Annotated in this window: 40 protein-coding genes and 2 pseudogenes; 16 read left to right on the forward strand and 26 right to left on the reverse strand. The window is 69.6% G+C overall.

The features are described from left to right. Nucleotides 1-508 (reverse strand): DDE-type integrase/transposase/recombinase (locus tag PV396_RS42395; protein WP_319213748.1); only part of this gene is annotated, 508 nt, incomplete at its 3' end. A gap of 543 nt (nt 509-1,051) precedes the next feature. After that, a complete protein-coding gene (locus PV396_RS42400) occupies nt 1,052-1,786 on the reverse strand; it encodes an ASCH domain-containing protein (protein ID WP_319213711.1) in 735 nt (244 codons plus the stop codon). A gap of 102 nt (nt 1,787-1,888) precedes the next feature. Here PV396_RS42400 and PV396_RS42405 point away from each other — a divergent pair. Continuing rightward, nucleotides 1,889-2,886 (forward strand): annotated as a pseudogene (locus PV396_RS42405) (Mu transposase domain-containing protein); the annotation flags it as partial. Further along, entirely contained in the window at nt 2,883-3,641 is a 759-nt protein-coding gene (gene istB, locus PV396_RS42410; RefSeq protein WP_319213712.1) for an IS21-like element helper ATPase IstB, read from the forward strand. The pseudogene PV396_RS42405 and the gene istB, both read left to right, overlap by 4 nt. 261 nt (nt 3,642-3,902) lie before the next feature. Here istB and PV396_RS42415 read toward each other — a convergent pair whose 3' ends face one another. Genes PV396_RS42415 through PV396_RS42450 form a run of 8 tightly spaced genes read right to left on the reverse strand, consistent with a single transcriptional unit; the run spans nt 3,903 to nt 11,299 of the window. After that, nucleotides 3,903-4,367 (reverse strand): hypothetical protein, encoded by a 465-nt coding sequence (locus PV396_RS42415; RefSeq protein WP_319213713.1) that lies wholly within the window; start codon nt 4,365-4,367, stop codon nt 3,903-3,905. Nucleotide 4,368: 1 nt separating this feature from the next. Then, nucleotides 4,369-5,973 (reverse strand): AMP-binding protein, encoded by a 1,605-nt coding sequence (locus PV396_RS42420; RefSeq protein WP_319213749.1) that lies wholly within the window; start codon nt 5,971-5,973, stop codon nt 4,369-4,371. A gap of 26 nt (nt 5,974-5,999) precedes the next feature. Then, a complete protein-coding gene (gene hcaB, locus PV396_RS42425) occupies nt 6,000-6,830 on the reverse strand; it encodes a 3-(cis-5,6-dihydroxycyclohexa-1,3-dien-1-yl)propanoate dehydrogenase (RefSeq protein ID WP_319213714.1) in 831 nt (276 codons plus the stop codon). Continuing rightward, nucleotides 6,827-7,690 carry an alpha/beta fold hydrolase gene (locus PV396_RS42430; protein ID WP_319213715.1) on the reverse strand — a complete coding sequence of 288 codons (864 nt, stop codon included), beginning with the start codon at nt 7,688-7,690 and terminating at the stop codon, nt 6,827-6,829. The genes hcaB and PV396_RS42430 overlap by 4 nt, the downstream gene beginning before the upstream one ends. A gap of 32 nt (nt 7,691-7,722) precedes the next feature. Further along, the gene (locus tag PV396_RS42435; RefSeq protein ID WP_319213716.1) at nt 7,723-8,313 is read right to left on the reverse strand and encodes a 3-phenylpropionate/cinnamic acid dioxygenase subunit beta; all 591 of its coding nucleotides are present in this window, start codon (nt 8,311-8,313) and stop codon (nt 7,723-7,725) included. 60 nt (nt 8,314-8,373) lie between these two features. Beyond that, nucleotides 8,374-9,600 (reverse strand): NAD(P)/FAD-dependent oxidoreductase, encoded by a 1,227-nt coding sequence (locus PV396_RS42440; RefSeq protein WP_319213717.1) that lies wholly within the window; start codon nt 9,598-9,600, stop codon nt 8,374-8,376. Then, the gene (locus PV396_RS42445) at nt 9,597-9,950 is read right to left on the reverse strand and encodes a non-heme iron oxygenase ferredoxin subunit (RefSeq protein WP_319213718.1); all 354 of its coding nucleotides are present in this window, start codon (nt 9,948-9,950) and stop codon (nt 9,597-9,599) included. The genes PV396_RS42440 and PV396_RS42445 overlap by 4 nt, the downstream gene beginning before the upstream one ends. Then, a complete protein-coding gene (locus PV396_RS42450) occupies nt 9,947-11,299 on the reverse strand; it encodes an SRPBCC family protein (RefSeq protein ID WP_319213719.1) in 1,353 nt (450 codons plus the stop codon). Before PV396_RS42450 ends, PV396_RS42445 begins: the two co-directional genes overlap by 4 nt. Before the next feature lie 101 nt (nt 11,300-11,400). Here PV396_RS42450 and PV396_RS42455 point away from each other — a divergent pair, with 101 nt between their 5' ends. From PV396_RS42455 to dmpG, 5 genes are read left to right on the forward strand one after another with little or no spacing between them, the layout of a single operon-like run. Beyond that, nucleotides 11,401-12,396 carry a zinc-binding dehydrogenase gene (locus PV396_RS42455; protein WP_319213720.1) on the forward strand — a complete coding sequence of 332 codons (996 nt, stop codon included), beginning with the start codon at nt 11,401-11,403 and terminating at the stop codon, nt 12,394-12,396. Beyond that, on the forward strand, nt 12,393-13,340 hold the full coding sequence (locus tag PV396_RS42460) for a 3-carboxyethylcatechol 2,3-dioxygenase (protein WP_319213721.1): 948 nt from the start codon (nt 12,393-12,395) through the stop codon (nt 13,338-13,340). Before PV396_RS42455 ends, PV396_RS42460 begins: the two co-directional genes overlap by 4 nt. Continuing rightward, nucleotides 13,337-14,140 (forward strand): 2-keto-4-pentenoate hydratase, encoded by an 804-nt coding sequence (locus PV396_RS42465; protein ID WP_319213722.1) that lies wholly within the window; start codon nt 13,337-13,339, stop codon nt 14,138-14,140. Before PV396_RS42460 ends, PV396_RS42465 begins: the two co-directional genes overlap by 4 nt. Then, the gene (locus tag PV396_RS42470; RefSeq protein WP_319213723.1) at nt 14,137-15,081 is read left to right on the forward strand and encodes an acetaldehyde dehydrogenase (acetylating); all 945 of its coding nucleotides are present in this window, start codon (nt 14,137-14,139) and stop codon (nt 15,079-15,081) included. The genes PV396_RS42465 and PV396_RS42470 overlap by 4 nt, the downstream gene beginning before the upstream one ends. Then, entirely contained in the window at nt 15,078-16,109 is a 1,032-nt protein-coding gene (gene dmpG / locus PV396_RS42475) for a 4-hydroxy-2-oxovalerate aldolase (RefSeq protein WP_319213724.1), read from the forward strand. The genes PV396_RS42470 and dmpG overlap by 4 nt, the downstream gene beginning before the upstream one ends. A gap of 190 nt (nt 16,110-16,299) precedes the next feature. On the opposite strand, the gene PV396_RS42480 is transcribed toward dmpG, so the two are convergent. After that, entirely contained in the window at nt 16,300-17,076 is a 777-nt protein-coding gene (locus tag PV396_RS42480) for an IclR family transcriptional regulator (RefSeq protein WP_319213725.1), read from the reverse strand. 107 nt (nt 17,077-17,183) lie between these two features. On the opposite strand from PV396_RS42480, the gene PV396_RS42485 reads away from it, so the two are divergent. Next, the gene (locus PV396_RS42485; RefSeq protein ID WP_319213726.1) at nt 17,184-17,819 is read left to right on the forward strand and encodes an XRE family transcriptional regulator; all 636 of its coding nucleotides are present in this window, start codon (nt 17,184-17,186) and stop codon (nt 17,817-17,819) included. A 182-nt stretch (nt 17,820-18,001) separates the two neighbouring features. Here the strand turns inward: PV396_RS42485 and PV396_RS42490 are convergent, their stop codons facing one another. Then, nucleotides 18,002-18,997, reverse strand: a complete 996-nt coding sequence (locus tag PV396_RS42490) for a LacI family DNA-binding transcriptional regulator (protein ID WP_319213727.1) — start codon at nt 18,995-18,997, stop codon at nt 18,002-18,004. A 522-nt stretch (nt 18,998-19,519) separates the two neighbouring features. On the opposite strand from PV396_RS42490, the gene PV396_RS42495 reads away from it, so the two are divergent. The 7 genes from PV396_RS42495 to PV396_RS42525 are packed head-to-tail and all read left to right on the forward strand — an operon-like array spanning nt 19,520 to nt 28,859. Then, nucleotides 19,520-21,055: an ABC transporter substrate-binding protein gene (locus PV396_RS42495; protein WP_319213728.1), complete on the forward strand. Its 1,536-nt coding sequence runs from the start codon at nt 19,520-19,522 to the stop codon at nt 21,053-21,055. Between the two features lie 2 nt (nt 21,056-21,057). Further along, a complete protein-coding gene (locus PV396_RS42500; protein WP_319213729.1) occupies nt 21,058-22,092 on the forward strand; it encodes an ABC transporter permease in 1,035 nt (344 codons plus the stop codon). Continuing rightward, the gene (locus tag PV396_RS42505) at nt 22,089-24,053 is read left to right on the forward strand and encodes a dipeptide/oligopeptide/nickel ABC transporter permease/ATP-binding protein (protein ID WP_319213730.1); all 1,965 of its coding nucleotides are present in this window, start codon (nt 22,089-22,091) and stop codon (nt 24,051-24,053) included. Before PV396_RS42500 ends, PV396_RS42505 begins: the two co-directional genes overlap by 4 nt. 4 nt (nt 24,054-24,057) lie before the next feature. Further along, nucleotides 24,058-25,083, forward strand: a complete 1,026-nt coding sequence (locus PV396_RS42510; RefSeq protein WP_319213731.1) for an oligopeptide/dipeptide ABC transporter ATP-binding protein — start codon at nt 24,058-24,060, stop codon at nt 25,081-25,083. A 51-nt stretch (nt 25,084-25,134) separates the two neighbouring features. Continuing rightward, complete coding sequence (locus PV396_RS42515) at nt 25,135-25,962, forward strand: alpha/beta hydrolase (RefSeq protein ID WP_319213732.1); 828 nt, start codon at nt 25,135-25,137, stop codon at nt 25,960-25,962. A gap of 1 nt (nt 25,963) precedes the next feature. Further along, entirely contained in the window at nt 25,964-27,112 is a 1,149-nt protein-coding gene (locus PV396_RS42520; RefSeq protein WP_319213733.1) for a serine hydrolase domain-containing protein, read from the forward strand. Between the two features lie 58 nt (nt 27,113-27,170). Further along, complete coding sequence (locus PV396_RS42525) at nt 27,171-28,859, forward strand: CocE/NonD family hydrolase (RefSeq protein WP_319213734.1); 1,689 nt, start codon at nt 27,171-27,173, stop codon at nt 28,857-28,859. 172 nt (nt 28,860-29,031) lie between these two features. Here the strand turns inward: PV396_RS42525 and PV396_RS42530 are convergent, their stop codons facing one another. The 14 genes and pseudogenes from PV396_RS42530 to PV396_RS42595 form a co-directional block, all read right to left on the reverse strand. Next, nucleotides 29,032-29,211 (reverse strand): hypothetical protein, encoded by a 180-nt coding sequence (locus PV396_RS42530; protein WP_319213735.1) that lies wholly within the window; start codon nt 29,209-29,211, stop codon nt 29,032-29,034. A gap of 593 nt (nt 29,212-29,804) precedes the next feature. Then, nucleotides 29,805-31,058, reverse strand: a complete 1,254-nt coding sequence (locus PV396_RS42535; RefSeq protein ID WP_319213736.1) for an XdhC/CoxI family protein — start codon at nt 31,056-31,058, stop codon at nt 29,805-29,807. Nucleotides 31,059-31,106: 48 nt separating this feature from the next. Further along, nucleotides 31,107-33,290: a xanthine dehydrogenase family protein molybdopterin-binding subunit gene (locus tag PV396_RS42540; RefSeq protein WP_319213737.1), complete on the reverse strand. Its 2,184-nt coding sequence runs from the start codon at nt 33,288-33,290 to the stop codon at nt 31,107-31,109. 100 nt (nt 33,291-33,390) lie between these two features. Beyond that, the gene (locus PV396_RS42545) at nt 33,391-34,386 is read right to left on the reverse strand and encodes a xanthine dehydrogenase family protein subunit M (protein ID WP_319213738.1); all 996 of its coding nucleotides are present in this window, start codon (nt 34,384-34,386) and stop codon (nt 33,391-33,393) included. Further along, nucleotides 34,383-34,919: a (2Fe-2S)-binding protein gene (locus tag PV396_RS42550; RefSeq protein ID WP_416071579.1), complete on the reverse strand. Its 537-nt coding sequence runs from the start codon at nt 34,917-34,919 to the stop codon at nt 34,383-34,385. The genes PV396_RS42545 and PV396_RS42550 overlap by 4 nt, the downstream gene beginning before the upstream one ends. 201 nt (nt 34,920-35,120) lie before the next feature. Then, a complete protein-coding gene (locus PV396_RS42555) occupies nt 35,121-35,813 on the reverse strand; it encodes an aldo/keto reductase (RefSeq protein WP_319213750.1) in 693 nt (230 codons plus the stop codon). Continuing rightward, nucleotides 35,746-36,774 carry an aldo/keto reductase gene (locus PV396_RS42560; protein ID WP_319213740.1) on the reverse strand — a complete coding sequence of 343 codons (1,029 nt, stop codon included), beginning with the start codon at nt 36,772-36,774 and terminating at the stop codon, nt 35,746-35,748. Before PV396_RS42560 ends, PV396_RS42555 begins: the two co-directional genes overlap by 68 nt. Nucleotides 36,775-36,934: 160 nt before the next feature. Next, complete coding sequence (locus PV396_RS42565; protein WP_319213741.1) at nt 36,935-37,645, reverse strand: TetR/AcrR family transcriptional regulator; 711 nt, start codon at nt 37,643-37,645, stop codon at nt 36,935-36,937. 40 nt (nt 37,646-37,685) lie between these two features. Further along, complete coding sequence (locus PV396_RS42570; protein WP_319213742.1) at nt 37,686-38,447, reverse strand: SDR family oxidoreductase; 762 nt, start codon at nt 38,445-38,447, stop codon at nt 37,686-37,688. A 256-nt stretch (nt 38,448-38,703) separates the two neighbouring features. Continuing rightward, nucleotides 38,704-39,003 (reverse strand): MmcQ/YjbR family DNA-binding protein, encoded by a 300-nt coding sequence (locus PV396_RS42575; protein WP_319213743.1) that lies wholly within the window; start codon nt 39,001-39,003, stop codon nt 38,704-38,706. After that, nucleotides 39,000-39,382 (reverse strand): annotated as a pseudogene (locus tag PV396_RS42580) (MmcQ/YjbR family DNA-binding protein). The gene PV396_RS42575 and the pseudogene PV396_RS42580 overlap by 4 nt, the downstream one beginning before the upstream one ends. A 403-nt stretch (nt 39,383-39,785) precedes the next feature. Continuing rightward, entirely contained in the window at nt 39,786-40,625 is an 840-nt protein-coding gene (locus tag PV396_RS42585; RefSeq protein ID WP_319213744.1) for an alpha/beta hydrolase, read from the reverse strand. Nucleotides 40,626-41,251: 626 nt separating this feature from the next. Next, nucleotides 41,252-42,082: an enoyl-CoA hydratase/isomerase family protein gene (locus PV396_RS42590; RefSeq protein WP_319213745.1), complete on the reverse strand. Its 831-nt coding sequence runs from the start codon at nt 42,080-42,082 to the stop codon at nt 41,252-41,254. Nucleotides 42,083-42,477: 395 nt separating this feature from the next. After that, entirely contained in the window at nt 42,478-43,176 is a 699-nt protein-coding gene (locus PV396_RS42595) for an SDR family oxidoreductase (protein ID WP_319213746.1), read from the reverse strand. 27 nt (nt 43,177-43,203) lie between these two features. On the opposite strand from PV396_RS42595, the gene PV396_RS42600 reads away from it, so the two are divergent. Next, complete coding sequence (locus PV396_RS42600) at nt 43,204-43,374, forward strand: hypothetical protein (RefSeq protein ID WP_319213747.1); 171 nt, start codon at nt 43,204-43,206, stop codon at nt 43,372-43,374. The last annotated feature ends 84 nt before the right edge of the window (nt 43,375-43,458 follow it).

A 43,458-nucleotide genomic window follows, 5' to 3' on the forward strand; every position in this document is an offset into this window, starting at 1 on the left:
CATCGGCGAACGCCCCGTCAACGCCGCCATCCACCCTGCTGGCCTGCCCATCAACACCTCCGAGGACGAGGTGTTGCAACGACCAGTTGAATCCGCCCTGCGAGCCGGCATCTGAGTGATGCATCAACTCGCCCTTCCTGTAAGGGTGTTGGTCTCGGTCGCGCTGCCACAAGGCCATCTCGAGGGCGTCCAGGACGAGCCGTGTCTCCTTCGATGTGGCCGCTGACCAGCCGACGATGCGGCGGGAGAAGGCGTCCACGACGAAGGCGACGTAGACGACGCCGACGAACGAGGTGACGTGGGTGAAGTCGGCGCCCCAGCAGCGGTTCGGGGCGGGAGCGACGAAGTCGCGGTCCACGAGGTCCGGGGCCCGTTCCGCGCTCGCGTCGGGGATGGTGGTGATCACCTTTCTGCCGCGGACCGCTCCGCTGATGCCGAGTTCACGCATGAGGCGCTCGACGGTGCAGCGGGCCACCGCGACATCCTGGCGGTTCAGGTGCCGACAGATCTTCCGGGCACCGTAGACACGGTAGTTGGCCTGCCTCTGTGATCAGGGTCTTCAGTTCGGCGTCGCGGACGGTGCGGGCCGCGGGTGCGGCCTGACGTTTGTGGTGGGCGTAATAGGTGGAAGGGGCGATCTTGCAGTCGTGGTCGGTGAGGACCCGGCAGATCGGCTCGACGCCGCCGAAGCGGTCCTTGTGCTCGTCGATAAACGCTACGAGCGTGTGTGTGGCCGGTCGAGCTCGGCGATGCTCCTATATCAAGCAGCCACGTTCATGGGCGTTGAGGGCAGGGGGCTGAGGGGTTGGCCCAGGTCGGCTTGGTCGGCGAGCAATGCTCCGTAGACGCGGTCGGAGATGCGACGCCGCAGCAACCGCAGGGCCTCCGTCTTGGTCTTGCCGACGGTGAGCTGCTTTGCGAAGTAGGCGGAGCCTCCCCCTCTTTCGACGGGACCGATTCAGCCGCGCTGTGATGTGACGCCGATGTCACCAGGAAGCCTGCTGGGATCGCGGGACGTCTGCACTGCGATCCCTGCACGCGTGGTGCTGCTTCACGGCATGACATCGGGCGCTTCGACGGTAAACGTCACGACTTCGACTTCAGCCTCGGAGGGCAGGCCGGGATAGTGGCCCTGGAGCCCTTTCCTGAGCTGGTCGATGCTCGTGCCGTCATCGAGTCGAGCCTGTGCGGCGGTGAGGCGATCGAGGCGGTGGCGTTCGACGCCGGTGACGGTGCCGCTCAACGTGCGGTGGGCGTCGTCGTCCTCGAAGAGGAAGATTGCGGGACCCGGCGCGATCGGATCGTCATAGCGGACGGTGGACGTCTTCCGCCCCGTGGCGATGGCCTCGTAGTAGCGCTTGTTGAACCGGACCATCCGACGCGCATCCGCATCAGGGAAGAAGTAGGTGTCCGGCAGAAGCTTGCGAATGGGGCGCAGTTGCGGCCCATCGTCGGTTGGTACGGCGACGAAGACGTCAGGATGGAGATCGAGAAGCGCTTGGCGGCAGCGGCCGCACGGCGGGATGAGGCCGCGACCCTGATCTCCTGCGGCGGCGATCGTGGCGAGCGGGCCGGCTCCCGCTGCAGCGACGACACCGATTACGACGAGCTCGGCACACGGTCCGCCGGTGAAGTGGTAGACGTTGACCGCCTCATGGATTCTGCCGGCCGTGTCCATCGCCGCAGCAGCTACGGTGTGGTTCGGGTCACTTCCGAGGGCAGCGGCGAGCCGTTCCGCAGCCTCGATAACACGGCGCTCAGAGTCGAAGAGCTTCATGGAGACCATGGCGCCGACCCTAGGGCCCAGCCGCACTCCTCGACCCCAATTATTTTCGCGGGCCTCACTCGCACGCGGTCATTGGCTTGACATCGAGACCCGCATATTAAAGGCGTCCCACTCCGGCTCGTCCCGGACAACCTCAAGACCGGCGTCGACAAGCCCGACCTGTACGACCCGAAGATCAACAAGGCGTATGCCGAACTCGCAACGCACTACGGAGCGTTGGTCGATCCGGCCCGGGCGGCGAAGCCGAAGGACAAGCCGCGGGTCGAGCGGCCGATGCCCTATGTCCGCGACTCGTTCTGGCGAGGCCGGGAGTTCACCTCGATCGAGCACATGCAGGCCGAGGCCGTGACCTGGAGCCAGCAGGTCGCCGGGCGTCGGAAGTGCCGGCCGCTGGGCGGGGCCGCCCCGATGACCGTGTTCGACGCGTTGGAGGCGACCGAACTGCTGCCTCTGCCGCCGACTCCGTTCGTGCTGGCCCGCTGGTCGACGGCCACGGTCGGCCGGACATCCACATCAAGGTCGGCCGCACCCTCTACTCGGTTCCGTGGAAGCTGATCGGCCGCCGCGTCGACGTCCGCTCGACCGCCACGATGGTCCAGGTCTTCCACGACGGCCAGCTCGTTAAGACCCACGCAGCCCTTGACCAGGGAAAACGCACCGACAAGAGCGACTATCCGCCAGAGAAGATCACCTTTCAGATGCGGACGCCGGTCTGGTGCCGCAGCCAGGCGTCCGAGGTCGGCGACGCCTGCCGCGAAGTCGTCGACCAACTGCTGGAGGTCAATGTCCTCTATAGGCTCCGCGCTGCCCAGGGGGTCCTCGGGCTGCGGAAGAAGTACGGCGATACACGTCTGGAGGCCGCCTGCGCGAGGGCCATCGCGGTTGGCGACCCGTCCTACCGCACCATCAAGGGCATCCTCATCGCCGGCACCGAAACCGACCCCGAGCCCGAGCCCGAGCCCGAGACCAGCGGTGATGCTGGGGCTGCGGCCTTCCTGCACGGCCCCGCTCGGCTCTTCGCCACCGTCGCGACCCCCGACGCGACGGATGACGACCACGACGACCAGGTGCGCGACGAAGCCGAGGTGGAAGCCCGATGACCGTGATGGACGCCGCCCTGCGGGAGTCGCTCAAGGCCCTGCGACTGTCAGGCATGCTGGAGACCCTCGACGCTCGCCTCGCCCAGGCCCACGGAGGCGAGCTCGGCCACCTCGACGTCCTCCAGGTCCTCTGTCAGGACGAGATCACCCGCCGGGAGACAGTAGCGTTCCAACGGCGCTTGCAGCGGGCTAAGTTCGAGCAGCAGGTCACCCTTGAGGAGTTCGACTTCACCGCCTCCTCGAAACTGCCCGCCGCCCAGATCCGCGACCTGGGAGCCCTGCGCTGGCTCCACGCCGGTGAATCGGTCATTCTCTTCGGTCCCGTCGGCGTCGGCAAGACCCACATCGCCCAGGCCCTCGGCCACCTCGCCGTCCGCCAGGGCGGCCACGTCCGCTTCGCCAAGACCAGCCGCATCCTCGCCGACCTCGCCGGCGGCCACGCGGGCCGCACATGGGAGAAACGCGTCCGCGAACTCGTGCGCCCCGACGTCCTCATCCTCGACGACTTCGCCATGCGCCAGCTGTCCGTAGCACAGGCCGACGACCTCTACGAACTCGTCTCCGAGCGGCAGGGACGGTCTCTGATCACCACCAGCAACAGGGCGCCCAGCGACTGGCATCCCCTCTTCCCCAACCCCGTCGTCGCCGAGTCCCTCCTGGACCGGCTCATCAACACCAGCCATCAGGTGATCATGAACGGGCCTAGCTGCCGCCCGAACAAGCGGCCCAGGAAACCCACCGACAAGACCAAATAGGAAAAACCGGTGGACGTCGTCGGGATACCTGGCAGTAGAGGCGGTCGCTGGCGGTCCTTCACCCGGACGCGGCGTTTCGGCAATCAGTTTGGATGGCTGTGCCTCAAGCGCTCCGCAGTGGACGCGCGCTTGCCGGCCGCGGTCCCCATCGTGGCCGATGGGGCGCCGGTGGAGTGGGGAACTGCGTTGGTGCGGCGCGTCGCGGTTTCCCACGAAATCGGCCGCCTGTGCGTGGTGGGGTGCGCAGGTCTCTGTGTGCGTTCAGGTCTGGGGTACGCGGTCCAGCCGCCGGTCTCCTCCGGTGACCCACTCCGGCTCGGCCACCAGCAGACGGAGTTGCTCGTCCGCGAGGTCCACGTCGAGGACGTGGCGGAAGCCGGCGGCCTCGGCCTCCGCGAGGGAGTTCGGGCCGCAGTCCGAAACCGCGTGGACGACGCGCCGGCAGCGTGGATCCGCTGTCCACACGGCCTCCACCAGCATGCGGAGCGCGGCGGACGGAAGCCGACCCAACGCGCCCGAGGCGCCACGCACCTCCACGTCGTGGGCGCTGACCGGGTAGGTGTCCCGGAGACGTCCGGCCGCGCACCGTTCCACCTCCACCTCGACGTCGGTGTCCGTGCCCGGTCCGTGCAGGTGGAACCGGCCGGTGAAGCGAGTCCCCGCTGCCAGGACCACCCGCCAGCCGTACGGGGGGTCGAGTGGGGGCAGGGGCGGCACCGTGAGCACGTCAGTCCGCCTCCTTGGCGAGCCGCCGGATGACGCCCTTGTCCAGCTTGCCGGAGGCGTTCCTCGGGACGGCGCCGATGATCTTCAGGTGGCGCGGAAGCTTGTACTTGGCCAGGTGATCGGCCGCGTACGCGCGTACGTCGGCCAGGGTGATCGCCGACGGGTCCTCCGCGCTGATCACCGCCGCCACGGTCTCGCCCCACTCCGCGTCGGGAACACCGACGACGGCGACGTCCACCACTCCCGGCATCGAGGCGAGGACGCGTTCGACCTCGGCCGGGTAGACGTTCTCGCCGCCGCTGATGATCATGTCTTTGAGTCGGTCGACGATGTAGAGATAGCCGTCTTCGTCGAGGGTGCCGATGTCGCCGGAGTGGAACCATCCCTCCTCGTCGAAGGCCGCCCGGTCGGCAGCCGGGTTGTTCCAGTAGCCGGCCGTGACGTTCGGGCCGCGGACGACGATCTCCCCGGCCTCACCGGACTTCACCGGTTCGTTTGTCACCGCGTCGACCACACGGACGTCGGTGAAGGGCATGGGGATTCCGGCGGAGCCGAGCTTCTCCAGGGTGCGCTCCGCCGGCAGGTGGGTGGCGAAGGGGGCGGTCTCGGTCAGGCCCCAGGCCTGCTGGAGCAACACGCCGTGCTCGGCGTAGCGCTGGATGAGCGAGGGCGGCACCGGAGCGCCCGCCACCACCACCGCACGCAGCCGGCTCAGGTCCTGGTCGAAGAGTCCGGGTACGCGCTCCAGGGCGGCGAACATCTGGGCGACGCCGAACACCGAGTTGACGCGATGGGTGACCAGGTCGTCGGCGCACTGCTGCGGGTCGAATCCGCGGCGCACGACCACGGTGCCGCCGCGCACCAGTGTGCGCAGTACGAAGCTGTTGAGGGCACCCACGTGGAAGAGCGGAGCGGCAGCGTAGGTGACGTCGCCTCTGCGCGTGTCGAGGCGCAGTTCGACGTTGACGGCGTTCCACCAGATGTTGCCGTGGGTCAGGACGACACCCTTGGGCGTGCCGGTGGTGCCGGAGGTGAACATGAGCACCGCGGGGTCGTCGGCGTGCTTGACCACCACGGACGACGCGGGAAGGGCGGCCGCGATCAGCGACGACCACGGCTCCCAGCCGTCCGCACCCTCTGTCGGTACCTCCGTCGGTACCTCCGGGTCGTCGTCCACGAGCAGGAAGCGCCGCAGGCCGGTCTCGCCCCGCACGGTGTCGGCGATGTCCCGGTGTCCCTCCTCGCAGACGAGGGTCACCGCGGCGCTGCCGTTCAGGACGGCCCGCAGTTCCGGCTCCGCCAGCCGGAAGTTGACCGGGACGAACACGGCGCCCAGCCGGAACGCGGCCAGCATCGTCACCAGGAAGGCACTGCTGTTGAGGCCGAGATAGGCGACCCGGTCGCCGTCCCCCACCCCGCCGTCCGCCAGCACCGTGGTCAACCGGGCCGACTTCTCGTCGAGTTGGGCGTACGTCAGGTCGCCGCCCGCGTAACGGACGACGACGGCATCCCCGTCGTACCGCGCGTTGCGCGCGACGGCGGCCGCCGGATTGAGGCTGACGCGCAGTCCCGAGTTGGACGGGTGCGGTCTGGTCGCTTCAGGCATGCTCACGTACGGCTCCTCGTTGAGCGTCAGAGGTGGTCGCCGCCGGCGGCGTGCGCGAACCCGCGTACGCCGATGCCGCCGTCGGCAGAGATCGCGTGTCCGGTGATGGGGCCGCTCTGCGCGCGGGAGGCGAGCAGGACGTACGGCCCGGTGAAGTCGCGCGGATCGGTGCTGGAGTCGTGCAACGGGATCGGCATCGGCGGCGTGGCCGGGCCCTTCTTCGCGAAGGAGGCCCCGATCGAGCGGTCCGCGAGGGACAGGGACTCCGGGCCGCGCAGGTCGGTGTTCATGCCGCCGCACGCGACCCCGTTGACCCGGACCTTGGGGGCGAGTTCGTAGGCGAGTTCGCGCATCAGGCCGAGGCAGGCGTGCTTGCTCGCGGTGTAGAGGGGGCCGCCGCCGTTGACGTGGAAGGAGGCGTTGGACAGCGTCATCACGATGCTTCCGCGTGTCTTCACCAGCTCCCGCCAGGCCGCCTCCGCGGCGAGCAGATATCCCTTGACGTTGATGGAGAAGATCTCGTCGAAGGCCGTGTCGATTTCCTGGGCGCCGAGCCGGGTGAGCTGCCGCTGGTAGTCCCATACGCCCGCGTTGGTGACGAGCGTGTCGAGCTTGCCGAAGCGGTCGACCGTCTCGGCGACGGCTCGGTGCAGGGCGTCGGAGTCCCGCACGTCGCCGACAACCGCGTGCACGCGCGACGGTTCGGCGGCCGCGCGCACGACATCGTCCAGTTGGTCCGTGTCCCGGCCGAGGACGGTCACGGAGGCGCCCTCCGCGAGGAAGCGCTCGGCGACGGCACGGCCGATGCCCGAGCCGCCACCGGTGATCAGGGCGCTGTACCCATCGAGCCAGCTCACGGCCCCTCCCCCAGGAACCCGGCGACCAGCGTCTCGAACTCGTGCTGCCGCTCCAGCTGCACCCAGTGGCCACAGCGGCCGAACACGTGCAGCTGCACATCCCGGATCTGCTTGAGCATCAGCTGGGCTCCGTCGAGGGTGATCGTACGGTCGTCGCGGCCCCACAGCAGCAGGGTGGGAGCCTTGATCCTGTGCAGGTCCCGCCACAGCGGGTCCATGCCGCCGCGCTTGCCGAAAGCGGCGTTGTAGTGGTGGTAGAAGGCGATGTGGCTGTCGTCGAGGGAGGCCTCGTAGCGGGCGCGGACGACGTCCTCGCCGAACTGCTTGTGGTCGAAGACCATGGTGCGGATGAACGCGGCCATCTTCTTCTCGCTGGGCCCGCCGCCGTTGTAGTAGCGGAACATCTCCTTCTGGCCCTCGGTGGGCGTGGGGCCGAAGGGCAGCCAGCCGCCGCCGGGTGCCATCAGCACCAGGCGCGTGACACGCTCCGGGTACTGCTGGGCCATCGCGATGGCGGCGGCTCCGCCGAGGCTGTTGCCCAGCAGGTGGAAGGTGTCGATGCCGAGGGTGTCGAGGGCCTGGTGGAGGGCGTCCACGGTGATCTCGGTGATCGACCGCTCCTCCAGGTCCTCGGCCGTAGGGCGGTAACTGCTGCCGAAGCCGGGCTGGTCGGGGAGGACGACACGGAAGTGCCGGGCCAGGGCGGGGAGGTTCTGGTGGTAGTTGCTGACGCCGGAGGCGCCGGGCCCGCCGCCGTGCAGCATCACCAGCACGGGCCCTTCACCGGTCTCCGCCACAGCGATCTCACCCAGCGAGGTGGAGACGCGGTGCTGCTTGACGTCGAGGTTGAGGTCGGTCACGGGTGTCCCCATCAGATGAAGAGCCGGCGGGCTCAGAAGAAGGTCGAGATGTTCTTGGCCAGTAGGATGTTCTGGTCGAGCAGGATCGTGCGGCGGGCGACCAGAAGACGGCCTTCGCCGGTACGGCTCTCGCCCGTTCGGCGCAGGAGGTCGGTGCGGGAGCCGGCGAAGACGTTCTCCTCGCGCTCCAGCCGGTTGCGGTAGACCAGGAACGCCGAGCGGACCCACAGGTCGTCCTCGGTGAACCCGTCGTGCTCGCCGGGGTCGGCGTGGCGCACCATCACGTTGGTCACCAGGTGCCGCGTCCTCGACGGCGGGTCCTCGGCCCAGGCCATGCCGGAGTCGAAACGGCGGATGCGCCAGGCGAGGCTCTCCTTGGTCTCGTCGTAGAAGGCTGCCTCGCCCCGCGCGGCCACGGACAGTGCCTGCTGGCGGCGCAGCCGATTGGTGCGGGTGGGCATCCAGTAGTCGAGGTCGTCGGCGAGGAGGTCGAGCCAGTCGGCGTAGCGGCCGTCGTCGAGGAGGGCGGCCTCCTCGTAGTAGAACTGCTCGACCTCGAAGTGCGTGTCCCGGTCCGCGCGTGTCCCGGCGCGTGCGTGGGTCTGCTCGGTGCTCGTGCTCACGGTGTCATTCGATCCCTTCTCCGAGACGAAGCGGTACGGGCTGTTCCGCTGGGCGGCACGTCAGCCGCGCAGGAGGGCGCGGAGATTCACGCCGGGGTCGGCCAGCCGGGCGGGGTCGGCCGGGACGCGGCGGTCGATCATGCGGCGCGCGGCGCGTACGGCGGACGGGTCGTCGACCGCGGCCGCCGCGACGAGGAAGCCGTCGCGCAGGCCGAATACCGAGAAGGCGGGGTCGTCGAGGGAGCCGCGGAGGACGGTTTCGGTGGCGTCGTGCAGGTGGCCGACGGACTCGACGTGGTGTCCGTGGCGGTCGGTCCAGAACCACGGTGCGGTGGGCTCGGGGGGCGGAGCGCCGAGGAGGGTGGCCGCCGCCCGGGCGCCGTCGTGCTGGGCGGCCTCCCAGTGCTCCGTGCGCGGCAGCAGGACACCGTCCTGGCGGGTGCGTGCCGGGTCACCGACCGCGAGCACCGCCGGGTTGGAGGTGACCTGGGACGGGTCGACCACGATGCCGCGGTCCACCTCAAGCCCCGCGTCCTGGGCGAGTGCCGTGTTCGGCACCATACCGACGCCCAGCACGACCGCGTCGTAGAGCCGCGGTGCGGGTACGCCCTTGAACCTGGCCTCGATACCGCCGTGGCGGTCCGTGAAGGACTCCACGGCCGCCTGGGCGGTCGTGACGCGGTTGCGGGCGTGCAACTCGTGGAGCCAGACGGCCAGTTCGGGGCCGAGTACGGCGGTCAGGGGCGCGGCGACCGGGTCGACGAGGGTGACCTCGCAGCCGAGGCGTACGGCGGTGGAGGCGACCTCCGCGCCGATCAGTCCGGCGCCCACGACGAGCAGCCGGGCGCCGGTCGCGAGGGACAGACGCAGCCGGTCGGCGTCCTCGGCTGTGCGCAGTACGTGGACCCGGGAGCTGTCGATGCCCGGGATCGGTGGGCGGGCGGCGGCGCCGCCGGTGGCGAGGACGACGCGGTCGGCGGGAAGTCGCCGCCCGCCGACGAGTTCGACGGTGCCTTCGGCGGGCCGCAGTGCGACCACCGAGGTCCCGTTGACCAGCCGGACGCGCTGGTCGTCGTACCAGTGCGCGGGCTGGAGGGCGATCTGCTTGATGTCCTTGGCGCCGGACAGGAAGTCCTTGGACAGCGGCGGGCGGTCGTAGGGGAACTCGCCGGCGTCGACGAGGGTGATGTCGCCGTCGAAGCCGCCCTTGCGCAGGGCGGCGGCCGTGCTGACTCCGGCGATGCCGCCGCCGACGATCACGACAGGGCCGGTCATACGGCCGGTCACGGCGTCTGCCCCGGGAAGAGGTAGACCTCGCCGTCGCGGACCTCGACGCGGTGCGGGCAGGTGTCGCGGGTCGCGGGCAGGCCCTGGACCTCGCCGTTCTTCAGGCAGAACTTGCTGGAGTGCAGGGGGCACTCGACGTGTCCGTCCTCCACCCAGCCGTCGGCGAGGGAGGCGGTCTCGTGGGTGCAGGTGTCGTCGAGCGCCCACACGCTGCCGTCGGTGTCCCGCAGCAGGGCGATGTTGTCGGCCGTACCGGTGACCGCCCTGTCGACGGCGATGCCCTCGCCCTCGGGGATGTCGGCGAGGGCGGCCACCCGGATGCCGATGCCGTTGCCGATGCCGTCGCTCATGCCGTGTGCTCCTCGTGCCAGGCGGGGGTGTTCATCAGTTCGCGCCAGCGCCCGTAGAAGGCCCGGCCGGCGGCGTCGCTGTACAACTCGCTGGTCATGCCGGGGTGACGACCATCCTCACGTTCGGAGCCCATGCCCATCTGGTAGTTGAGGGCCACGCCGTTGGTGATGAACCCGTGCGAGACGGCCTGCACCTCGCTCCAGTTCTCGCCGTCGTCCTGCTCGAAGATGCCGCTGGGCCCGAAGGTCCGCAGGTTGTACAGGCGCTGGGCCTCCCGTACCTCCTCGGGCATGGACTTGTCGACGATCGTCCAGGCCCACACCTCCATGCGGTCCGGGCCCTTGGGGTGCCAGATCCGGATGGAGCCGTTGACCGGCAGATAGGAGAAGTTCGGGAAGACGGTCGCGTGGCCGTTCGTGAGCGGGCCCTCGACCCGGGCGTCGCCCAGGCGGGCGCGCAGGGCGTCGTAGTCCGTCCACTTGTGCACGGTCTGGGCGTCGAACCGGTTCTTGGGGTGCACGGGGAAGCCTGCCCCGTGGCCGCCTGCGTCGGAGTACTGGCGGCCGGTGCGGTGCACGACCTCTTCCTTGGGCTTCCTGCCCGGGGGCGAGAGCAGCATGAGCGCCGAGGCGTGGCTCATGTTGACGTGGTACCAGTCGGTGGCGAACTGCTCGGCCGCCAGCTTCCAGTTGCCCTCCAGCACCCACTTGTGGACCCCGCCCACCACGACGGTGCCCTCGTCGTCGTGGTCCAGCATCGCGTCCATGTACCAGGCCATGTCACCCAGCGACTCGCGCAGCGGCAGCGGATCGGGGTTCCAGGTGCCGAAGACCAGCCCGTGGTAGCTCTCCACGTGCGGGACCTCGACCAGGCTCCACTGCTCCTCGTCGAAGGAGTCCGGGTAGCCGACCTTGTTGGGCACGCTGACCAGCGAGCCGTCCAGGTTGTACGACCAGCCGTGGTACGTACAGGTGAAGTTACGGGTGGTGCCGAAGTCGGCGCGGCAGACGCGGGCGCCACGGTGTCGGCAGGAGTTGAGGTAGGCACGGATCCGGCGGTCCCGGTCGAGGGTGACGATGACCGGGTCCTCGCCCATGTACGTGGTGAAGAAGTCACCCGGCTTGTGGAACTGGTCGGTGTGCGCGAGGAACAGCCAGCTCGGCGCGAACACACGGCGCAGCTCCTGCCGGTACAGCTGTTCGTCCGTGAAGATCACCCGGTCCAGCAGCCCGCCCTCATTGTCGACGAGCCCGGAGACGTCGGTGGTGCGCGCCAGGTCTGCCGGGCGCCGCAGGTTTCCGCGCGGCGTCGCCGTCGCCGCGCCCTGGGGGTCGGTCGTGGAGGTCATGCCGTGTAGGCAACCGCAGTGCGGCGGGTGTTTCCACGCGTCGTTCCGCACGGCGGAACGCTCGCTGTCGGCAGACCGTGGCGGCGGGAGAGCGTGGCCGCATGCTTGCTGCAACCGCTGTCTCCCAGAGCGCGGCCGACCCGCTGTCCGGGCTGGTCGTAGGGGATGTCCCCAGGCCCGAACCCCGGCCCGGCTGGTCGCTCGTCCGCGTGGTCGCGTCGTCGCTCAACATGCACGACCTGTGGACGCTGCGCGGCGTCGGCCACCCGTCCGAGCGGCTGCCCATCATCCTGGGCTGCGACGCGGCCGGCTACGACGAGCAGGGCAACGAGGTCCTCGTCCACCCCGTCATCGCCGACACGGACGCCGGCCTGGGCGACGAGACACTCGACCCCGGCCGTGCCCTGCTGTCGGAGCAGCACGACGGCGCCTTCGCCGAGTACCTGACCGTCCCCACCCGCAATCTGATCCCCAAGCCGTCCTGGCTCTCCTTCGACGAGGCCGCCTGTCTGCCCGTCGCCTGGGGCACCGCCTACCGCATGCTGTTCACCCAGGCACGGATCACCGCGGGAGACCGGGTGCTCGTCCAGGGCGCGGGCGGTGGCGTCGCCTCCGCCGCGATCAAACTGGCCGTCGCCGCGGGTGCCGTCGTGTACGCCACCAGCCGCAGCGCGGAGAAGCGGGCGGAGGCCGAGGGCTGGGGGGCGCGGCTGGCCGTTCCGACCGGCGAACGGCTGCCCGAGCGGGTGGACGTGGTCGTCGAGACGGTCGGTGAGGCCACCTGGTCGCACTCGATGAAGGCCCTGCGGCCCGGCGGCACGATCGTGATCGCCGGAGCGACCAGCGGCACCAACCCGCCCGCCGACCTCGCCCGAATCTTCTACCTGCAACAGCGCATCGTCGGCTCGACCGGCTGCACCCGCAGCGAGCTGGTGTCGCTCCTGAAGCTGATGGACGCCACCGGCCTGCGTCCGGTGATCGACCGAACCCTCCCGCTGGAGGAGATCCACAAGGGCTTCCAGCTCATGATCGACGGGCGGCTCACCGGAAAGCTCGTCATCCACCCGCCCGCCCCGGAAGAAGGAGGACGGCGATGACCGCCGCCGCAGTGGGCCTGTCCCACTCTCCCCTCATCGGCAAGAACGACCCGGCGCCCGAGATCCTCGCCGCCGTGGACGAGGCCGTCGAGAGCGCACGAGCCTTCGTCCGCGCCTTCGACCCGGACCTGGTCGTGCTGTACGCCCCCGACCACTACAACGGCTTCTTCTACAAGGAGATGCCCCCCTTCTGCCTGGCCACCGACGCGCACGCGGTCGGCGACTTCGGCTCCACCGCCGGACCCCTCTCGGTCGACACCGACGCCGCCCGCGCACTCGCCCGCGGGGTCCTCGACCGCGGCATCGACCTGACCGTCTCGGCCCGCATGACCGTCGACCACGGCTTCGTCCAGCCGCTGGAGATCCTCTTCGGCGGCATCGACAAGATCCCCGTCGTACCGGTCTTCGTCAACGGCGTCGCCACCCCGCTCGGCCCGGTCAGCCGTATCCGGGCCCTGGGCAGCGCCCTCGGCGAGGCCGCCGCCGGACTCGACCGGCGCGTGCTCTTCCTCGGCTCCGGTGGCCTCTCGCACGACCCGCCCGTACCGGTCCTCGACGGCGCACCACCCCGCGTGGCCGACGCGCTCATCGAAGGACACCCGCCGACGCCGGAGCAGCGGGCCAGGGGCGAGCAGCGGGTCGTCCAGGCGGGCCGCGACTACGCGGCCGGATCGACGGCGATGATCCCGATCAACCCGGCCTGGGACAACCTCGTCCTCGACACCCTGGCCGACGGCCGCCTCGCCGACGTGGACGCCTGGAGCGTCGAGTGGATGGGAGCGGAGGGCGGCGGCTCCGCGCACGAGGTGCGCACCTGGATCGCGGCCTTCGCCTCGCTGGCCGCCACCGGCTCGTACCGCATGACCTCCCGTTTCTACACGCCGATCCCCGAGTGGATCGCCGGATTCGCCGTCGCCACCGCAGAGCAGGAGCCAAACCGATGACCGACCACGAGCAAGCCGTCACCCAGGCGGCGGACCGCCTCCTGGCCGCCGCCGACAAGAGGCAGCCGTGCGGACCGGTCCGTGACCTGCTGGGCAGCACGGACGTCGCCGGCGCCTATGCGGTCCAGCGCCGGCTCACCGAACACCGGCTCGCCGCCGGAGCCGTCGTCACCGGCCGCAAGATCGGCCTCACCTCACCCGCCGTACAGAAGCAACTCGGCGTCGACCAGCCGGACTTCGGCGTCCTCTTCGCCGACATGGACGTCTCCGCCCTCACCGGGGTACCGGCGACGCGGCTGTTGCAGCCGAAGGCCGAGGCGGAGATCGCCTTCGTCCTCGCCACCGACCTCGACGGCGACGACCTCGACCTGGCAGCCGTCCGCGCGGCCGTCGCGTACGCCTCTCCCGCCCTGGAGATCGTCGACAGCCGCATCGCCGACTGGGACATCACCCTCACCGACACCGTGGCGGACAACGCCTCCAGCGGCCTGTACGTGCTTGGTGATTCCCGCGTTCCGCTCAAGGAGTTCGAGCCGCGCGAGGCGACCATGCGGATGTACGCCGACGACGTCCTCGTCTCCGAGGGCGACGGCACCGCCTGCCTCGGCGACCCCCTCAACGCCCTGCTGTGGCTGGCCCGCACAGCTCGCGCGTACGGCGACCCCCTGCGCGCCGGCCAGGTCGTCCTCTCCGGGGCGCTGGGCCCCATGGTCGGCGTCGCCGCGGGCGTCACCGTCCGCGCGGAGATCTCCGGCCTCGGCACGGTCAGCGCCTCCTTCACCGACAAGGAGCCGTCGTGACAAGGACGAAGGTGGCCGTCATCGGCTCCGGCAACATCGGAACCGACCTCATGATCAAGGTCCTGCGGCTCTCCGAGACGCTGGAGATGGCGGCGCTGGTCGGTATCGACCCGGACTCCGACGGCCTCGCCCGCGCCCGGCGCCTCAAGGTGCCCACCACCCACGAGGGCGTCGACGGCCTCATCGCCATGGAGGGCTTCGAGGACATCGACATCGTCTTCGACGCCACCTCGGCAAAAGCCCATCTGGCCAACGCCGATCGTCTGAGGCCGTACGGCAAGCGCCTCATCGACCTCACCCCGGCCGCGATCGGACCGTTCGTCGTCCCCCCGGTCAACCTCGACGCCCACCTGGGCGCCGACAACATCAACATGGTCACCTGCGGCGGACAGGCCACCATCCCGATCGTCCACGCCGTCGCCCGGGTCACCCCCGTCCCCTACGCGGAGATCGTCGCCTCCATCGCCTCGAAGTCCGCGGGTCCCGGCACCCGTGCCAACATCGACGAGTTCACCGAGACCACCTCGGCCGCCATCGAGGCCGTCGGCGGGGCCGCACGCGGCAAGGCGATCATCGTCCTCAATCCCGCCGAGCCGCCGCTCATCATGCGCGACACCGTCTTCTGCCTGATCGGCGACGCCGACAACGACGCGATCCGCGCCTCGGTCACGGACATGGCGGCCGAGGTCGCCAAGTACGTCCCGGGCTACCGGCTCAAGCAGGACGTCCAGTTCACGCCCGTACCGGCGGACGAACCGGTGCACACCCTGCTGCCGCCCGACACGCCGAGGCCGACCACCAAGGTCTCGGTCTTCCTGGAAGTGGAGGGCGCCGCCCACTACCTGCCCCCCTACGCCGGGAACCTCGACATCATGACCTCGGCCGCCCTGCGCACCGCCGAGCGCATCGCCCGGCACGCACGACAGGGGGCCACGGCATGACCACCAGCACGACCAGCCTGTACGTCCAGGACGTCACCCTGCGGGACGGCATGCACGCCGTACGCCACCGCATCGCGCCCACCGACGTGGCCAGGATCGTCACCGCGCTGGACGCGGCCGGCGTCGACGCCATCGAGGTGGCCCACGGCGACGGCCTGGCGGGCGGCTCGGTGAACTACGGGCCCGGCAGCCACACCGACTGGGAGTGGATCGAGGCCGCCGCCTCCGTCCTCCAACGGGCCACCCTCACCACCCTGTTGCTGCCCGGCATCGGCACCATCGCCGAACTGAAGCACGCGCACTCCCTCGGCGTCCGGTCCATCCGCATCGCCACCCACTGCACCGAGGCCGACGTCTCCGCCCAGCACATCTCCACGGCCCGCGAACTCGGCATGGACGTCTCCGGGTTCCTCATGCTCAGCCACATGGCCCCGGCAGCCCAACTGGCCGAACAGGCAAAGCTGATGGAGTCGTACGGCGCCCACTGCGTGTACGTCACCGACTCCGGCGGCCGGCTCACCATGAACGACGTCCGCGAACGCGTCCGCGCCTATCGTGACGTGCTGGACCCGGAGACCCAGATCGGCATCCACGCCCACCAGAACCTCTCCCTGGCGGTGGCCAACTCGGTCGTCGCCGTCGAGGAGGGGGTCACCAGAGTGGACGCCTCCCTCGCCGGGCACGGAGCGGGCGCGGGCAACTGCCCGATCGAGCCGTTCGTCGCAGTCGCCAACCTCCAGGGGTGGAAGCACGGCTGCGACCTGTTCGCCCTCCAGGACGCGGCCGACGATCTCGTACGACCGCTGCAGGACCGCCCGGTCCAGGTCGACCGCGAGACCCTCACCCTCGGCTACGCCGGCGTCTACTCCAGCTTCCTGCGCCACGCCGAGGCGGCCTCCCGGCAGTACGGCGTCGACGTCCGCGGCATTCTCCTGGAGGTGGGTCGACGACGGCTGGTCGGCGGGCAGGAGGACATGATCACCGACATCGCGCTGGACCTGCTGGAGCAGGCGCCCACCGCATCCTGAGCCGAACGGGTCGCGGGTGCCGCGGGTGCGGATCGGCGGCGCGTCAGCGCCCCGAAAGGGGCGCGGGGAACTGCGCGACCAGCCCCCACCGACCTTCACCTGCGACCCGCGGCACCCTGCGGTGACCGTCGGCGGGAGCACGCATTCCCCGGCGCCCGCGCCGACTGACTCACCGGGTCACCGGCGTGCGTCAGCAGGCGTGACGCGCCCAGCCCTGCGACGCGGCGGCGGCGACCTGACGGACCTGGGCGCTCAGCCGCCGCATGTCGATCCGGCCATTCCGGCCGGCGACCGACAGGGCGGCCACCGCCCGCCCGCCGCGGCTGAGCACGGGAGCGGCGACACAGGCCAGGCCCGGCTGGTATTCCTCGTCGTCGAACGCCACCCCTGTACGGCGAATGCCGTCCAGCTCCGCGGACAGCTCATCGGGGTCGGTGATCGTGCGGTCGGTGAACCGCCGCAGCGGCTTGCTCATCGCCTGTTCGGCCGCGTGGAAGTCGTAGGCGAGCAGTACCTTGCCGACGGCCGTCGCATGGGCCGGGAGCTGCCCGCCGATCCGGGACGGAACAGACACGGACCGATGGCCGTAGAGCTTGGCGAGATAGACCACATGGGTGTCGTGGAGCACCGCAAGGTGAACCGTCTCCCGGGTCAGCTCGTACAGGTCGGTCAGAAAGGGCAGCAACGCGTCACGGACGCGCTCGGCCTCCGGCCCGTGCACGGCCTGTCCCAGGCGGTGCAGACGTTCACCGAGCCGGTATCCCGTGCCGTGGCGCTCCACGACGCCGTTGCGCTCCAGCATCCCCAGCACCCGGTACGCCGTCGTCTTGCTCATCTCCGCCCGCCGGGCGAGCTCGCTGACGCCGGCCCCGGCTGCGGACCGGTCACCGAGAGCAAGGAGAAGGCTGACGGCCTTGTCGATGGCGGCCCGATCGTCGCGGGCCGGTCCGGCAAGCGTCGTCGACACAGTGATTCACCTCGTCCCTAGAGACCGGCGTCACTTCTAGTGAACCGTCCGGCAACCTTTACGTGACAATGATGCGAACCGGCAAGGCGTTCGTCAATAATGACGAGATGCACATTAAAAGTGACACCTCGCTGCTCCGGGAGAACGAACTCGTCGCCCGCAACGTGCGGCGCTACCGGCTGGAGAGGGCCATGTCCCTCGGTGAGCTCGCCCGCCGGTCCGGACTGTCGAAGCAGACGCTGTCCAAGATCGAACAGAGCTCGGGAAACCCGACGGTGGAGACCCTGGCCCTCCTTGGGGCGGCACTGGACGTGCCCGCGCGCCGTCTGCTGACCGAGTGGGGAACACCGGTCTACGTGCAGCGTCACGACGAGGGCGAGTGGTCGACCGAGGCGGGCTGGAGCGAGCGTCTGCTGGACGAGACCTACGGCTCGGGTTACGTCCGGGCCCTCGTCCTACGCCTGGAGCGCGGTGGCACGACTCCCGAGACCGTGGCGCCGCACGCCGCCGGCACCCTGCACCACGTCTACGTGATCACCGGGAAGCTGCGCACCGGCCCCCTCAGTGAACCGGTGGACCTGGCGGCCGGGGACTTCGTCCGCTTCCCCGGAGACGTCCCGCACCGCCATGTCTGCCTCAGTGAGCGGGTCGTCGTCCACATGGTGACCACCGTCCCCCAGATCCGCCAGTTCGGCCCCACCGTCACCAAGGGCGTCACGACAGCGCCCCGCGACAACGGGTGACACCGCGACGAAGAGGCGGTCACGCGACCGCCAACGCCGCTCCAGCTCCCTCGATGGAGCGGGCGGGGGACTGTGAGGCAGGAACCCGCGGTGGCACCGGGACGGGGCCCCCCGGCTCGGGCGAAGCCGAGAGTCGGGGGAGGTGCGGACCGGAATCGTCCGCGTTCACGCAGGCAAGGGCGTCAAGTGGTCTCGCGCTGAATGAGGGCCAGGATGTCACCCGCGTCAGGCCCACTCGGCGCCGCCGGAGCCGGAGCCCCGACCGCCTCGAGGATGCCGGCGGTGAGGTTGCCGGCCGCGGTGGTGAGGTCCATCCCGATGGTGGTGAGGGCCGGTACGGCGAGTGAGCTGACGGGGAGGTCGTCGACGCCGATGAGTGCCAGGTCGTCCGGGATGCCGATGTGCTGGGTGCGGCAGCTCGCGAGGACGGCGAGGGCGATCAGGTCGTTGAAGGCGGCGACCGCCGTGACCGGGGTGGCGCCCTGCGTCCACTCAAGGACGGCAGCTCGGGCGCTGTCCCGCGAGTAGCGCATGGTGACCACCTGCGGTGCGGGCAGGCCCAGTTCGGCGCAGGCCAGGGTGGCACCCTGCAGGCGGGGGAGGCAGAAGGGGCGTTCCCTGGGGTCGTCCAGCCCGGCGTAGCCGATGTGCGTGTGCCCGAGTGCCGCGAGGTGCTCGATCTGCAGCCGTCCGATGTTCTCCTGGTTCAGCCCGGTCAGTCCGCTGCCGTCCGGGGTGAACACGCCGTCGAGCAGGGGGATTTCCGCCCGCTGCAGCGACTGCGCGTCAGCGGCCGACAGGCTGCCGAACGCGACCACCACCGCTGGCTGGACGTGCTGCCACAGCTCGGACAGCGGCGTGGCCGTCCCGTCGTGGTGCAGGAACACGCAGGTGTACCCGGCCTCGCCCAGCGACCGGCCGAGGGCCAGCTTGAACTGCTCCATGGCCTCCGCGACGGGGAAGTCCGGAACCACGCAGAGCACGACGTTGCTCCGCCCCTTGCGCAACGCACGGCCCGCCCCCGACGGTACGTAGCCGAGCCGGTTCGCCGTCTCCAGCACACGACGGCGGGTCTCGGCGGAGAGGCCGTGCTCGTCCCTGCCGTTGAGTACGAAGCTCACGGTGGTCTGGGAGACCCCGGCCTCTCGCGCCACGTCCTTGCTGGTGACTCTCGGCAATGTCCCTCCCCGAACCTCTTGCCTCACTTTCGGACACAGGCTACGGTACGGCCATTCGCGAATCTAATACGTATTAGATCGCAGCATCGGTCGCCGCAATGGCCTGTAGGGGATGGACGCCCCCGCACCTGATCTGCCCGAGCCGCCACCCCAACCGATCACCGTCTTCGTACGCGCCGACGGGGTGGGTCCACACGAGAGAGATCTGTCATGGACGACACGATCCCCGTCAGCAACGCCACGACTTCCGGCCGTGTTCCACCCGCCGCCGCTGATCCGGGCCGGTGACCACGGCGCTGCCGCGTCGCATCGCTTCGACCCACCCGAGCCCTGCTGCTCACGCAACGGACAGGGCCCTCACGCGCCCGACGCGGTTACCCCCGCCCGCGCCCTGACCGCCAGGTCCGGCCGACACCAGGTCCAGCGGACCGGCCGGCGACCACCAGCAGCCCTCGTGCAAGGGGCGACGGGTGCCCACACGCGACTCGCGGCCCAGCCAAGACTTTCCTCAGGAGAACACGCATGAACCGCACATCATTGATCGCGCTGGCCGCCGTGTCGGCGCTGGCGCTCGGCACGACAGCGTGCGGCGCCGGCAGCGGCGGGGGCGGAGGCGCTCGCACCACCCCGAGTGAGCTGCGCATCGGCCTCTCGTTCGGGCCGTTCACGCTCGACCCGGCCAAGGACGGCGGCGGACTGCCCAACGTGATGCGTTCGCTGACGAACCAGTCCCTGTTCCACATGAACGCCGACTACACCGCCAGCCCCGCCCTGGTGAGCGACTACAAGTACGTCGGAGACGGGAACAAGGTCTTCGAGTTCACCCTCAAGAAGGGGATCCGCTTCACCGACGGAAGCCCGCTGAACGCGGCGGCGGTCAAGACCTGGCTGGAGTACTTCGCCAAGCAGCCCGGCCCGTACGTCTCCTCACTCGCGATCGGCTCCGTCGAGACCGAAGGCGAGTACAAGGTCCGGCTCAATCTCGCCTCGCCGTCCCCGATCGTGCCCCTGCTCCTGTCGCAGTACGGAAACCGGGGCGCCCTCTCCAGCCCCAAGTCCGTCGCCGATCCCGCGAGCCTGGCGAAGGGCACCTACGGCGTCGGTCCCTACGTCCTGGATGCCGCCCAGTCGGTGACCGGCGACCACTACACCCTGGTGCCCAGCAAGTACTACTACGATCCGTCGGCCGTCCGCTTCAAGAAGGTGACCGTCCGGATCATCTCCAACCCGTCCGCGATGCTGCGCGCGTTCCAGGCCAAGCAGATCGACTTCGGCAACCTGGACGCGTCCACCGCGCCCGCGGCGGAGAAGGCCGGCGTCAAGGTCATGCACTGGCGCAGCGGCACCGTCGCGGTGACGCTCGCCGACCGCAACGGCACCGCCACCAAGCCGCTCGGCGACGTCCGGGTCCGACAGGCGCTGAACTACGCCGTCGACCGCGATTCGATCACCAAGGCGCTGGTCGGCAAGTACGGTCGGCCCACCTCGCAGTACCAGACCGAGTACACCGACCCGGCCCTGGAGAACCGTTACCCCTACGACCCGGCTAAGGCGAAGGCGCTGCTCACGCAGGCCGGTTACCCGAACGGGTTCGACATGACCGTCGTCGACCCGGGAACCGTCATCGGCAACTGGGGCGACCCGACGATGCAGACGGTCGCGAAGGACTGGGAGAAGATCGGCGTCCACGTCAAGATCACCCCGGCGACCACCGACTTCGTCCAGCAGGCCCTCTCGAAGAAGTTCGCCGCGTTCGAGTGGACACCGGACACCTCCCCGACGTCGATCGCGTACTCGACCCTGTACTCCCCGAAGGCCTCGCTGAACCCCTTCGGCGCTTCGAACCCCGAGATCGACGCGCTCTACCGCCAGGGTCAGACCGAGCAGGACGACCAGGCGGCGAAGACGTTCACCAAGCTCAACAGCATGGTCACCGAGCAGGCCCTCAACGTGCCGATCTACGAGTACCACATCCCGTGGGGCATGAACGAGCACATCACCGGAGCCAAGAAGGGCTCCTGGGTGATCTTCGGTGCCGACCTGGGCTGGAAGGGCTGACGATGACCGACACCTCGGTCGACGCGTTGGGAGCGCCGCTCACGCGCTCCCCTCGCGGGCGAACCACACGCAGACGCGGCATCGGAGGCGGCAGGCTGACCCCGCTGCTGGCCCGCCGCGTGTTGACGGCGATCCCCCTGCTGCTGGTCGTGTCGAGCTTCAACTTCCTGTTGCTGTCACTGACCCCGGGAGACGCCGCCCGCCAGATCCTCGGAACCAACGGCACACCGGAACAGTACGAAGCGCTGCGCAGGCAACTCGGGCTCGACCTCCCGGTCTACGAGCAGTACTGGAACTGGCTGACCCGTGCGCTCTCGGGTGACTTCGGCAGCTCGATCACCAACGGCTCTCCGGTCGTGGAATCGATCACCAGCCGAGTACCCGTCACCATGTCGCTCATCGGCGGCTCTCTGCTGGTGAGCGTCGTGGTCGGCGTCAGCCTCGGCGTGTTCAGTGCCGTGCGTGGTGGGGTGCTCGGCAGGGCGGTCGACGCGCTCGCCCTCCTCGGCTGGGCACTGCCCGTCTTCTGGGTCGGCTCGGTGCTGGTCGTCGTGTTCGCGATCAAGCTCGAGTGGTTCCCCGCTCTCGGGTACGTGCCGTTCACCGAATCGACCGAGGAGTGGGCCCGGTCACTGGTGCTGCCGGTGACCGCGCTGTCCCTCGGCTCCGTGGCCGCCGTACTGAAGCAGACCCGGGAATCCATGCTCGACGTGCTCGGCAGCGAGTACATCAGGATGGCCGCCGCCAACGGGGTCTCCCGGACCTCGCTGATCTACCGGCACGCTCTCAAGAACGCCGCGATCCCGGTCGTCACCGTCCTCGGCATCCAGACCGTCGGCCTGCTGGGCGGAGCCGTTCTCATCGAGAACCTCTTCTCCGTGCCGGGACTTGGTTCGCTTGTGGTCGGTTCGGCCCTGGCCCACGACATTCCGACGGTCCAGGCGGTCGCGGTGGTCTTCACCGTGGTGGTCATCGTCGTCAACCTGTCGGTCGATGTCGCCTATGGGCTGCTCAACCCGAGAGTGAGCGCAGCATGACTGTGACCAAGACCGTCCCTGAGACGGTGGCCGATGCCGAACCGACGGCATCACCCTCGGCGAACCCCGGCTTCGTGCGCCGTCTGCTGCGACGGCCGTTGGCCGTCGTGTGCCTGGCGTACCTGGCGGTCCTCGTCGTCATCGCCGTCGGCGCTCCGATGCTGCTGCCGCACGTCGGCACAGAACGGGCCGGCGATCTCGGAACCGTCCTGCACGGCCCGAGCGGCGCACACCCCCTGGGCGTCGACAGCCTCGGGCGTGACGTTCTCGAACGTCTGCTGGTGGGCACCCGGGTCACGTTGGTCGGCATCGTCGAGGCGATGGCGGTCGTCCTGGCGCTGGGCATCCCCATCGGGCTGGTGGCCGGATACGTCGGCGGCAAGGTCGACCGGGCGATCATCTGGGTGGCGGATCTCGTGCTGTCGCTGCCGTCGATCATCCTGGTCATCGTCGTGCTGTCGGTCTTCCCGCAGAGCGTGGCCGCCGCGATGGTGACACTCGGTGTCCTGGCGGCACCGGGTCTCGTGCGTGTCGTACGGGCCGCGACACTGCCGGTGCGTGAACAGCTCTACGTCGCCGCCGCCCGGGTGTCCGGCATGTCGCGGACCTACATCGTCACCCGGCACGTGCTGCCGCGGGTCATGGGACCCATCATCGTGCAGGCGTCCCTGCTGGCGGCGACCGCCTTGCTGGTGCAGACCGGGCTGGCCTTCCTCGGCCTGATCGCCGCGCCTCCGGAGCCCAGTTGGGGAGGCATGGTCGCGGACGGGGTCTCCGCCCTCTTCCAGCAGCCCTGGCTGATCTGGCCGCCCGGCCTGGCGATCGCGCTGACCGTGCTGGCGTTCGGACTGCTGGGCGACGCGGTCAGGGACGCGAGCACCGAGGGCTGGTCCCCGAAGTCCGCCCTGCCGCTGGGCGACAAGCGCCGAGACGCGCCCAGACGAGCTGCGGCTGCCGCAGCGGCTGTCGTGCCCGCGGGCACGAACGACAGCCTGCTCTCAGTCCGCGACCTCACGGTGTCCTACGCCTCGCCGACCGGCCCCATCCGCGCGGTCGACGGGGTGACCTTCGACATCGCCCGTGGCGAGACGGTCGGAGTCGTCGGGGAGTCGGGTTGCGGGAAGACCACGACGGCCCTCGCCGTCATCGCGCTGCTCGGTGGCGGCGGACGGATCGAATCCGGACATGTCTTCTTCGACGGCAGGGACCTCGCGGCCCTGTCGGAGTCCGAACTCCAGGCTGTCCGGGGTGCCGAGATCGGTTACGTGTCCCAGGAACCGATGGTCGCGCTCGATCCCGCGTTCCGGATCGGCTGGCAACTCGCCGAGGCGGTCCGGGCCAACACCGGGATGAGCCGCGCGAAGGCCCAGAAGCGTGCCGTCGAATTGTTGGAGCAGGTGCAGCTCCCCGAGCCGCATCTCGTGGCCCGCCGCTACCCGCACGAGCTGTCGGGCGGCATGGCCCAGCGCGTCGTCGTCGCGCGTGCCCTCGCCGGCGAACCGAAACTCCTGATCGCCGACGAGCCGACCACGGCCCTCGACGTCACCATCCAGGTGGAGATCCTCGATCTGCTGCGCACGCTTCAGCGCGACCGGGGCATGGCCATCATGCTCGTCACCCATGACCTGGGTGTGGTCGCCGACATGTGCGACCGGGTCGTGGTGATGTACGCCGGCCAGATCGCCGAACGCGCCGGTGTGGAAGACCTGTTCGGTAACCCGCACCACCCGTACACCCGGGCACTGCTCGCCTCGAACCCGCACAGCCGGCACGGCTCGGCGGTGCTGCCCACCATCCCGGGCGCGGTCCCGATGCCGGGCTCGTGGCCGCAGGGCTGCCACTTCCGGCCCAGATGCGCGCACGCCACCGAGCGGTGCGGCAACGGCGAGATCCCCCTCCTCGACATCGGCACCTCCCACGAGGCCCGCTGCCTCTACGCCCACCAGACCGAAGGTGTGTGACGTCGTGAACGACGAGACGAATCTCCTCGAAGTCCGCGATCTGTCGGTGCACTTCCGCCGCGGCCACGGCTCGCCCCCCATGCGAGCCGTCGACCGGGTGAGCTTCTCCGTGGCCGAACGGGAGACATTGGGCGTCGTGGGCGAATCGGGCTCCGGCAAGACCACCATCGGCCGGGCCGTCCTCGGCCTGGCATCGCCGACCGACGGACGGATCGGGTTCGCGGGCGAGGACATCACCCGAGCCGACCACAAACGACGCCGCGCCCTCAGCCGCGACCTGCAGGTGATCTTCCAGGACCCGTACAGCTCCCTGAACCCGACCCGGACCATCGCCCAGACGCTGGGCGAGTCGCTCCGGGCGGAGAAACTGGCGCCGGACGAGGTCCGTCACCGGGTCGTCGCCATGCTGGAGCGCGTCGGACTCCCCGCGTCCGCCGCGGACCGTCACCCGTCGAACTTCTCCGGCGGCCAGCGGCAACGCATCGCCATCGCCCGTGCCCTCGTCGCCCGACCACGCCTGGTGATCTGCGACGAACCGGTCAGCGCGCTGGACCTCTCCGTCCAGGCCCAGGTGCTCAACCTGCTGCGGGAGTTGCAGGACGAGTTCGCCCTCGGCTACCTGTTCGTGGCCCATGACCTCGACGTCGTACGACACCTCTCGCACCGCATCATGGTCCTTTACCGCGGCCAGATCATGGAGCAGGGCCCCGCCGAGGCGGTCTACGCGACCCCGGCGCACCCCTACACCAGGACCCTGCTCGAAGCGGCGCCAGTACCGGACCCGGTGCGCCAGGCGGAACGCCGCCTGCGCCGCGTGCGCACGGGCGACAACACCGGCCCCGTCTCCACCTCCGGATGCCCCTTCGCCAACCGCTGCCCACACGCCGTCCCACTGTGCCGCGCCGAACGGCCACCGCTCGAACAGACCCCGGCGGGTACGACCGTCGCCTGCCACCGCTGGCAGGAACTCGGCACCGCCCCGACGGCCGAACCCGATCGCAGGCTCGACGTCGCCACTGGCCGGAACTAGCTCACGGCATCCACCGTCGCCCGCCCGATCCGACAACCGAAACGAGACTTGATGACCATCGTCACCACGCCCGATGGGGTGTCGCTCAACTACGACACCTTCGGCGATCCCGACCGCCCTCCGCTGCTGCTGATCCAGGGTCTCGGGGCCCATATGCTCGGCTGGCGCGCCGACTTCTGCGGGCAACTGGCCGACGCGGGCTTCCACGTCCTGCGCTTTGACAACCGGGACGTGGGCCTGTCGCAGAAGTTCCCGCAGGGCGGCTACACCCTGGCCGACATGGCGAACGACACCGCGGGCCTGCTCACCGCGCTCGACATTCCCACGGCGCACATCGTCGGACAGTCGATGGGCGGCATGGTCGCCCAGCAACTCGCCCTCGACCACCCCACCCGCGTCCTCACCCTCGCCCTTGTCTACACGGCGCCCAGCACGGACTTCATAGGCGGACGCGACCTGGTCGACGAGCGGACCCACCGGCCGTGGGCCCGCAACCGCGACGAGGCGATCGCGCTGTACCTGGAGAACGAAGCGGTGTGCGCCTCACCCGGATACGTCCAGGACACCGCCTGGCTGCGCGAGCTCGGCGGCCAGATGTACGACCGGGACTACGACCCCGACGGCATCCTGCGCCAGATGGAGTCGCTCGACAACTCTCCCGACCGCGCGCCTCGCCTGCACCGCGTCACGGTGCCCACCACGATCCTGCACGGCGACGGCGACCGTCTGATCGGCACCGAGGGATCCAAGGTCATGCACGGACTGATCGCGGACTCGGAGCTGGCCATCTACCCCGGCATGGGCCATGAGCTGCCCCGTCCGCTCTGGCCGCAGATCATCACCCAGATCCGGGACAACGCGGCACGAGGGAGTGCGTGACATGACAACAGCAGTACAGGTGGAAGGCCACGTGGCCGACGGTTTCGAGCCCGTCGCGGACGCCTTCGCCGACAACTTCCGCCACCGCGGCGACACAGCCGCCTCCTGTGTGGTGTACGCCCAGGGCGTGCCGGTGGTGGACATCTGGGCGGGGCAGACCGCCCGGGGCGCCTGGACGCCCGAGGCCCGCACGGTCCTGTTCTCGGTCAGCAAGGGCGTGACCACGGTCTGTCTGCTGATGGCCGCCGAGCGCGGACTGATCGACCTCGACGCCCCGGTGGCGAAGTACTGGCCGGAGTTCGCCGAGAACGGCAAGGAGGCGACAACGGTACGGCATCTCCTCGCGCACCAGGCCGGCCTGGTGGCACCCGAGACGGATCTGACGTGGGAAGACCTGCGCGCCTGGACGCCGGTCGCGGACACGCTGGCCCGGCAGGCGCCGGCCTGGACGCCCGGGACGGCGTACGCCTACCACGCGCTCACCTTCGGCTGGCTGGCCGGCGAGGTGCTGCGCCGGGCGACAGGACTGCGCCCGGGTCAGTGGCTGAGCCAGCACGTGGCTGATCCCCTGAGCCTGACGATGACGTACCGCGCCGATCCCGCGGCCGCCGACTTCCATCCCCTGGCGGACGCGCTGCCCAGCACCGACCCCGAGGCCGCCGCGATGATGGCCGCGGCTTTCGCCGAACCGATGATCGAACGCTCCATCAGCCTGGGCGGGGTCATCGACGCCGCCCGGATCATCCAGTCCGCCAACGAAGAACCGTGGCTGTCGGTGGAGATACCGGCGGGCAATCTCGTGACCAACGCCCGCAGCCTGGCACGGCTCTACGCAGCCACGGTCGGCGAGGTCGACGGGGTCAGGCTGCTGGGCCCGGACATCATCCGCGACGCCCGCATCGCGCGCTCCGAAGGCCGCCCGTTCGTGGGCCCCGACATGAACAGCGGCTGGGGCACCGGCTTCATGACCAGCTCCGGGCACCGGCCGATGATCGGCCCCGGCAGCTTCGGCCACGACGGTCTGGGCGGCTGCCTCGGCTTCGCACACCTGGAGTCCGAGGTCGCCTTCGCCTACCAGACCGCACAGCCCGGCAGCCTGCCCGACGACCGGGCCAACGCGCTCAGCCACGCACTGCGTGCTTGCCTGTGAAGACCGCCTCCGCCGCCGCACGCCCGAACCAGTCCACCGAAGAACCGGAAACCAGGCCATGACGACGACACCGCCACGTCCCACCGCTCCGGCACCCCCGAGCCTGGCCGCCCGCGCGGCGAACCGGCTCCTGACCCGCCTGATGCGGCTGCCGGCCACCCGGTACGGCTACCGGGTCGAGCGGAACATTCCGACCCCCGCGCGCGACGGCGCCGTCCTCATGACGGACCACTACGCCCCCGTCACCGACCGGCCCAAGGGCACCGTCCTCGTGCGCACACCCTACGGGCGCGGGTTTCCCGGCGATCTGGAGGCGAGGGTCTACGCGGACCGCGGGTATCACGTCGTGCTGCAGAGCTGCCGCGGCACGTTCGGCTCCACGGGAGACTTCTACCCGATGGCGAACGAGGCCGACGACGCCCAGGACGCGGTGGCCTGGCTGCGCACCCAGCCGTGGTTCGACGGCCGGCTCGCGACCGCCGGGGCGTCCTATGTGGGCTGGACCCAGTGGGCGCTGCTGATGGACCCGCCTCCCGAGCTGCGCGCCTGCCTGATCGCCGTGGCCCCGCACGACATGCACGACGCGGCCCACGGCAGCGGAGCGTTCCGGCTGGGGGACTTCCTGTCCTTCGCGGAGATGGTGGTCAACCAGGAGCGATTCACCGGGCTGCGGGCCATGCCCCGAATGCTCACCCTGAACCGGCGGCTGGCCCCGGCCTTCGGCGCCCTCCCGCTGGCCGACGCGGCCGACGCGGCGACCGGCCACCGTGCGGCGTGGTTCCGGGAATGGCTGACCACTCCGGAGCGCGACGATGCCGTGTGGGACCGGCTCACACTCGGCGACGCCCTTGAACGGGTGAACGTCCCAATGCGGCTCACCGCGGGCTGGCAGGACCTCTTCCTCGACCAGACCCTGCACCAGTACGAGACGCTGCGTGCCCGCGGGGTCGACGTCTCCCTCACCGTCGGCCCCTGGCCCCATAACGAAGGGGGCCAGAAGGGCATGGGACGCCTACTCCGCGGCAGTCTCGCATGGCTGGAGATTCACCTCGCCGACGAAGCGCCGACTCTCGCGCGGCCCGCATCCCCCGTCGAGGTGTACATCACCGGGCAGGGCGCCTGGCGGCACCTGGACCAGTGGCCACCGTTGACGAGCGAGACCGTGCGCTACCTGCAGCCGGGCGGCCAGCTCCTGGCCGACAAGCCGGGCCAGGGCACGCCATCCACCTACCTCTACGACCCGGCGAACCCCACACCCACCCTCGGCGGCCCACTCCTCACCCTCGACGCCGGAAGCAAGGACAACGCCAGACTGGAGAGCCGCCCCGACGTGCTCACCTTCACCACCGACCCGCTGACCGCCCCGCTGGAGATCATGGGCACGCCCGTCGTCGAACTGGCGCACACCAGGAACAACCCGCACGCCGACGTCTTCGTACGACTCTGCGACGTCGACCCCAAAGGCGTCTCCCGCAACTTCGCCGAAGGACTCCTCCGACTGGATCCCGCCTCGCCCCTCGACCAGGTCCAGACCGTGCGCGTACGACTGGACGCCTGCGCACACCAGGTCAAGGCCGGACACCGCATCCGCCTGCTGATCGCCGGCGGCTCCCACCCCCGGTACGCACGCAACGAGGGCACCAGTGCCACGCCCGGCACCGGAACCGAGCTGCGGCCGTGCACCCACACCATCCACCACGACACCGGCGCGGTGTCCCGCGTGATCCTGCCAACGCCCAACGAGTGAGAACCGGACGCCCGGTCGGAGACGATCCGGGAGGCGCACCCCTTTCCCATCCGGGGTGCGCCCCGCCCCGAACTGAGCCCGTCCAACAGGAGGTCACCGAACTCGGAGAAAGCATCGCCGGCCGTCAGGCCGGTGCTCTCCAGGAGGACCCCCGACTGAACCGCGTCGATGGTCACCGCCACCACCTGGGCGACGAATGGCTGTTGAGCACGCGGAAGACCTCTGCCTGCACACCCTCCTCGATCAGTCCGTGGACGCGGTGCGCGGCGGCGGCGGAGTTCTTGCGGTAGATCTGCGCGGTCGGTTCGTAACCGACCACGTCGTCGTAGAAGGCGTTGGACTGGCGGCGCATCGCCGTGCCGACGCCGGTGAGACAGACCCGGATACGCTGCCTGGGGTCGGGCTCGTCAGATCAAGCCGGAGTGGGCCAGCGGTATGGACGCCGGGCTGAGATTGGCAAGCTGCCGGACGTGAAGGCGGCCATGACCGCCCAGGCCGAGGAGTTCGGCCAAGACGGCCAGAAGATCCTCCCCGCAGCCTGGGCCGCCGGCGCCTCACGCCACCTGCGGCTACTGCCACGGGTGATCCTCCGCCGGGTCTGGGTCGACCACTACTACCGGGACGTCGACGGACTACTGCGCTGGCGGGACAGCCACGCGCTGCCACCCGCCTCGCTCCGGTTCGACTCCCCTAACGACACCGAAGCGCACTGCGCGTCCGATGAACCGACGCATCAGGGCTCGCGACGTAGCAGAGGCCGCCCCGGTCGAGCCGCTGACCAGACCGAGGCGCTCTGGTCAGCGCCGACCATGAGCGGCATCCTTCCGGGTCTTCAATGTCTCCATCCAACCCGGGGCGGATCACTTGGGGCCTCCCCCCGCCCTATGGCTTCCGTCATCGATGTATGCATGATCCTTTCCTTCCATGAGTTCGAGCTGTGTTCGATTACGGCTGCTGAGAAGAGCTGGCTGAGCTCAATGACTTGGTCTCTTCAGCCGGCGTTCGGAAGCTCCCGACCCGAGATGCTGATCCGGACCGGCGCACTTCGATGTCGTGGTGGATCGGTGTGCGCGAACCGCTCAGCGAAAGACCTGTTCCGCCCTGGCGGGCCGCGACGATCTCGGCCGCGATGGACAGGGCGGTCTCCTCGGGTGTGCGGGCGCCGAGGTCGAGGCCGATCGGTGAGTGAAGCCGGGTCAGTTCGGCTTCGGTGAGGCCACCTTCACGGAGTCTGCGGTCGCGGTCCTCGTGGGTGCGGCGTGAGCCCATCGCGCCGATGTAGGCGGCCGGCAGCCGCAGGGCCGTTTCCAGCAGGGGTACGTCGAACTTGGCGTCGTGGGTGAGGACGCACACCACCGTGCGCTCGTCGGTCTCGGTTCGGTGCAGGTAGCGGTGCGGCCAGTCGACCACGATGTCGTCGGCGTCGGGGAAGCGCGTCCGGGTGGCGAACACGGGTCTGGCGTCGCACACGGTGACGTGGTAGCCGAGGAACTTGCCCACGCGCACCAGGGCGGCGGCGAAGTCGATGGCGCCGAAGACGAGCATGCGGGGCGGCGGCACGCTCGACTCGACGAACACGGTCAGGTCCGGCTCGCAGTGGGATCCTCTCCCAGACTCCGTCCGAAGGGACCCCCATCTCGCTCCGCTCGGCGCGACGTCGAAGGTGCCGGTGCGGCTGGCGTTGAGCAGGTAGCGGGTTTCGTTGACGACGGTGCGGTCCAGGTCGGGATGGCGGCCGAGTTCGCCTTCGTACGATCCGTCGGGGCAGACCGTCAGCGCCTGCCCGAGGAGCTGTGCCGGGCCGCGGACCACGCGGGCGAGTGCCACCGCCTCACCCCGGGCGGCGGCCGACAGCGCCGTCTGGAACGTCTTCCTGCCGGGCACGTCCGGGGGTATGGGCGTGACCAGGATGTCGAGGACGCCCCCGCAGGTCAGCCCGACGGCGAAGGCGTCCTCGTCGCTGTACCCGAACCGCTCGCGCACCACCTGGCCGTCCTTGAGGGCCTGGGTGCACAAGTCGTAGACCGTGCCTTCGACACAGCCGCCGGAGACCGAGCCGATGGCCGTGCCGTCGGCGTCGACTGCGAGCGCGGCGCCCGGCCCGCGTGGTGCACTGCCGCTGACGGCCACGACCGTGGCGACAGCGCAGTGCCGGCCTTCCTCGAGCCACCGGTTCAGCTCGTCCGCGATGTCCAGCATGGGAGTTACCTTCTTGTCGTGTTCGAAGTACGCGGTCGGGCCGTCGTCTCAGAGGAGCTTGTCCAGAGTGATCGGCAGGTCCCGCACCCGCTTGCCGGTCGCGTGATACACGGCGTTCGCCACGGCAGCACCGACACCCACGATGCCCACCTCGCCCGCCCCGAGGATGCCAAGGGGTGTGGTCGGGTCCGGGTCGTCGAGGAAGGACACGTCGATCGGCGGGACGTCGGCGTGCACCGGGACGTGGTACTCGGCCAGGCTGGGGTTCATGATCCGTCCGTTGCGCGGGTCGACGAGGGTTTCCTCCGCCATCGCCAGGCCCAGGCCCATCACGATGCCGCCGCGCACCTGGCTGGCCGCCGTCTTCGCGTTGATCACCCTGCCGATGTCGAACACGCCGACCCACCGCGACACCCGAGTCTCACCGGTCTCGGCATCCACGCGCACCTCGCAGAACTGCACACCGGAGGCGGCCTTGATCCACCGCTTGCCATCGCGCATGAATTTCGGGAGGAACCGTGCCCGCCCGGCGATCCGGCCGAGCCGCGTCTCGGATCCGATCTTGGCTTCGACGTGCGGCACCTTCGCGCGCCGGAGGATCTCCTCGTGGCCGTCGCCGCCGGTCTTGCGGGCCATGGACTTCAGCGTCCGCTTCAGCTCCTCGCACGCCTGCAGCACACTGGCGGCGGTGCTCGCCGTCTGGACGGACACACCGGCGGCCGGCCCCATCGGCAGATCGGAATCGCCGTACTCCACACGGACGGCGTCGAACGGCACACCCAGCGCGTCGGCCGTGATCTGGGCCTGCGCCGTGGCCGCGCCCATGCCCATCTCCTGGAAGGCGCAGCGCACCAGCACGCTGCCGTCGGCCGACAGCCGGACCATGACGTTGACCGGCATCGACAACCCCGGGTGGAACGCCGTTGCCACGCCCGTCCCGACCAGCCACCGCCCCTCGCGCGTCGAGCGCGGTTCGGGGTTGCGCTCGTGCCAGCCGAACCGCTCCGCGCCCAGCGCGTACAGCTCCGGCAGCTTGCGGTGGGAGAACTTCTTCTTGCCGTCGATCGGGTCGACCACGGTCTCGTTGCGCAGCCGCAGGTCGATCGGGTCCATGCCCAGTTCATAGGCGAGTTCGTCGATCGCAGACTCCAGGGCAAAGGTGCCGATCGACTCGCCCGGCGCGCGCATGAAGGTGTTCGGCAGCAGGTCGAGCCGCACGATGTCGTGCCGCGCGAGGATGTTCTCGGACGCGTAGAGATGGTGCGCGGGGGAGGTGACCTGCTCGAAGTGGCCGCCAACCCGGCCGGTGCGGGTGAGGCTGGTGTGCAGCAGCGAGGTCAGTCGACCGTCACGGTCTGCTCCCAGCGCGACCCGCTGGATGGAGGGGGTGCGTCCGCCCACCGTGCGGTAGACCGCCTCCCGCGAGAGCACCAGCCGCACCGGCCTGCCGGTCGCGCGGGCGGCCAGCGCGGCGAGGATCGTGCCGGGCCACATCGCGAACTTGCCGCCGAAAGCGCCGCCGACGAAGGGCGCCAGCACCCGCACGTTCGTCCTGGGCACGGAGAACCGCAGCGCGAGGTGGGTGCGGAACCAGTCGATCGACTGCGTCGCGTCGTGAACGGTGAGCCGGTCGCCGTCCCAGACGGCGATGGTGGAGTGCAGCTCCAGCGCGTTGTGGCTGTGCGGCGGGGTGGTGTATCGCAGGTCCAAAGACACCTGCGCAGTAGCCAGAGCGGCCTCCGCATCGCCCCTCTTCGCCTCCCGGGGGAAGAACGGGTCGTCCGGTTGAGGCTGTGCGTCTTGTTCGGAGCCCTCGAAGTCGACCGAGGAATTGGTGACGGTGTACTCGGCGCGCACGAGCGCGGCTGCCTCCCGGGCGGCGGCGGAGGTCTCCGCGACGACCACCGCGATCGGCTGTCCCTCCCAGTGCACCTCGTCGCTCTGCAGGTAGTTCACCGAGGTGCCGGAGAACAGTGAAGTGAGGTTGAACGTCCCGCGCTTCGGCGCCGGTTTCATGGGGGGCGCGTTGAGGTGGGTGACGACGGCGATCACGCCCGGCACCGCGCTCGCCTCGGCGGTGTGCAGGGCGGTGATCCGGCCGCGGCTAATAGTGGCGTGCACGAGTACGGCGTGCGTGAGGCCGGGATAGGAGTGCTCGGCGGCGAACTTGGCCGCACCGGTGGTCTTGGCGTTGCCGTCGACGCGGTCGAGCGGTTGTCCGATCGTGGTCATGCCGCCCTGCCTTCTTCCGTACGGACCAGTCGTTCGCCGCGCGGAAGTCGCGCGAACCGGGTGGGGGTGGCTCTGTCTGTGGCTGTCTTCGATCTCGGCATCAGGCGACGCTCCCATCGGCCAGGAGCCGCCGCAGGGTGGCCACGATCGTGCGCCGCGCGAGTTCGATCTTGAAGGCGTTCTGCGGTCCGCCCACTGCGGTGGCGAGTTCGGCTTCCGCCGCCCGCCGGAAGGCATCCTCGGTCGCCGACTCACCGAGAAGTGTCCGTTCGGCTTCGGTGGCGCGCCACGGTTTTGTGCCGACGCCTCCGAGTGCGAGCCGCACCTCGCTGACCACCCCGTCCTCGACGGCCAGCGCGGCGGCGACGGAGACCAGGGCGAAGGCGTAGGAGGCTCGGTCGCGGACCTTGCGGTAGCGGGAATGCGCCGCGACCGGCAGCGGCGGCAGCTCGATGGCCGTGATCAGCTCGTCGGCGGCCAGCACCGTCTCGATGTGCGGGGTGTCGCCGGGCTCGCGGTGGAAGTCGGCGACCGGGATCCGCCGCACGCCTCGTACGCTCTCGACCTCGACGACCGCGTCGAGCATCACCAGCGCCACCGCCATGTCCGAGGGATGCGTCGCGTTGCAGTGTTCGCTCGCCCCCAGCACCGCACTGCCCCGGGAGAACCCGCCGATCGCGTCACAACCGCTGCCGGGTGCACGTTTGTTGCAGGCGGAGGTCTCGTCGTAGAAGTACATGCAGCGGGTGCGCTGCAGCAGGTTCCCGCCCACGGTCGCCATGTTCCTCAGCTGGGCGGAGGCCCCCAGCAGGATCGCCTGCGCCAGCACCGGATAGCGGGCCCTGACCAGGGGGTCCGCCGCCAGCCGGCTGTTGCTCACCAGCGCCCCGACACGCAGACTGCCGTCGGCAAGTTCCTCGATCCCGGTCAGCGGCAGGCGGGTGATGTCCACGACCGTCGCCGGGTGCTCGATGCCCTCCCGCATGAGGTCAACGAGGTTCGTCCCGCCCGCCAGGAACTTCACGTCCTCGCTGTCCGCGATCGTGCGCAGTGCCGTGGCCGTGTCCGGGGCGCTGAGGTAGGAGAACGACTTCACTTCGCGACCTCCCTGATCGCCGAGACGATGCCGTTGTAGGCGCCGCAACGGCACAGGTTGCCGCTCATCCGCTCCCGGATCTCCGCCTCGTCCAACTCCCCGCCGCCGTCGGCGAGATGCTCGGTCGCCGCGCTGGGCGCGCCGTCCTTGTGCTCGGCGAGCATCCCGATCGCCGAGCAGATCTGGCCCGGCGTGCAGTACCCGCACTGGAAGCCGTCGGCGCGGACGAACGCCGCCTGCAACGGGTGGTCGACCCCTTCGATCGTCGTGATCTCACGGCCCTCGTACTGCACCGCCAACGCGAGGCACGAGTTGATCCGCCGCCCGTCCACCAGCACCGTGCAGGCACCGCACGCGCCCTGGTCACAGCCCTTCTTCGTGCCGGTCAGGCCCAGGTACTCGCGCAGCGCGTCCAGCAGGCTCACCTGCGGTGAGACATCCAGCCGCTGGGCGGACCCGTTGATCCGCAGCTCTATCTCCACCGTGTCATTCCTCCAGTTCACCCGAGGGCTCGTTCTCCAAGGGGGCGCCATCAGGCACAAAGGCCGGGACCAAAGGGCTCTGGCCTGAAACGCTGCGTCTGCTTCGCGACGCTCGCCGATGATGATCGTTTTCAAGTCACGCGCTGTCTGTGGGTGGCGCTGAGCAGCCGGTATGGGTGCGGTGGTCGACGCCGTGGAAGGCCAACACCGTCACAGCGGGGCCGACAACGCCCCGGGGTCGCCCGTTGCCCATTACCGTCCTCGTAGAGCCCGGTTCGGGCTCGTGGCCTTCAGGGCCGGTATGACTCGTTTGCCCCTGTCCTTGATGATCCGGGGGTGCCGTCGCCGGTCCTGGTGGCACCGGTTGATCGCTGATGGAAGCGTGTCCGCCTCCGGGTAGGGCTGCGTAATGTGGCTGCCGATCTCCGGTGCCCGGGCGGGCCACCGCAGCCCGGTACCTCTGCCATCGGCACTGGCCGGTGTGCCGTCTTCGACCGACGGGCCCGGCCTCGTATGCGCGGGGGCCGGCGGGGTCAGTCTGTGGTGAAGCTGGACAGTGCCCCGGCCGGGAGGCGGCTGCCTGCCGAGCCGTGGGGAAGGCTCAGTGATGCGGGCCAGATCGGCGGCGGAGCTGGACGTCAACGCCGCCGATCTGGCTCCTCGGCGCTTGGTGCTGCGGGTGCCGGGAATGGGCGCGACGTCCTCGCCCTGGGCGAGCAGCCAGGCCAGCGCGAGCTGGGCGGTAGTGATGCCCCTGGTGCCGGCCAGACTCCTGAGCGGTTCGATGGCGCGCAGGTTGTACGTGTAGTTCTCGCCCTGCCACCGCTCGTCGGGGCTGAGCGCGTCGTCCGCGGAGTACTTGGTCGCGCGCTGATGGTCAGGCGGCAGCTCGCTCGCGGGCGGGCCGACGGCGCAGGTCCGGGTGCCGGAGGGCCGGAGGGAGATAGGCGGACTGGTCGGGCGAGCCGACGTTGGCGCCGGGTGGAACGATCTTGTCGATCTGGTCAAGGACGTCGTCGGTCAGCGTGACGTCGACGCCTGCGAGCAGGTCGTCGAGCTGCTCCATCGTGCGCGGCCCGATGATCGCACTGGTCACACCGGGATGAGCGATCGCGAACGCCATGGCGAGGTGGGTCGTCGACAGGCCCAGCTCTTCGGCGAGCGGGACGATCTGTTCGACGGCGTCGAGCCGACGCTCGTCACTGAAGCTCGTGAACATGGCAGCGCGGCGCAGGTCGGTCTGCTGACCCTTGCGGATTCGCCCGGTGAGCATCCCCTTCGCGAGCGGGCTCCAGACCAGGACGCCCATGCCGTAGCGCTGGGTGACGGGCAGAACCTCGGTCTCGATGCCACGGTTGAGAATCGAGTAGGTCGGCTGTTCGGTACGGAACCGCTCCAGGCCGCGCCGCTCGGCCACCCATTGGGCTTCGACGATGTCGGAGGCGGGCATCGTGGATGAGCCGATCGCGCGGACCTTACCGCTGTGGATCAGGTCCGAGAGCGCGGAAAGCGTCTCCTCGATGTCGGTGTCCGGGTCCGGCCGATGGATCTGATAGAGGTCGATGTGGTCGGTCTGCAGACGCCGCAGCGACTGCTCGACCGCGGTGATGATCCAGCGCCTCGAGTTGCCCCGTTGGTTGGGATCGTCCCCCATTGGCATATGCAGCTTGGTCGCGAGGACGACGTTGTCGCGGCGTCCCTTGAGTGCCTTTCCGACGATCTGCTCCGACTCGCCGCGGCCGTAGGCGTCGGCGGTGTCCACGAAGTTGATCCCGGCGTCCAGGGCCTTGTGGATGATGCGGATCGAGTCATCGTGGTCGCGGTTGCCGGCGGCTCCGAACATCATGGCGCCGAGTGCATAGGGACTGACCTTGATACCGGTCCGGCCAAGGTTGCGGTACCGCATGTGGGCTCTCCTGAGGTGTGGTCGAGGCCATAGTGAGCACTCTGTCGGTGCCGCACTTTCGATCGACGCGGAACGTCTTCGGTCGAGTCACCCCTAACTTGCACCTGTCCCGGCAGAGCGAAGTGTCGGGGTCCTGGCGGAGTGGACTGATCGTCCGGGTTCAGGATCGGGTGCTGTAGCGGGCGAGCATGAGGGCGACGGCTTCGTCCACGATCGCGGCGTCGGCGGGGTTGGGCGGGATGAAGTCGGTCCGTACGAGTTGGGGCCACAGGAACTGGCTGCAGATCATGCCGAGGAACTGTTCGGCGACTTCGGATGCAGCCTGTGGGTGTCCGTCGGCCGTGCGGAAGTCGAGTGTGCCGGCCTGTGCTTCGGCGTCCAGGTAGTCGCGGAGCCGGTCGAAGAAGGGTCCGCGGTCGATGGCGAAGCCGGTGCCGACGATGTCGGCGAGTTCCGGCATCTGGGGAAGCTCGGTGATGATGAGGCGGCACAGCGCTGCCGTGCCGGACCGCGCGACCAGGCAGGCGTAGTCGCGGCCGATGTGGTCCAGACCGTATCGGGGATCACCGGGCGGGGGCGGTGCTGCGTACTCCACATCCAGCTGCCACTGTTCGGAGGTGACGGCCGCGAACAGTGCGGCCTTGGACGGGTACCTCTTGAAGAGGGTGCCGGTGGAGACGCGAGCCTCCTTGGCGATCTGCGCCAGGGAGGTCTTGTCGTATCCCCTGGCGAGGAAGAGGTCGCGGGCGGCGCGGATGATGCGCGCGCGGTTCTCCGCCTTGATCTGCGCGTGATACCCGGCTTTGGTCTGCGCGTCGCCCCCGGCCTGGCAGGTGCCGCCACCAACTTCCGCTTGGTCCGCCGCCGACATGCCCACGCCCCTCGCCCGTCTCCCAGCCTCATCCTCGCTTTCAGAGGACGGTCATGCCGCCGTCCAGGATAAGGTCCTGGCCCACCGCGAAGGCGGAGACGTCGGAGGCCAGGTACACGACGGCTTCCGCGACCTCCTCGGGCAGACCCATGCGACCCAGCGGGATGCCGGCGCTGATCCCCTCCACCACCGCCGCCTGCACCACGGGGTCCTCGATCCCGAGCTTGGCGGCAGAGTACAGCGGGGTGTCCACCGGGCCGGGGCTGACCGCATTGAACCGGATGCCGTGCGAGGTGAGCAGGTCCGCGTTCCACGACCGCATCAGGGAACCGACAGCCGCCTTCGTCGCGGCGTAGGCGTTCGAATTCCCGTAGCCGCCGTGCGCGCTGTTGGACGCGTTGAGGATGACCGAGGACGGGTTGGCCAGCACGGGCACCAGGGCCTGCGTGAGGAAGAAGACGCTCTTGACGTTGATGTCGAAGAGCCGGTCATAGCTGTCCTCCGTGTGGTCCTCGAACGGCCGCCAGTCCGAGACACCGGCGTTCAGGAACGCCACGTCCAACTCCCCGAAGTGCTCACCCACCTGCTTGGCCAGGGCGCGCTGCGCGTCGAGATCGCGTGCGTCGGCCTGCACGACGGGCACCTTGTCCCCGAGGATCTGCCGCGCCCTGTCGATGCTGGCCGGGGTGACGCCGGTGACCAGCACGTCCGCGCCCTCCGCGATGAAACGCCGCGCGGTCTCCAGACCGATACCGCTGGTGCCGCCGGTGATGAGGGCGCGCTTGCCCGTGAGACGAGTCATGTTCATTGTTCCTTGCCGAGCCGTAAGGTAAGTCGACGGACTCACCTACAAAAGATAACCTCGCGCCGACCATAAGGCAAGTTGGTCCACTTACCATCGGGGTCTGGAGCGGTACGGCCACACCGAGAAGGTGCGGGCGAGCCCTTGCGCGGGACGCCGGCAGCGAGGGCCAAGGCGTTCGCGGGAAGCTCGCGGTGGTCGCGTCGCGGAAGCCGCTCGGTGACCAGGTCGTAGGAATCCTCGACCGCGTCGATGATCAGCCGCTCCGTGACGCGGGTCCCGGCCCCAGTGAGATCCAGTGGCGTTTGTCGAGGTAGCGGCCCGGTGTGATCGAGGCGCAGCCGCGTTCCTGCGCGCGGGCGTGTCCGGGTTCGCACTTGACCGTGATGATCTGGTCGTCCGGGTCGTCAGGGTCTTCGGTGACGATCAGGAACACCCTGCCCGCGACCTTGTACACGTCGAGTCCCGGGGTGAAGGGGTATCCGCGACTGACACCGGGGAGGGCCAGGGCCACCCGGCGGGCGGTGCCCTGGAGCCGGTCACCGACCGCGCTCACCGGACCGCCCCCGGGCAGCTGCCGTAGGTGTGCGGGGCGACGGGCTGTTCGGCCTTGGGCAGTCGGGCGACGACGAGCCGGTAGGAGTCGATGACGAGCTCCCTGTCGACGCCTTTTCCGCTCTCCACGGTGATCCAGTGCTTCTTGTTCATGTGGTAACCGGGGGTGATGTGGCTGTACTGCTCCCGCAGGGCGTGGGCCTCGCCGGGGTCCGCCTCGAGGATCACGACGGGCCGCCCCGGCACTTCGGTCATCAGCATGAACACCTCGCCGCGCACCTTGCAGACCTCCCCGTCGGGGCCGAAGGGGTGCTCCAGCCGGGCTCCGGGAGTTCCTCCGCGCAGTCGGCGGCGGTCTTGTGCAGGGCCGATCCGTTCATGGGTGGCGAGCCTTCCCAGGTGGTGACGGACTGTGGCATCGAAGGATGCGGAGGGCACGCGCGCTGCCGCAGTGGCACGTCCCACCCTTCTCTCGAAGCTGACTAAAATGGCCGTAGGCTGCGGACATATGATGGTCGACAGACGACACCCCGACCCGAACGGAATCTCGGCCGGGTCGACTGCGGTTCCGCTGTTCGGTTTCCAGCCCCCGGTCGGTACCCCGTACGGCCTCGTTGAGGGTGGGCACACCCATGTGATGAGGCGTGCCCCACGAGTGCTGGTCAGGCCGGCGTCGGCGAGCGCGACTGCTGCACGGCCGTATCGACTTCCGCGCCGCGAAGGTCGATGGCCGCGAAACTGTCGGCCGAGGACGCGCCGTTCGCCTTTCGCGCGCAGCTCTGCTTACTCGTCGAGGAACTGCAGGGCGTGCTTCAGGAACCGCTCGGGGTATTGGAAGTGCGCTCCGTGCCCGGCGTCGGGGTAGATGAGCAGTTGGGCGTCGGGGATGTTCTGGGCGAGGTGCCAGGAGTTGATCGAGGCGATCATCACGTCGTTCTCGCCGTTGAGGACCAGCGTCGGCTGGGTGATCGCGTTCAGGTAGGCGTAGGGATTCTCGCCCGGTAGCGGTTCCCCGTAGGCGGTGGCCGCTTCGAGCTGCGCCTGTGCGACCGCGAGCGAGCTCGGCGGGTCCTGGTCGGCCCGCTGGTGGCGGCGCTCCCAGAAGGCCCGGCCCGCTTCGACCGCGGCTTCCGAGCGGCCGAAGAACAGGAAGAGGAAGTCCTCCACGGTGGGAACCGCATTCGTCGCCACCTCGGGCACCTTGGGGTCCATCGTCGGGTCCCCGCCCCGCAGGCCGGTGCCGACCAGGATGAGCTTGCGCACCAGTTCGGGGTGGCGCAGCGCGACTTCCTCCGCCTGCCAGCCGCCGATCGAGAAGCCGAGCAGATCGACCTGCTCCAGCCCCAGCGCCCGGATGACCGCGGCGATGTCGTCGGCCATGTCCTCCATCCGGTTGCGCGGTGTGCCGGACGAGGAGGCGATGCCGCGCCCGTTGAACAGGATCACCTCACGGCCTTCGGCCAGGCCGTCGGTGAGCAGGGGGTCCCAGTGGTCCATTCCGCCGCGGAGGTGCTGGACGAGGAAGATCGGGACGCCGGAGGGCTTGCCCCAGCGCCGGTAGGCGAACCGGTCGCCGTCGACCTCGACGTACTGGGTCGGTGCGGTCAGATGCGTATCACTCATGGCCTGAGCCTTTCTGGAGCGGGTGAGCAATACGATGACGACCGTAATTCAAAAAGTCAACCTCTTAGATGTGGATCGACATCTATGTATGCTTGGCCGTCGAGCGTTGAGCGTCGACCGTGGAAGGGGCGGGCGCACATCCGATCACCGCGATCCCGAGGCCCGCGGAACCAAGAACCATCTTTTTCAGGCTCATCTTTCTGATACCTCCGGCTTGGGAGCTCATCGGAGAAACTCCGGAACATGCGGCACGAACTGCTCGTGGTGCTGGAAGACGCCGCCATGGCCGCATCGGGGTAGATCCGAAGTGAGGCGCGACCAGAACGAGTCGCCGGACTAAGGAGAGGTCCATCGGTGCTTGATTTCCCCGGCGAGGAATCGCCTTGAGCTAGGCAGCGACCCTCTCGGTGAGGTGCCGGATGCAGCCTGCGTGTTCGGACCCCGGCGGGCGGGGCGGGGCCCTCCGACCGGAGGTCGGCGGCCGGCGGCCGGGCCGCCGTTTAAGCGTGCCCGGTCGCCATGGGGACCCTGGTGGGCCGGGGATGGAACTCACCCGGGGTGTGTCGCCGGCGTCCACGGGCACCCTGTGGGGCGCTGCGGTCGGTCGTGGGCGCGGCCGGGGGTGATCAGAGGGCTTCGCTGACCCGGCCGATGTACTCGCCCAGCTGGTACTCGACGCCGAGGCCCTTTTCGGCGACCAGTGCGCCGAGCCCGACCGCACGCGCGCCGAATCCCGGCTGCGTCAGGGTGCCCGCGAACTCGCCGAAGGCGGCGACCAGGTGGGCGTCCGGCGGCAGCGTCGCCCGGTTGACCTGGTACTTCGCGGTGGCAACTGCCTGCCGGTCGAAGGAGGCGAGACGGGCGACCGTCGCGTCGACGAAGGCGTCGAGTTCCGCGTCGGGCAGGGTCCGGGTGACCCATCCCCAGCGCTCGGCCAGGTCGGCGTCGTAGTCGGCGCTGGTCAGGATCGCCTCCAGTGCGCGGTCGCGCCCGAGGGAGCGCGGGAGGCGCTCGCCGCCGCCTCCGCCGGGGACGAGGCCGAGGCCGACCTCGGGCTGGCCGAAGAACGCCTTCTCACGGCTGGCGTAGCGCAGGTCGCAGGCGAGGGCCAGCTCGTTGCCGGCGCCTCGGGTGCGGCCCCGGATGGCCGCGATGCTGACGAACGGAGCCTTGGTCAGCCGCAGGACCATGTCGGTCCAGACTGGCTTGTCGTCCTCGTGCTCGGGCAGGGGGATGTCGGCGGCCGCGGCGGCGTCGAAGTGGTTGACGAAGAAGTCGGGGAGTTCGCTGGCGAAGACGACGACCTGGATGTCCGGGTCGTTCTCCAGCTCCGAGACGATCTTGTGCAGCGTCACGATCGACTCGGGAACCACCAGGTTCACGGGAGGATTCGAGAACGTGATCCTGGCGGTCCGCGGGGTCGTCCGCTCAAGGCGGATCGTGCTGGGCTGGCTCATGGCGTGGTTTCCGTTTCGTGTTTCGTAGGGGGCTTGGGCTTGCGTGGCCGTGATCGCGTTCGGCGGCCACGGAGCTGTTGCGCATGGTGGGGTTCGGGTGTCGCCGACTCGTCAGTCGGAGCTGCATCGGCTGTCGCGGGCCCGCCTGCGGCTGTGCGGCATGGTGTGGGCTCCGTTCGTTCGCGCTGACGGCGAGCCACTGCCCGGCCCCCACCATATATCTTACGGTCGTAATGCAATAGGCCGAGAAGCGGCTCAGCAGGCAAGACCCGACACGCGGGCAGCCCCCGGCCGACCGTTTCACACGTATGACCAACCGGCGAATCGCAGATGCCGTGCCATGGCGTTCCCTTGGCGGACGCGTCTGGCGGTTGGCCGGTGGGGGCGGGTGCGCCTCAGGGGAGCTGCGGGTAGAGCACCGAGACGCCCCCGGCAAGTGCCGCCTGCGCCTGGCGGGCCGCGTTGTCGGCGAGGATCTCGTAGGCGCCGGTGGCGATGCCGTCCACGGCGATGCGCGCAATGTCGGCCGGATCGGACTTGGCCGCGTCGACGGTACGGACCATGTCGGTGTCCATATAACCCACGTGCAGACCGGCCACACGGATGCCCTGGTCGGCGAGTTGCAGGCGCAGGGTGTTGGTGAGCGACCACTCCGCGGACTTGGCGGCGCAGTACGCGCCGAACTCCGGGAAACTGACCCAGGACAGGCCGGACAGGACGTTCAGCATGGCCCCGCCGCCGTTGGCCGCGATCTGGGGTGCGAAGGCGCGGGCCACCGTCAGGGTGCCGAGGTAGTGGGTGTTCATCTCCAGGCGGATGTCGTCCAGGTCGGCGGTCAGCAGGTCGGCGCCGGTGGAGGAGCCCGCGTTGTTGACCAGGACGGTCACGTCGCCGGTGGCCGCGGCGGCGGCCGCGACGGAGGCGGGGTCGGTGATGTCGAGTGCGATCGGCTTGGCGCCGGGCAGGTCGATCTGGTCGGGATTGCGGGCGCCGGCATAGACGGTGGCGCCGCGGCTGAGCAGTTCGGCGGCGAGGGCCCGGCCGAAACCCCGGTTCGCTCCGGTGACAAGGGCGGTGCTGGCGGAGAGGTCCATGAAGGTTCCCGGTGAAGTCGAGAGGAGATGACCAAAGCACTGATGGCATGGATCCAGGTGACCGGTCCGTTAAATTACGATCGTAAGAATAAACAGGCTGGGTCGGTGATCGCAACCGATCCGCTGCTGAACGACCCTGCGGCGGGCTCCTTCCCGGAGCACCGTCACGGAGCAGTTGTCCGGCTAGAAGTCTGCTGAAAATCTCGCGTTCTGGCCCCGGCTCGGTGGAGTCGGGGCCAGTCTTGTAGGTATGCAGGGGGAATGGGCCGGGGAGATGGTCGG

This window comes from Streptomyces sp. ME02-8801-2C (genome assembly GCF_033793965.1).
Lineage (GTDB): Bacteria > Actinomycetota > Actinomycetes > Streptomycetales > Streptomycetaceae > Streptomyces.

What these genes read in the sequence shown, in the direction of transcription:
- PV396_RS42420 (WP_319213749.1), bottom strand. Translation starts at nt 5,973, where the DNA reads ATGCCTGAAGCGACCAGACCGCACCCGTCCAACTCGGGACTGCGCGTC.
- PV396_RS42600 (WP_319213747.1), top strand. Translation starts at nt 43,204, where the DNA reads ATGACCAAAGCACTGATGGCATGGATCCAGGTGACCGGTCCGTTAAAT.
- PV396_RS42540 (WP_319213737.1), bottom strand. Translation starts at nt 33,290, where the DNA reads ATGACCACGATCGGACAACCGCTCGACCGCGTCGACGGCAACGCCAAG.
- PV396_RS42400 (WP_319213711.1), bottom strand. Translation starts at nt 1,786, where the DNA reads ATGGTCTCCATGAAGCTCTTCGACTCTGAGCGCCGTGTTATCGAGGCT.
- PV396_RS42455 (WP_319213720.1), top strand. Translation starts at nt 11,401, where the DNA reads ATGCTTGCTGCAACCGCTGTCTCCCAGAGCGCGGCCGACCCGCTGTCC.
- PV396_RS42570 (WP_319213742.1), bottom strand. Translation starts at nt 38,447, where the DNA reads ATGACTCGTCTCACGGGCAAGCGCGCCCTCATCACCGGCGGCACCAGC.
- PV396_RS42585 (WP_319213744.1), bottom strand. Translation starts at nt 40,625, where the DNA reads ATGAGTGATACGCATCTGACCGCACCGACCCAGTACGTCGAGGTCGAC.
- PV396_RS42515 (WP_319213732.1), top strand. Translation starts at nt 25,135, where the DNA reads ATGACCATCGTCACCACGCCCGATGGGGTGTCGCTCAACTACGACACC.
- PV396_RS42495 (WP_319213728.1), top strand. Translation starts at nt 19,520, where the DNA reads ATGAACCGCACATCATTGATCGCGCTGGCCGCCGTGTCGGCGCTGGCG.
- PV396_RS42500 (WP_319213729.1), top strand. Translation starts at nt 21,058, where the DNA reads ATGACCGACACCTCGGTCGACGCGTTGGGAGCGCCGCTCACGCGCTCC.
- istB (WP_319213712.1), top strand. Translation starts at nt 2,883, where the DNA reads ATGACCGTGATGGACGCCGCCCTGCGGGAGTCGCTCAAGGCCCTGCGA.
- PV396_RS42450 (WP_319213719.1), bottom strand. Translation starts at nt 11,299, where the DNA reads ATGACCTCCACGACCGACCCCCAGGGCGCGGCGACGGCGACGCCGCGC.
- PV396_RS42595 (WP_319213746.1), bottom strand. Translation starts at nt 43,176, where the DNA reads ATGGACCTCTCCGCCAGCACCGCCCTTGTCACCGGAGCGAACCGGGGT.
- PV396_RS42590 (WP_319213745.1), bottom strand. Translation starts at nt 42,082, where the DNA reads ATGAGCCAGCCCAGCACGATCCGCCTTGAGCGGACGACCCCGCGGACC.
- PV396_RS42465 (WP_319213722.1), top strand. Translation starts at nt 13,337, where the DNA reads ATGACCGACCACGAGCAAGCCGTCACCCAGGCGGCGGACCGCCTCCTG.
- PV396_RS42505 (WP_319213730.1), top strand. Translation starts at nt 22,089, where the DNA reads ATGACTGTGACCAAGACCGTCCCTGAGACGGTGGCCGATGCCGAACCG.
- PV396_RS42520 (WP_319213733.1), top strand. Translation starts at nt 25,964, where the DNA reads ATGACAACAGCAGTACAGGTGGAAGGCCACGTGGCCGACGGTTTCGAG.
- PV396_RS42530 (WP_319213735.1), bottom strand. Translation starts at nt 29,211, where the DNA reads ATGCGCCGCCAGTCCAACGCCTTCTACGACGACGTGGTCGGTTACGAA.
- PV396_RS42565 (WP_319213741.1), bottom strand. Translation starts at nt 37,645, where the DNA reads ATGTCGGCGGCGGACCAAGCGGAAGTTGGTGGCGGCACCTGCCAGGCC.
- PV396_RS42535 (WP_319213736.1), bottom strand. Translation starts at nt 31,058, where the DNA reads ATGCTGGACATCGCGGACGAGCTGAACCGGTGGCTCGAGGAAGGCCGG.
- PV396_RS42550 (WP_416071579.1), bottom strand. Translation starts at nt 34,919, where the DNA reads ATGGCGCCCCCTTGGAGAACGAGCCCTCGGGTGAACTGGAGGAATGAC.
- PV396_RS42445 (WP_319213718.1), bottom strand. Translation starts at nt 9,950, where the DNA reads ATGAGCGACGGCATCGGCAACGGCATCGGCATCCGGGTGGCCGCCCTC.
- dmpG (WP_319213724.1), top strand. Translation starts at nt 15,078, where the DNA reads ATGACCACCAGCACGACCAGCCTGTACGTCCAGGACGTCACCCTGCGG.
- PV396_RS42460 (WP_319213721.1), top strand. Translation starts at nt 12,393, where the DNA reads ATGACCGCCGCCGCAGTGGGCCTGTCCCACTCTCCCCTCATCGGCAAG.
- PV396_RS42560 (WP_319213740.1), bottom strand. Translation starts at nt 36,774, where the DNA reads ATGCGGTACCGCAACCTTGGCCGGACCGGTATCAAGGTCAGTCCCTAT.
- PV396_RS42525 (WP_319213734.1), top strand. Translation starts at nt 27,171, where the DNA reads ATGACGACGACACCGCCACGTCCCACCGCTCCGGCACCCCCGAGCCTG.
- PV396_RS42485 (WP_319213726.1), top strand. Translation starts at nt 17,184, where the DNA reads ATGCACATTAAAAGTGACACCTCGCTGCTCCGGGAGAACGAACTCGTC.